Below are 41,273 nucleotides of genomic sequence, written 5' to 3'. Positions count from 1 at the left end.
TAGACCAATTTATTGCAACAGCAGTAGGACAGCCTTAAGTCCGACAGGCTGCTAGGATATGGATCGTTAGTTAATGTAATGTTCGGTTTTGCGTTGCGTTACTGTGAGAATGATTCTCTAACCCGGATGGGGTGAAGGGGTTTTGAGCTCAGGGCTGTGCCGGCTGGACGATGTATTTCTGTCATTGCTGATAAACATTTATCGAAACGATCATGGCGAAGTGGTTAAACCGTCAGGCTCTGTTTTTGGGTGTGTTGAGCGAAAAGTAGCCGCGGGAAGGCGCTTAGCGTGATCTGCTCAAAATAAAGTGAATTCGAAAGGTTGCTTTCGTTGCGCAATTGAACGGACTGTTATTAAATAAAAAAATAGGGAATTTTTATAACTAAAGCCGCCATGAGCGACAAGCGCCGAGGTGTTGATGTTGATCGAACCGGCGCTCCATGGTGAAAAAGCAGGAATCGCATCTGTGTTTGGGCTGTTTAATAATAAAACAAGTGCTGTCCTTGGAGTGGACATCAGTTCAACCTCAGTGAAGGTTCTCGAACTGGGTCGTGGCAGCAAGGGATACCGAATCGAAGCCTACGGTGAAGAGCCTTTGCCGCCTGGAACTGTGATAGAAAATGTTATTCAGGAGCCAGAGGCTGTTGGGGAGGCTATCAGGCGCGCTGTTTCTCGCAGTCGCAGCAGTGTGAGAAACGCCGCAGTGGCTGTTTCCGGTTCGGCTGTCATCACCAAGACCATCGAGATGGATTCTTCCCTGAGTGATGACGAGATGGAAACACAAATTACCGTAGAAGCCGATCAGTACATTCCGTACGCATTAGACGAAGTGGCTATTGATTTTGAAGTCCTTGGTTTGAAGGAAAATAATCCTGAGCGGGCTGAGGTGCTCCTTGCCGCCTGCCGTCGTGATAATGTCGAAATGCGTGAAGAAGCTCTTGGGCTTGGTGGTCTGAAAGCCAAAGTGGTGGATGTCGAGGCATTCGCCATGGAAAGAGTCTTCGAGCTGGTCAGTGATATGCTGGAGCTGCCGGAGGAAGATCCGGTGGTTGCCATTGTTGACATTGGTGCCAGCAGTACTTCCATCAGTGTCTTGAGCAATGGGCAGACTATTTACACCAGAGAACAATTGTTTGGCGGTCGACAGCTCACTGATGAGATTCAGCGACGCTATGGTCTCAGCCCTGAAGAAGCAGAGAAATCCAAACGTGAAGGGGGGCTTCCGGACGATTTTGAACCTGAAGTGCTGGAGCCTTTCAAAGAGGCAGTTGTGCAACAGGTTTCCCGGTCCCTGCAGTTTTTCTATTCCTCCAGTCAATACAATGATGTTGATGCCATTCTGATGGCCGGTGGAACATCTTCTATTCCGGGTCTTGCTGCTCTGATTCAGGACAAGCTTGGAACGCAGGCGTTATTGGCCAATCCGTTTGCCAAAATGGCGCTATCTTCAAAAGTGGATGTCAGTAAATTAACTGGCAGTGCTCCGGCTTTGATGATCGCCTGTGGGTTAGCCATGAGGAGTTTTGACTGATGGCAAGGATTAACCTTCTCCCCTGGCGTGAGCAACTTCGTGAAGAGCGCAAAAAACGCTTTGTGGTAGCCTGGATGATGACTATTCTGGCAGGTGGTGCCATGATCTTCATGGCTGATCTCTATACCGCTAATGCCATCGGCCATCAGCAAAGCAGGAATCAGTTCCTTCAGAATAAAATTGTTGAACTCGACAAGAGTATTGCTGAGATCAAAGGCCTCAGAGAGAAGCGAGTCCAGCTTCTGGAGCGAATGGAGGTCATACAGAATCTGCAGGGTAACCGACCCATCATTGTTCAGGTATTTGATCAGCTGGCTCGATTGATTCCTGATGGGGTTCACTTCAAGAGCCTTCAGTTTCAGGGAGATACTCTGAAGCTGGTGGGCGTCGCCGAGTCGAATAATCGTATTTCCAGCCTGATGCGTAATTTTGATGCCTCCGAATGGTTTGCTGACCCTAATCTGACCGCCGTACGAAAAGTGACACTCGGCGGAGACCGGATGAATGAATTTGATCTGACCGTGATTCGAACATCACCCGGGAAAGAAGGGGGTGACGAATCATGAGCTTCGCAGACTCTCTTAAAAAACTGAATGAACTGGATCTGGCTGAACTGGATTTTGAAAATGTAGGTGCCTGGCCATTGCCGGTCAGGATTGTTGCCTGTGTGTTGACTTTGGGACTGGTATTTTTTCTGGGTTATCAATTGCACTTGAGTGATCTCCAGAAAACTTACGACACTGTTATTGCAAAAGAGAAAGAGCTGAAGGATCAATTCAGGGTTAAGGCTTTTCAGGCTGCGAATCTGGATGCTTACCGGGCCCAGATGAGAGAGATGGAGGCTTCATTTGGTGCGCTGGTAAAACAGTTACCGAGTGATACCGAGGTGCCCGGTTTACTGGAAGATATTACTTTTACCGGACGTGGTGCGGGTCTGACCTTTGATACCATCAAGTTGCAGCCGGAAAAAGCTACGGAGTTTTATATTGAGCTTCCTATCAGTATTTCGGTGAGTGGTAACTATCACGATATTGGCAATTTTGTCAGTGGTGTGGCTAGTTTGTCACGAATTGTGACGCTTCATGACTTTTCTATCACACCGGAAAAAAATGGGCAGATTCTTAAAATGGAGATTCTGGCCAGAACTTATCGCTACAACGACAAGGAGTCTGAGTAATGAAGTATTTACAAAGACTTATGATTGCTTCTGTCGGTGTTGCGTTGGTGGGTTGTTCCGGTAACAGTGGCTTCAATGATCTTGACCAGTTCATGGCCGAGATGAAGTCCAAGCCTACCGGAAGAATTGATCCGCTGCCCACTTTTACTCCCTACGAAGCATTTACTTATAGTGCTTCTGGTTTAAGAAGTCCCTTTGAGCCGCCAATTAAGTTGAAGGCCTCTGACCTGGCGCTCAGCAGTAATGTCAAACCGGACAATAGTCGGACCAGACAATATCTGGAACAGTTCGATATCGAAACCTTTGCCCTGGTGGGCTCTATCAGTAACGACGCTGGCCTTTGGGGGCTGATTCGTGGTGACGATGGTATTCACCGGGTCAGGGTGGGTGATTATCTGGGTAAAAACCACGGTCGAATCACTTACATTGATGACAGTGAACTGAGAATTGTCGAGATTGTGCCTGCGGGCTCTGACGTCTGGATTGAAAGACCCAGAAGCCTGAGGCTGGATCTTGGTCAACCCTGATCGTTAGACATGTATTTGCAAGGATAGTCCGATCAGTTTCGAAATGGATTTCCCGCTTTGCCATACATACCTCACAAGTTACGTCTCTTTTTGATGGCGGGCATACAAGGTATGGCTCTCATTATGGTGTTCGTTGAAATGCTCACTCTAATAAAGAGTTTCTATGGCTGTTATAACAAGGTAGGCGACATCGCCGCAGAAAACTGGATTTTTCTGATGTCATGCCGATTAGAACAACAATTCTAAAATGCTAAGTGGGTCAAGTAGATGAATAATAAGCCCGTTTTGAAAGCGAGCGCAGTACGAATGTTACTGTATGTGGTGTTGGCGTGGTTGCCGCTTTCTGTCTGGGGTGTAACACTCAAGAAAATGGACGCAGGTACCCTGCCAGGGGATATCGTAGAGCTGCGTCTGATGTTTGATGGTCCAGCACCTGAGGCCAAGGGCTACACAATAGAGCAGCCCCCCAGAATTTCTTTGGATCTGCCATTCACTCGCAGTGATCTGCCCAAGTATAACGAAGTTGGATTTCAGAACACAGAGAGTGTCACAGTGCTTGAAGCCGGGGGCAGAACCCGGCTCGTTGTTAATTTGAAAACAGCTGCTGGCTTTTCCACTAAAGCAGACGGCAACGTGCTTTATGTTTATGTAGGAGCAGAAGATTCCAATACCCGTTCTGCTCTTCCAACGGTGGCCAGTTCTGGTGCACCTCTGGCTGACCCTGCCAGTCATGGCATTACCCATATTGATTTCCAGAGGGGTGAAGAAGGTGAGGGTAATGTTGTCATTACGCTCGCAGATCCTAACATTCCTATGGATATGAATGAGCTGGGTGGTCGCATTCGTCTGGAGTTTCAGGGGAATGTACTGCCAGGCCGCTTACGCAACCGTCTGGACGTCATTGATTTCGCTACTCCCGTTAAATTCATTGATGCCAAGGTCGAAGACGGGAATGCGGTGATTGTGATTGAGCCCAAGGGGGATTACAGCTACCTTGCTTATCAGGCTGATAACACACTGACAGTGAGTGTTAAGCCGGTATCCAGTAAAGATTATGGTCGTGACCGTAAAGGTCTGGCCTATAAGGGTGACAAGTTGTCCCTGAATTTTCAGGATATCGAAGTGCGTGCTGTTCTTCAGTTGATTGCTGATTTTACTGATCTGAACCTGGTGGCTTCAGATACGGTCAGTGGTAATGTGACACTGCGTCTTCAGAATGTGCCCTGGGATCAGGCTCTGGACATCGTTCTTAAATCAAAAGGTCTGGACAAACGGCTTGAAGGTAATGTTCTGACCGTCGCTCCGGCCGAAGAGATTGCAGCCAGAGAGCGTCAGCAACTGGAGAATGACAAACAGATTCGCGAGCTGGCGCCTGTCTACACCGATCTTATTCAGATCAATTACGCTGATGCTTCAGAGATAGCAGAGGTTCTGGCGGGTGAAGGGGAAGAGACCAGTCTACTGACTGAGCGTGGCTCGGTTCAGGTAGTGGCCCGCACCAACAGTCTTCTGGTTAAAGATACTCAGGAAAAGCTGGATGAGCTGCGTGCCCTGATTCAGCGTCTTGATATTCCCGTCAGACAGGTGATGATTGAGGCTCGTATTGTCAATATGAACTCTGATTTTACCCGCGATCTGGGTGTAAAGTGGAGTGGAGCAACAGATCTGACATCGAATGACTCGAATCGGGCTATTGGTATTGGTGGCAGTGGCACTAACGCAGGAAATGACGGGGGCACACCTTCAGCCGGTGTGGGTAGCAACCCATTTATGGACTTTGGTGTAGGCGGAGCTAATGCCGCTACTCTGGCCATTGGCTTTGCAACCAATAGCACTATTTTGAACCTTGAGTTATCTGCCATCTTGTCTGATGGTGGAGGAGAAACGGTTTCTCAGCCAAAAGTGATAACCGCAGACAAGACTAAAGCAGTGATCAAATCGGGTAAGGAAATTCCTTACGAAGAGAAAACATCCAGCGGTGCAACTTCTGTAGCCTTCAAGGATGCGGTGCTTTCCCTTGAGGTCACACCGCAGATCACTCCTGAGGGCAGTATTATTATGGATGTGACGGTCACCAATGACTCTCAGGGTACTGATGCGCCAAATGGAGTACCTACCATCAATAAAAATGAAGTGAGTACTCAGGTGCTGGTCAGAGATGGTGAAACGGTTGTTCTGGGTGGGGTCTTCACTCAGGAGAAGAAAAATGGGACGGTTAAAGTACCTGTGTTGGGTGATATTCCTTATGTAGGACGACTATTCAGAAAAGATACCAGCTCAGATGAAAAAGCCGAGCTGATGATTTTTATCACGCCTCGAGTGATCAGCGACAATTTTACCCTCCGTTAATTCTCCCATCCCGGAAGGCTAAGACCTTCCGGGATCACTTCCAAAAAAATGCCCTATAATGGACTCCGCACTGATAGAGGAATCTTGTTATGGATGGCCGCTCCAATCAACTGTTCGACTCTGATTATTACCAGTGGGTGCAGCAACAGAAAAAACTTCTGGAAAACCGTCAGTTTGATCAGCTTGACCTGGATAATCTCATTGAGGAAGTTGGGGAAATGGGTAAAAGTGAGCGAAACAGCTTTGAGTCCCATCTGATTATCCTGTTGCTCCATCTGCTCAAATACGATTATCAGCTCAGGGTTCTGCAAGACCCCTGGGTGCAGGACAAAGTCATTCATACCTGGCTGCCCAGCATCACTAACCCAAGGATTGAGATTAAGACGTTGCTCAGAAAAAGTCCTTATTTGAACAAGATCAAGGATGAAGCACTGGCTGAAGCGTATTTCTATGCAAGAAAAGATGCTGTGCAAGAGCTGAACAAGTACATTCGCTCAGAAGGCAAAAGGTTGGACAAGAACAGCTTTCCAAAAGAGTGTCCCTGGTCTTTTGATCAGGTGATGGAGATAAACTGGTTGCCAGAATAAACGGCGCATTTGGAGGAAAAGGATATGGTTAACGCTTCCGGTAATCAGTACGACACAGATTACTTTGGCTGGGTTCAGCAACAGAAAAAACTTCTGGAAAACCGTCAGTTTGATGAGCTTGACCTGGATAATCTCATTGAGGAAGTTGAGGGTATGGGTAAGAGTGAGCCAAGGTCGCTGGAGTCTCATCTGGTGGTTTTGTTGCAACACTTACTGAAGTATCAGTATCAGACCTATATCCTGAACCCTCATATGCCCGAGCCCAAAGTGTTCCGATCCTGGTTTGGGCGTATTCGCAATGCCAGGGACGATGCTGGCAAAGTATTGCTTGCTAATCCATCACTAAAGTCTCGATTGGATGAGCTGTATGTCTCGGCCTACAGAGAAGGCAAGAAGCGTGCAATAAGAGAGATGAATGACTATCTGCCAAAACAAAACTGGCTGACTGATGATAGTTATCCGGAGAGTTGCCCTTGGTCATTTGAAGAGATCATGACAGAAGAGTGGCTGCCTTGAATTGTCTATGAATTGAGCCATGCGTTCATTTGACAAAAAACGGGGGTGAAAGCTCCCGTTTTTTGTTGTCAGCATGACTCAGGATGCGCTAGGCTCAGCCTCACACGCAGGCAGGAAGTCGGGCTAACAAAGACAATGCCATTGAGAAATATATATCTGGTAGGCCCTATGGGGGCCGGTAAAAGTACGATCGGGCGAATGTTGGCCAAAGAGCTGGGGCTGCCTTTTTTTGATTCAGATCATGAGGTTGAGGCGCGCAGTGGTGCTGAAATTCCCTGGATTTTTGATGTCGAGGGCGAAGAGGGCTTTCGGCAGCGTGAAATACAGGTAATACAGGATCTTTGTTCCAGGCAGGGTATTGTTCTTGCGACGGGGGGTGGAGCTGTGACCCGACTGGAAAATCGCCAGCAGTTGGGTACCAATGGGGTGGTTGTTTTTCTCAAGGCATCAGTAGCAGCACAATTGGTCAGAACTGAGAAAGACAAGAAAAGACCCTTGTTGCAGAGATCTGATCGTGAGGAAGTGCTGACGCAGCTGTTGAATGAGAGAGCGCCACTCTATTCCAGTATTGCCGATGTCGAGCTGGATACAGAGTTACTATCACCTAAAGCACTGATCAACGAAATCATCCGAACCGTTGGCAAATTGCCGTAAGCAAAGAAAAAGCCTTTGGATTAGTTAATCAATAAAGGTTTTCAGAAAGAGAGAGACGTTTGATGCAGGAGTCGGACATCCTTGAACTGAATGTGGATCTGGGTGAGAGAAGCTACCCCATCTATATTGGTTCAGGCCTTTATGCGGGTGCAGCCAGACCCGGGTTGCTCAAGCCCTATATCAAGGGGCAGCAAGTGGCTATTGTCACTAACGAAACCATTGCTCCTCTCTATTTGGACAAGGTGCGTAGCCTGCTGGAGGGCTTTGACCTGTTGGAAGTCACGCTACCTGATGGAGAAGCGTTTAAGAATCTGAGCACACTTGAAAAAGTGTTTGACGGCTTGCTTAAAGCTCGTCATACCCGTAAAACCACATTGATCGCTCTGGGTGGTGGTGTGGTGGGTGATATGACAGGCTTTGCAGCAGCAGCCTATCAGCGTGGCGTTGATTTTATTCAGATTCCAACCACTCTGCTGTCCCAGGTAGATTCTTCTGTTGGCGGGAAAACCGGCGTTAATCATCCGTTGGGCAAAAATATGATTGGTGCTTTCCATCAACCCAATGTTGTCCTCATCGATACAGACTCTTTGAATACACTCCCTGACCGGGAGTTTTCCGCTGGCGTTGCCGAAGTGATCAAATACGGCCTGATATGTGATGAATCGTTCTATCAGTGGCTGCAAGCAAATATTGAGCGAATCATGGCGAGGGATCAGAAGGCGCTGACTTATGCGATTCATCGTTCGTGCTCTGACAAAGCCTGGGTGGTGGCAGAAGATGAAAAAGAGTCTGGGCTCAGAGCGATTTTAAATCTGGGCCACACCTTCGGACATGCTATTGAAACGCACACGGGTTATGGCGAATGGCTGCATGGTGAGGCGGTTGCTGTCGGTATGGTGATGGCTGCTGAACTCTCCTGCCGACTGGGTCAGATTACCAGAGAAGAACTACAGGGGGTCGTGGCTATGCTCAAAGCCGCACATCTGCCGGTAGAGCCTCCTGAGGGCATGTCACCCGGTCGCTTTATTGAACTGATGTCCGTCGACAAAAAAGTGCTGGATGGAAAATTGAGGCTAGTGCTTTTAGAGCAGATCGGTAAAGCGGTTGTGACAGACCAGTTTGACCGGGTTGTGCTTAATAAGATGCTGAATGAGGTGTGCAGAATATAGAGCTTATTGCTTATTGTTCTTTTTGTGTATTTGTGATCGAGGGGTTGGCCGTGTAAAATGGTCAGCCCCTCGTCTTTTGTGGCGAGATTGAATGTCTGCAACTTCGACCTGTTTTTCATGAAGTAGTAGTAGGGAGTACACTCTTTTTTTGTACTCTTTTTTGAATTAAAATCCATAAAAACGAATAAATATTCTTTGGTTGTGGTTGTCCTGCAAGACAACCGCTACAACCTGAGCCATAAATGCAGCCAGCATCACAGTGTCAAGACAGCAGCGGGATGTGGGAGAGCTGCATTTTTACAGAATAAAGTGCCTTGGACAAAATGAGAACAACGATCGTCCGGGAGTCTGAGCGAGCAGGTTTCCAGAGTGACAGAAGTTTCAAGGTTTATAATAACTGACGATGAGAGAGTGCTTATGAAACCAGGTCTGTATAATCCTGAGGAGTTCAGGGATAACTGTGGTTTCGGGCTGATTGCCCACATGGAAGGAGAGAAGAGTCATAATCTCCTGACAACCGCGATTGAAGCACTTACCTGCATGACGCACCGTGGTGGTATTGCTGCAGATGGTAAAACAGGCGACGGTTGTGGCTTGTTGATTCAGACACCTGATACCTTCTTCCGCACTGTCGTTAAAGAGCAACTGGGTAAAGATCTTCCAGCCCGTTACGCTGTGGGGATGCTATTCCTGAGTCAGGATGAATCCGTCGCCGATCATGCCAGAAAAAAACTCGAAGCTGAACTGGAAAAGAAAAACCTGGTAGTGCTTGGCTGGCGAAAGGTGCCGGTCAATAGTGAGTGTCTTGGCCCTATTGCTTTGGATCAGCTACCCGTTATTGAACAGGTGTTTGTAGGTCATCAGGGCGAGTTGGAGGAAGCCGAGTTTTCAGCCCGTCTTTATATGGCCCGTCGCTTCACCAATATGGCGCTTGAGCAGGATCAGGACTTTTATATCTGTTCCCTGTCTACTCAGGTCGTGACCTACAAAGGTCTGATGATGCCTGTAGATCTGGCTAACTTTTATCAAGATCTGGGTGACCCCCGGTTTGAAACCGCAATCTGTGTATTCCATCAGCGTTTCTCTACAAACACCATGCCACGCTGGAAGTTGGCTCAGCCTTTCCGTCTCTTGGCTCATAATGGTGAAATTAACACCATCACCGGTAACAGAAACTGGTCACAGGCTCGTCGAAACAAATTCAAATCTGAGCTTCTGCCCGATCTGGATCAGATCTCTCCTCTGGTCAACCGAACCGGGTCCGATTCATCCAGCCTCGACAACATGCTTGAAATTCTGGTAACCGGTGGTGTTGATCTGTACCGGGCTATCCGAATGCTGGTTCCGCCTGCCTGGCAGAATGTTGATACCATGGATCCCGGTCTCAGGGCATTTTATGAATTCAACTCCATGCACATGGAGCCCTGGGATGGTCCTGCTGGTCTGGTGCTTACCGACGGTCGTCGTGCTGTTTGTGCACTGGATCGCAATGGTCTGCGCCCTTCCCGCTGGGTTATTACTAAAAACGGCTATCTGACCGTTGCTTCTGAAGTGGGTGTTTATGATTATCAGCCTGAAGATGTGGTGGCCAAAGGTCGTGTTGGTCCGGGTGAAGTTCTGGCCATTGATGTTGAGTCAGGCGAATTGCTTCAGGCCCATGATATTGATGAGCAGCTGAAGACTCGACAGCCTTATAAGAAGTGGTTGAAACAGAATGCTTATCGTATCCGTTCCCGATTCAGGGATGAAGATCACAAAATTGAGCATCTGGATTCAGAACTACTGAAGGTTCATCAGAAGATGTTCTCAGTGACTTTTGAAGAGCGTGATCAGGTGATCCGTCCTCTGGCTGAGAGCGGACAGGAAGCGGTAGGCTCAATGGGCGACGATACGCCAATGGCGGTATTGTCAGGTCGTGTGCGTTCCGTGTATGACTACTTCAGGCAGCAGTTTGCCCAAGTCACGAATCCACCTATCGATCCTCTGCGTGAAGCGATCGTTATGTCCCTGGAAACCTGTCTGGGACGTGAGAAAAATATATTTGAAGAGACCCCTGAACATGCTGGTCGTGTGGTACTCAAATCGCCAGTGCTGTCGACGACCAAATTCCTGAATCTGATCAATGCTCATCATCAGCATGATGACCTTGATGTGGCTTACATCGACATCAATTACAAGCCTGAAGAAGGTTTAAGGTCGGCTATAGAGCGCATTTGTGCTCAGGCAGAGCAGGCTGTAAGAGACGGCAAGGCACTGATTCATCTGAGTGATCGGGATATCAATGATGAAAAGCTGCCTGTGCATGCGGCTATGGCTACAGGCGCAGTTCATCACAGACTGATTGATACGGGCCTGCGATCCGATGCCAATATACTGGTAGAAACAGCCACCGCCAGAGATTCTCATCAGTTCGCGGTATTGCTGGGCTTCGGTGCTACGGCTATTTATCCCTACCTGTCTTACGAAATTATTCATGACCAGATTCGCTCCGGAGAGGTTCTGGCGGATCCTCTGGATGCCTACAAAGCTTATCGCAAGGGCATCGATAAAGGGCTGTTGAAGATTCTCTCCAAGATGGGGATCTCTACCATTGCTTCCTATCGTGCTGCGCAGCTGTTCGAAGCCATTGGTCTCTCTTCTGAAGTCGTTGACCTGTGTTTCAAGGGTGTTCAGAGTCGTATTGAAGGAGCTGGTTTTGATGCGATTCAGCAAGATCAGCAGTTACTCTCTGAAACCGCCTGGAAGAAGAGGAAGCCCATTCAGCAGGGTGGCCTTCTTAAATATGTGCACGACAGTGAGTATCACGCATTCAATCCTGACGTCGTTCAGCAGCTTCAGAAAGCAGTGTCCACAGGTGATTATGAAGAGTTTCGTCGTTACTCCAAACTGGTAAACGAAAGGCCGGTTGCTACCTTGCGTGATCTGATGGGCCTCAAAAAGGCCGATAAAGCTCTGGCTATCGATGAAGTTGAACCTGCTACCCATATTCTCAAACGATTCGACTCTGCAGCTATGAGTCTTGGCGCCCTGTCTCCGGAAGCCCATGAAGCTCTGGCTGAAGCGATGAACCGTCTGGGCGGTCGTTCCAACTCAGGTGAAGGGGGTGAGGACGAAGCACGCTTTGGCACTAACCGGGTTTCTAAAATAAAGCAGATTGCCTCTGGTCGTTTTGGTGTGACGCCCCACTACCTGGTCAATGCGGATGTTCTGCAAATTAAAGTGGCACAGGGTGCCAAGCCAGGTGAAGGGGGGCAGCTGCCGGGTGGCAAGGTGAACAAGCTGATTGCCCGATTGCGTTATTCGGTACCTGGTGTGACACTGATTTCACCGCCACCGCACCATGATATCTATTCGATTGAAGATCTGGCTCAGCTGATTTTCGACTTAAAACAGGTGAACCCTGATGCGCTGGTCTCCGTAAAACTGGTATCAGAGCCCGGTGTCGGCACCATCGCTGCGGGTGTTGCCAAGGCATATGCTGATCTCATTACCATCTCTGGTTACGACGGAGGCACTGCTGCCAGTCCCTTGACGTCTATCAGATATGCAGGTTCTCCTTGGGAGCTGGGTCTGACAGAGGCTCATCAGGCACTGAGAGCGAACGATTTGCGCGGAAAGGTTCGTCTTCAGACCGATGGTGGCATCAAAACAGGCCTTGATGTCGTAAAAGCCGCCATTCTGGGTGCTGAAAGTTATGGTTTTGGTACCACACCGATGGTTGCTATGGGATGTAAGTACCTCAGAATCTGCCACCTGAACAACTGTGCAACCGGCGTCGCAACTCAGGACCAGCATCTGAGAGAAAATCACTTCATCGGCACGGTTGAGATGATCATGAACTTCTTCACTTTTGTGGCTGAAGAGGTTCGTGAGTGGTTGTCCGTGTTGGGAGCTAAAAGTCTTGGAGACGTCATTGGCCGAACAGAGTTGCTGGAGCTGCTTCCTGGTGATACAGACAAGCAAAAAGGCCTCGATTTGACACCCATTGTCCACAACGATCTGATTCCCGAAGACAAGCCTCATACCTGTCAGGTTGAGCGTAACCCTTCCTATGACAAGGGTGAGTTAGCAGAGGTAATGGTTAAAGCCTGTCTACCCGCTATCGAAAGTGGCGAGGGAGGCGAGTTTGAGTTCACGGTGGGCAACTGTGACCGTTCAATTGGTGCCAGATTGTCGGGTGAGATTGCCAAACGTCATGGTAATCAGGGGATGGCAGAGAGTCCGGTTAAGCTCAACCTGAAAGGTACTGCCGGACAGAGCTTTGGTGTCTGGAATGCGGGCGGTCTGGATATGCGTCTGGAAGGGGATGCTAATGACTACGTGGGTAAAGGCATGACAGGCGGCAACCTGATTATCCGTCCGCCCCGGGGGAGTGCTTTCAATTCTAACGAAACCTCTATCATCGGTAACACCTCTCTTTATGGCGCTACCGGTGGACGCCTTCTGGCCGCTGGCCGTGCCGGTGAGCGTCTTGGTGTTCGGAACTCCGGGGCTACTGCCATTGTCGAAGGTGCAGGGGACCACTGTTGTGAGTACATGACAGGTGGTCTGGTGGTGGTACTGGGCGAAACAGGACACAACTTTGGTGCCGGTATGACCGGTGGCTTTGCCTACGTGCTAGATCTGAAACGTAACTTTGTTGATCGTTATAATCACGAACTGGTAGATATTCACCGAATTGATACCGAATCCATGGAGGACTATCAGTCTCACCTGATGGGTCTTCTGGATGAGTATGTAAAAGAGACAGGCAGTGAATGGGGGCGTGAACTTCAGGAGGAGTTTTACGACTATCGGGGTCGTTTCTGGCTGGTGAAGCCAAAGGCGGCCAGTTTGGACTCATTGCTGGCGAGTACACGTGGGCGTCCCGAGTAGGGTGCTTGCAACCGCTTGCAAGAAAAGTCTTTAGAACAGCCATGTGCGCTGCAGCCAAGAGATGGTAATAAGCAGCATATGCAGCAGCGGCATGAGCGTTATAAAAACAATCAGCGAATGAGGTCAAATTCATGTCACAGTTTAACAACCGACTTAACAATCATTTTCAATTTGTCGAAGTAGGAAGAGAAGATCCGGAAAAAAAGGCCCTACAGGTTCGCAAGAATGATTTTGTAGAGATCTATGAGTCCTACAGTGAAAAACAGGCTAAGCAGCAATCTCATCGCTGCCTTGCCTGCGGTAACCCTTATTGTGAATGGAAGTGCCCTGTGCACAACTACATTCCGGACTGGTTGAAGCTGGTTTCAGAGGGTAATTTATTTGAGGCCGCTGAGCTTTCTCATCAGACCAATAGTCTGCCAGAGGTCTGTGGTCGTGTATGTCCACAGGACCGACTCTGTGAGGGTGCCTGCACCCTGAATGACGGGTTTGGTGCTGTAACCATTGGCGCTACTGAAAAATATATTACCGATACGGCGCTGGCCCTGGGTTGGCGACCGGATATGTCCAAGGTGGTGTGGACAGATAAAAAAGTAGCCGTGATCGGTGCTGGTCCTGCGGGTCTGGGCTGTGCAGACGTGCTGGTCAGAAACGGTGTAAAACCTGTTGTATTTGATAAAAACCCGGAAATTGGTGGTCTGCTGACGTTTGGTATCCCTGAGTTCAAGCTTGAGAAATCAGTGATGTCCCGTCGTCGTGAAGTGTTCACGGAAATGGGTGTTGAATTCAGGCTGAATACTGAAATCGGTAAAGATGTCCTGATGGAAGATCTGATGGCAGAATACGATGCCGTATTTATGGGCATGGGAACCTACACCTACATGAAAGGGGGGTTCCCGGGTGAAGACCTTCCTGGCGTTCATGATGCTCTGCCATTCCTGATTTCCAGCGTGAATCGCAACCTGGGTTTTGAAAAAAAAGCGTCTGATTTCATCGGCATGAAAGGAAAACGTGTCGTGGTTCTCGGTGGCGGTGACACGGCCATGGACTGTAACCGTACTTCCATCCGTCAGGGGGCTGAGTCGGTCGCTTGTGCCTATCGCCGTGATGAAGAGAATATGCCGGGCTCGCGACGTGAAGTCGCTAATGCCAGACAGGAAGGTGTCAAGTTCCTGTTCAATCGTCAGCCTGTTGAGATTGTCGGTAACGGTAAGGTAGAAGGTGTCAAAGTTATCACCACCAAGCTGGGTGAGCCTGATGAGCAAGGGCGTCGTCGTCCTGAGCCGGTTCCGGGCAGTGAGGAAATATTAGAAGCCGACGCGGTATTGATTGCTTTTGGATTTCGTCCAAGTCCTGCTGACTGGTTCGGGTCCCATGATATTCAACTGAATGAGTGGGGTGGAGTCGTTGCGCCTGAGCAGGCCAGGTATAAGTTTCAGACTTCCAATCCTAAAGTTTTCGCCGGTGGGGATATGGTTCGTGGTTCTGATCTGGTGGTTACAGCGATTTGGGAAGGTCGTCAGGCGGCTGAGGGCATTATGGACTATCTGGATGTTTGATCCTGCAGAGAGCTTATCAGGATGAATGTTCTCGAGCAGTGGAAGATTGTCATTAGGGGGGGGAATGAGTATTCTCCCCCTTTTATTTTCTAACATCGTAGCTTTTTCGGTTTGGGCAGACTCTAAGCGCTTGCCCGGATCTTCTTACGGCTTATTGCATTGTTCCTGAATTCTGGAAACCCCATGACCGAGCTGAAAAATGATCGCTTACTGAGGGCTCTGCTGAGAGAGCCTGTTGATGTCACCCCCGTATGGATGATGCGTCAGGCTGGACGTTATTTGCCTGAATATCGGGAGCTTAGGAGCAAAGCGGGTGATTTTATGTCGCTTTGTATGAATCCTGAGCTGGCTTGTGAAGTAACCATTCAGCCACTGGTGCGTTTCGACCTGGATGCGGCCATTCTTTTTTCAGATATCCTCACCATCCCGGATGCAATGGGCTTGGGGTTGTATTTTGAGACGGGAGAAGGCCCGAGGTTTAAAAAGCCCATTCGAACAGCGAGCGATGTTGAAGCACTGTCTGTTCCGGATCCCGAAAAGGATCTGGGCTATGTCATGGATGCGTTACGCACTATCCGCTCCGAGCTCAATGGTCGTGTGCCTCTGATTGGTTTTTCCGGCAGTCCGTGGACTCTGGCTACCTACATGGTTGAGGGGGGGAGCAGTAAAGATTTTCGTCGTATAAAAGCGATGATGTTTGATCAACCCCAGATGTTGTCTCAATTACTGGATGTATTGGCAGACTCTGTGACACATTATCTGAATGCCCAGATTAAAGCAGGAGCTCAGGCCGTCCAGATCTTTGATACCTGGGGTGGGGCGCTTTCTCCTGAGTGCTATAGAGCATTTTCCTTAAAGTACATGGAGAAGATTGTTTCAGGTTTGATCAGAGAACATGAGGGTAGAAAGGTGCCCGTCATTCTTTTCACCAAAAATGGTGGTCAGTGGCTCGAATCCATGGCCGCAACCGGTGCGGATGCTCTGGGCCTGGATTGGACGACCGATATTTCTGATGCACGTCGTCGTGTAGGGGATAAGGTCGCGTTGCAGGGAAATATGGACCCATCGGTTCTCTATGCATCATCAGAGCGCATAAGAGAAGAAGTGGCTAAAATTCTCAGAGGTTTCGGACCGGGTGAGGGTCACGTCTTCAATCTGGGGCACGGCATTCATCAGTTTGTCGAACCTGATCGTGCAAGAGCCTTTGTCGATGCGGTCCACGAACTGTCAGTCCGATACCATGCACAATAATTGACCGTATTCGTCAGCCTGATGTCTTCTGGCCTCAGGCTGTCTCATTCTTATCCTGATGGGGTTCTCCCAGAACCTGTGAAATTGTCTTCTTGAGCGTTTTGGATTCAGTGGGTTTGGTCAGGAATTGACTGATCCTCAATCTATCCGCATGTTGTTTTCCTGGTGGGTTTGTAGCACCGGTGAGCATGATGATTTTTGGGATCTCCATCTGACTCTCTTCCTGGAGTCTTTCAGCCATTTGGATGCCATTCATACCCGGCATATGGTGGTCAAGTATGATCACGTCGAAGGCTCTTCCCAGGTAGGCTTCGTTGCGAATCATAGCCAGCGCTTCCCGACCGTCTTCAGCATCCAGTGTATTGATGCCCATCAGTGCACATTGTTGGGCCAGAACCTGTCTACAGGTTTTATTGTCATCAACAATCAGTGCCTTGATATTTTTGTGATAGAAAAGCGGTTGTTCATCCCGACGAATGGCGTTTGTTGTTTGTTGTTTATGTGGAATGGCAAACCAGATATGCGTGTTGCCCTGATTCATGATGCCAAAGTGCCCGGACATGGCTTCAATTAATTGGATGGTAATGTAAAGATGTATGCTGATGTTGGCCTGTTTTTTCGCTTCAGAGTAACTGAGTCCACTGATGTTACCCGGAAGGTTCAGAGCTTGTTTCCCCTGACTGTAACTGATCTGATAAAGAATGTAGCCGTCTTTACTTTCATTCTGCCTGTTCGGTTCTGAGTCTGGCAGCTGGGCGTTCTGACTGACGGAAATCATTATTTCACTGTTTTTTGTTTGGCGAAAGATATGAATCAGGGCGCCTTCTAAAATGAGTGATAGCTGACGTGTATCTGTTTCACTGATATCCGGGACATCAGGGTGCACAAAGCTGATCAGTTCAGTATTCAGTTGCTCTGCCCGTAACCGGAATTTAATGAGGCAGTCGTTCAGAAACTCATTGATATCGTAGGGTTTGATCTCAAGGCTGGCTTCGTTTTGCTCAAGTTTCCAGGCTTCAGAAAGCAGGTTGATCAGATTGCTGAGCTCGTTGCCTGCATATCTCAGGGTTTCAACATAGTTTTCCTGTTTGGGGGTCAGCTGTGTGCTTCGGAGTAGTTCAGACATCCCCAGTACGCCATTTAAAGGTGTTCTGAGTTCATGGCCCAAAGCGTTAAATAGACTCTTATCTTTTGTCATTTGGGTTTTGGATGCCGGGCTGAGTGGTGGTTCCTGTGCGAGCTTTGCTCCCTTTGGCAGACGTCTCTGGTAACCAAAATAAAAGCTGGAGGCAAGAATGGTTAACGAAGTTGCTTGAAGCAGCATCCAAGTGGCGGCAGTGGGGTTATAATCGAAAACGCCCAGAATAGCCAGTGAGGCTAACAGGTGGACAAGGGCATAAGGGGTGGTAATCCAGGCAGGAATCTTCAGTGCACCGGGTACTCTGACGAACAGGCTGCAATACCAGATGATCTGAGTCGTCAGCAGGTTGAGTATCAGACTGTGCTCCAGGGATGCAGAGGTGCCTGTCAAAGTAAGTATCAGTAATGATGTCGAGATGATGGAGAGCGTGTTAAAACAGTAGATGAGTTTAACGCTCTTTCCCGTCAAACTGGCGCGAGCTAATTGACTGAGCAGAATGGTTCCAACGATCAGTGAAACGTTCATCATCAAGTTTTGCAGCCATCCTGACTCGAACTTGCTGATATGAAATAATCCCTGCCAGCTTATCAAAAATATCGTGCCCATAAAGCAGAAGCCGGCCAGATAGATATGAGCCTTCTGATGAAATTTAAACCCGTTAATGGCATTCATAATCATCATGACGAAAAACAGAGCCAGCAGCCAACCGCTTTGCCAGTGAGTGAATGCCAGATCGCTGAGAACTGCACTGGGAGACTTCAGAGAGGCGTGTAGGTTGCCTGAGGCGCTTGCGGGTATCTCAATAAATAAATCCAGTGTTTTATCCACAAAGGGCATCAGATTATAAAGATAAACATTGCTGCCGGGCTGTCGTCTATCTGGAAGTTGCCTGTAATGTTTTGGGCCTGAAATATACGCAGTTAGCGATACGCCGGGTGGTGGTTGAAGCCAGAGAATGGGTATAGGCTTAACGTTGATGTCTTTGGGCAGTGAGATCTTGATCCAGGCTGTGCCTTTCTGGCTGGTGAAGTAAAGGCTTTTCCTCTGCCAGGGAGCAAAACGAAACAAGTAATCCAGATCATTGATCTGATCTAAATCGAGTGAACTTTCCGGATCAATGAAAATTCTGGAGAAAGGCTCAAGATTGATGGAAACTTTTTGAGGCTGCTGATGAGTGATCTGATCAAGGCTGAATACTTTCGCACTGTAGGTGGTAGCCAGAACCATTAGTAATACTGCTCTTATCCACAACCCAACCTTGATACGAAGGCGCGACATCGACTCTGTGCCTGAGGAGGGGTGGGGGGCAATCGATAACAGGCGGTTGAATACAGCGCACATAATATTTATTGAAAATTCCATTTTTCGATTGGTAGTGAGTATACCCTAAGCTGGCTTGCGGAAAAGTGGAATCGTTGCAATTTTATATAACTTTACTTTGAAGGTTTTTGTGCTCTGGAGATAGAAGCTTTATGAGTTTTTTATTCTATTGTTCGGTGGACGCTAGTTTAGATGGGGTGAAGTGTGATCAGCTGATGGAGCGGGTAGGCTGTTCGCTCCATCTGAAAAGCATCAAATACTTAATGTTCTCTGGCTATAGCGCGATAGCCAATGTCTGTCCTGAAGTAAGCATTATCCCACTGAATTTTTGAGGAGGCCTGATAGGCTTTGTCCTGCGCTTCGCTGACGCTGCTGCCCAGAGCCGTGACACAGAGTACGCGACCGCCATAGGTCACTACTTGTTCTCCCCTTAACTGAGTGCCGGCGTGAAACACTTTGCAGTCTGTTGAGTTGGCTTTCTCAATACCAGTGATGATGTCGCCTTTGTGGTACTTTTCCGGGTAGCCACCTGCGGCCATAACAACGCCAAGTGCGGTTCTTTCATCCCACTGGGCCTGGATTTGATCCAGCTTTCCTGTTGCGCCAGCCAGACAAAGTTCAGTCAGACTGGATTGCAGACGCATCATAATGGGCTGGGTTTCAGGGTCACCGAAACGACAGTTGAATTCCAGTACTTTTGGTGTGCCTTTGTCGTCAATCATCAGGCCTGCGTAAAGAAAACCCTTGTAGGTGTTACCTTCGGCAGCCATACCTTTCACGGTGGGAATGATCACTTCCTCCATTGCGCGCTCATGAATGCTCTGAGTCACTACCGGTGCCGGCGAGTATGCACCCATACCACCCGTGTTAGGGCCTTTGTCACCGTTATCCCTGGCTTTATGATCCTGGCTGGTCACCAGAGGTAGAATGTTTTTGCCATCCACCATAACAATAAAGCTGGCTTCTTCTCCTTGAAGGAATTCTTCGATAACCACCCGGTGTCCTGCTTCACCAAAGGCGTTGCCAGCCAGCATGTCATCAATGGCAGCAAGTGCCTGTTCTTCTGTGTCAGCAAGAATGACGCCTTTGCCAGCCGCCAGTCCGTCCGCTTTTACGACAACAGGGGTGCCTTTCTCACGGACATAGGCTTTGGCCTGATCAATGTCAGTGAAGGTTTGATAGTCGGCAGTAGGGATTTTGTGGCGAGCCAGGAAGTCTTTGGTGAAAGCCTTCGAGCCTTCCAGTTGTGCAGCACCTTGAGTGGGGCCGAAAATAGTGAGGTTGGCTGCTTCAAAGCGGTCAACAATACCGGCCACCAGAGGGGCTTCAGGGCCAACAATGGTAAGGTCGATGTTTTCTTCGCTGGCGAATTCAACCAGTTTATCGAGTTCAAGAACATCAATGCTGATGTTGGTTATGCCTTGCTCAAGAGCTGTTCCTGCGTTTCCAGGTGCCACAAAAACCTGTCCTACCTTGTCGTCTTGAGTTGCTTTCCAGGCGAGCGCATGTTCGCGTCCGCCACTGCCGATGATAAGTACTTTCATAGGTTTGCCTGTCCCCGGGGAGTCTGTTTGTGGTGGATAGCCAGTGTTTGTTATTGGTCGTAGATCGAGTGAAAAAAGAGACACATTCTGTGTCTCTTGTCAGCGATCAGTGACGAAAATGTCTGACGCCTGTGAATACCATGGCAATGCCGACCTCGTTGGCGGAATCAATCACTTCTTGATCTCGCATGGAGCCGCCTGGCTGGATGACAGCGGTAATTCCGGCACTGGCGGCTGCATCAATGCCATCCCTGAATGGGAAGAAGGCGTCTGATGCCATTACAGATCCGCGGACTTCCAGATTTTCGTCGGCTGCCTTGATGCCGGCAATTCGAGCACTGTAAACCCGGCTCATCTGACCTGCACCTATACCGATGGTTTGATGATCCCTGGCGTAGACGATCGCATTCGACTTGACAAACTTACCCACTTTCCAGGCGAAAAGCAGATCGTCCAGTTCTGCTTCAGTGGGTGTTCTCTCTGTAACTGATTTCAGTTCCAGGGTGCTGGTTACCTTGATGTCGCTGTCTTGAACCAGCAGTCCGCCATTGACTCGTTTGAAATCCAGAAAATGTTCTGTTGTCTCTGGTAGTGTGCCGCAACACAGTAGCCGGATATTCTTTTTGTTCTGAAGAATGATTTCTGCTTCGCTGTCGACTTCCGGAGCAATGATGACTTCTACAAACTGACGATCAATGATGGCGTTGGCAGTGACTGCATCGAGTTTTCTGTTAAACGCTATGATGCCACCAAAGGCGGATGTGGGGTCGGTTGTGTAGGCTCTGTTATAAGCCTCAAAGATGTCAGCGCCGATGGCTACACCACATGGGTTGGCATGTTTGACGATGACACAGGCAGCAGATTCAAAGGATTTGACACATTCCAGAGCCGCATCGGTGTCAGCAATATTATTGAAAGAGAGTGCCTTGCCCTGAATCTTCTGAGCACTGGAAACAGTGCCCGAAGGAGCAGGATCTTCTACATAGAAAGCGGCTTTCTGATGGGGGTTCTCGCCATAACGCATGTCCTGTACTTTTTTGTACTGACGGTTAAAAGTTCGAGGAAAGGCTTCTGGTTCTTCGTTATCGCCCGTCAATGTTCCGAGATAGTTGGCAATAGCACCATCATACTGAGCAGTATGCTCAAAGGCCTTTACTGCAAGATCAAAACGAGTCGCTGCAGAAACAGAGCCGTTGTTCTCACCAAGCTCGGAGAGCACCCGGGTGTAGTCTTTTGCATCGACGACAATCGTGGTGTCCCTGTGGTTTTTGGCAGCAGCACGAACCATGGTGGGGCCACCAATGTCAATGTTCTCGATCGCCATCTCCAGTGTGCAGTCCTCACGGGTCACTGTCTGCTCGAAGGGGTAGAGGTTGACGACGACCAGATCGATTGGCTTGATACCGTGCTCTGTCATGACGGCTTCGTCCTGACCGGAGCGACCCAGAATGCCTCCGTGAACTTTGGGGTGCAGGGTTTTGACTCTGCCGTCCATCATTTCCGGAAAGCCAGTGTAACTGGAGATTTCCACAGCGGGAATATCGTGCTCAACCAGCAGATTGTACGTGCCGCCCGTGGAGAGGATTTCTACTGAGCGCTGATGCAGTGCACGTGCAAATTCCACTATCCCGGTTTTATCTGAGACACTGATCAGGGCTCTTCGAAGGGGAGGCTGTTCGAAATCGTTTGCCATCATTCCTTTACTCACTGAAAAATCGTTGCCTGAAAAGCTGACTGATTCTAGCCGGATTTGAGCTTCTTCGCAGCATCCGATTCTCGGAAATAGTGGGAAATACAAAAATAATGTTGCTACCTCGAACTGAAGTACAGGTTATTACAAAGCTATTGATCTTCAAAAAGATCTGGGTTTTGTTTTTATATGGGTTGTAAAGACGGGAGGTAGATAAAGTCGTATTCATGTCACAGATCATAATACGACTTTAGAGGCAGGGAGGTTACAAAAGGTCGTATTGCTTGAGTTTCTTTCTTAGTGTGCCACGGTTCAAACCAAGCAGGACTGAAGCTCTGGTCTGGTTACCCTTGACGTACGTCATAACGGTTTCCAGAAGGGGGGCTTCTACTTCAGAAAGGACCATCTGGTATACATCGGTTACTTCCTGACCATCCAGATGGCTGAAGTAGTTGTTCATTGCTTTCTCAACACTGTCGCGGAGTGTCTGCGTTTCACTCTCGATAGGGCTGGTTAGTGTCTGTCCATGGACAGAGGGTTTATCAGTAATAATATGAGGTGCCGTCATGCTGCAATATCCTTGTGATGACTTAAGGTTTGAAAGTACTCCAGTATGCAGTTTTCTTGTTCTTCTGCAGACTCTAGATTGTTGAATTGTTTGCGAAGTCTTGATCCGGATGGGCTGGCCTGCAGGTACCAGCCAACGTGTTTTCTGGCTATGCGCACGCCTTGGGTTTCACCATAAAACTCGTGAAGTGCAGCAAGGTGACCCAGTAGAATGGACTGGATCTCTTTGTGTTCCGGCGCTGGCAGCTGTTTACCCTGTTCAAGGTAGTGGTTAATCTCCCTGAATATCCAGGGTCTTCCCTGGGCTGCACGTCCCACCATGACGGCGTCTGCGCCTGTGATGTCCAATACCGCTTTTGCTTTCTCGGGAGAAGTAATATCGCCATTGGCTATCACTGGAATCTCCATGGATTCACAAATTCGGGCAATGGTCTCGTATTCAGCCTCACCCTTATACATACACTGGCGGGTTCTACCATGAACGGCCAGAGCGGATATACCAAAGTCCTGTGCCATCAAGGCAATGTCGAGGCCGTTTTTGTTTTCAGGACACCAGCCGGTCCGTGTCTTTAGAGTGACCGGGATATCAACCGCCTGAACCACTGACTTCAATATTTGCTTTACCAGTTCAGGTTCTCTCATCAGAGCGGAGCCAGCCGCTTTGTTGCAGACTTTTTTTGCAGGGCAGCCCATGTTGATATCAATGATTTGGGCGCCCCGTTCCTGGTTTAGACGAGCCGCAACAGCCATTTGTTCCGGGTCACTGCCTGCAATCTGAACAGAGCGAGGTTGAAACTCTTCGGCGTGATGATCCATTCTCAGTCGAGACTTTCGTGTGTTCCAGAGTTTTGGGTTGCTGGTCACCATTTCTGAGACGGCCATACCCGCTCCCATTCTCAGACACAGTTGCCTGAATGGGCGATCTGTTACTCCGGCCATGGGGGCCAGGATAACCGGACTTTGAATAGTGTATGGACCTATCTTTAACAAAGTGGTTTGCCTCAATCCAGCGTTGCTACTGTCCAGAGCGTGATAAAAATCCTCTAAGGTGATTTAAATGACTGCTCGGGATCATGAAAAAAGCAAGAGGTCGATCTTGCGGGGTTTTCAAAGATTTATACGACTTTCAGTGTCTCTTTGTGGGAGATCAGGCAGGCGTAATCGCATATAATACTCTGTACAATTTTTAGACGAAAGGGTGTTTTATTGTGGGCTCTGACTGGAACAGCACTCATCTTCACGAGCAGTTATTACCACGTACCGGTGTCCTGTTGCGAAATATGACCTTTCAAAGACGGTGTATAGTGACTTTTGTGAAAAGTACCGCAAGTAATAATTTAGGTGATCTAAGTGATTTTTGATCTCGATTAAATACCTATAGATTTGCGATATCTACTTATTGCAATTGCTCGGTTACGGTTTGTGGATGCACTTGCCGGTAAAACACCATAGAGACTCGATTTATAGGGCTTTCGCTTCTGCCAGTCTTTTAATTGGCAGGTAAAAAATACAGCTGATAGTTGGTAGCTCCATTGCCGGGATCAACGATTTCCATACTGAGCCTTATGGGGTGTCCGCTGGGTATCTCTCTGGATCCAGCCAGTGCACCGCCCAGATACTCCTTCGGGCGAAACCGTCTACTGGCTTCGGGTTGGCCATTAATGTCAGTAAATGTTAACTCAAGCAGGGGCCAGGGTTGCGGAAACGTGGCTTCATTGATGATCACTGAGTCTACTACCAGACCTTCGCTTCGCTCGGGGTGGCTACGGATGTGCAGTTGCAGGCTTTTGATGGCGTTAACATCTACCAATGCCGGAAGGGAGCAGTTCAGATATTGACAGCTTAAAGTGTATGCTGGTCTCAAACGTGGGTCGAGTGAAAGCTGATCTCTGTTAAACCATGCGTACTGTCCAGCAAGCGATACAGAAAAAATCAGGATCAGAGTGACCCAGCCCATTACTCTCAGGGAACTTCTTCCTGATTCTTCATCAACCTCAACGTGCTCCTTATTCAAAGTATCCAGAAAAGAATGGAATGGGGGCTCTTCTTCAGGCGTCGTTTCGACGGCTCTTAAAGTGCTTTCTTCAGGCTTGCTATCCTGAGTCGTGTTTTTCTCTGCTACTTTGTCATGTCGGGTCGATTGTTTTTCAGCCGGTTTGTCTTTCGGCTTCTTCTGGAGCGGTTTTTCCGGAGCAGCTTTATTGGGCATGTTTGATAGGGCATCAAACACCTCAAGACAGGAACCGCATCGAACCGAACCACTGGCGGCTCGTAATTGCGCCTGGGTCACCTTAAAGGAGGTCTGGCATTTTGGGCAGCGGGTGATTCGAGAGCCTTTCATGAAGCCTGTATGCGTTACTGTCTTGATTGAGTGTGGATTATTAGATCAAAGAGCTACAAAGGATGTCCACAGCCCGAAAGATAAAATCTTCCGGGATCTTGTCTGAAATCAGTCTGATATCAAAAAATATTGCATCTTTTTATGGTTATTACTTCCGGGTTCCGGTCACCAGGATCCAGTCTTCGTTCTGTACAACTGGTCCCAGGTCAAACCATTCAGAGTAGGTGCTGACGATACTGCTTTTCTGTTCTGAGAGAATGCCGGATAAAGTGATTTTTCCGCCACCTTTGAGATAGCTCGCCAATGTGGGGGCGAGTTCTACCAGTGGGCCTGCGAGTATGTTGGCTATGACGACGTCTGCTTTATTTTTCGGGACTTGTTCGGGCAGATATACTTTCAGTTTTTCCGGGGCGATCCCGTTCCTCTCAGCATTATCGATAGTAGCTTCCAGTGCCTGAGGATCAAGATCCACACCTGTGACTGTTTTGGCACCCAGCAATAGTGCTGCAATCGCCAGAATGCCGGACCCACATCCGTAGTCGATAACCGATTGGTTTTCGAAATTTTCCTGCTTTTCCAGCCATTCAAGGCACAGGGCTGTGGTTGGGTGAGTGCCTGTTCCAAAAGCCAGACCGGGGTCGAGCATCAGGTTTATAGCATCAGGTTCTGGAATCTCTTTCCAACTGGGGCAAACCCAGAGTTTTGTGCCAAATTGCATGGGCACAAAATGGGTCATCCACTCTCTTTCCCAATCCTTGTCTTCCACAATTTCAATCTTGTGGCCCGGAAATGGGTTTTGTTGGTATTGAGACTGTAAGTGCTCTACTACAGCGTCCATATCTGTATGGGCATCGAAGAGGCCAATGACAAGGGTGTGTTGCCACAGCGGTGTGCTGCCTGGCTCAGGTTCGAACAATGGCTGATCTTTACCATCCTGAAGGGTTACAGCACTGGCTCCAGCTTCCAAAAGCAGGTCTTCCAGTTCTTCAGCATGGTCGGAAGAGGTGTCTAGTTTGATTTGTATCCAGGGCATGGGTATGGACTTACTGATTAGGGGAGGGAGGCAGGATAAGTATCCGCCGGATCGGACACATTCTAGCTGATTGAAGGACTGGGACAAGAGGTATTATGAAAGAAGAGGGGGTAAGCTCTCCGAAAGCAGCTTTCAGAGAGCTTTGGAAGCAGAATCAGTCCTCTTCAAGCTTCTTTTCCAGATAATGGATGCTGACGCCTCCTTTCTGGAAGTTTTTGTCCTTCACCAGATCCTGATGCAGTGGAATATTCGTACGAATACCATCCACAACGGCTTCATCCAATGCGTTTCTCATTCTAAAAAGAGCGGTTTCACGATCTGGGCCATAGGTGATTATCTTGGCTATCAGAGAGTCATAGTAAGGTGGAATGCTGTAGCCACTGTAGAGATGCGAATCTACCCGAACACCATTACCACCGGGTGAATGGAACTGGTTGACCAAACCCGGGGAAGGCATAAAGGTTTTGGGGTCTTCTGCATTGATACGGCATTCAAAAGCATGTCCCTGAAGTTCAACTTCTTCCTGAGTAATGCTCAAAGGCAGGCCACTGGCGATGCGAATCTGCTCTCTGACGATATCTATGCCAGAAATCATTTCTGTTACAGGGTGTTCAACCTGCACACGGGTGTTCATCTCGATGAAGTAGAACCGGCCATCTTCATACAGGAATTCGAAGGTACCTGCCCCGGTATAGCCAATTTCAATACAGGCCTTGGTACAGGCCGCTGCTACGGTAGCTCTGGCATCTTCATCAATGCCGGGTGCAGGCGCTTCTTCAATGACTTTCTGGTGACGGCGCTGCAAAGAACAGTCACGATCCCCCAGATGTATAGCATTGCCGTGGCTGTCCGATAGTACCTGGAATTCAACATGACGAGGATTTTCAAGGAATTTCTCCAGGTAGACTACGTCATTGTTGAAGGCTGCCTTAGCTTCAGACTGGGTCAAGTTGATGGCATCCAGAAGATCAGACTCGCTGTGAACGACTCGCATACCGCGACCACCGCCACCACCTGATGCTTTGATAATCACCGGGTAACCAATGCAGCGAGCAATGTTTAGTGTGCGTTCGTCATCGTCTGTGATGGGACCATCAGAGCCAGGAACGGTTGGCACACCGGCTTCTTTCATGGCGGCAATTGCGGATACTTTGTCACCCATCAGGCGAATAACGTCAGGCGCAGGGCCTATAAAGGTGAATCCGCTGCGTTCTACCTGCTCGGCAAAATCGGCATTTTCTGATAGAAAGCCGTAGCCAGGGTGAATACCGTTAGCGTCAGTCACTTCCGCAGCACTGATAATAGCAGGGATATTCAGGTAGCTTTCAGTAGGGCTGTTGGGACCAATGCAGACTGACTCGTCAGCCAGACGCACGTGCATCAGGCTTGCATCAGCCTTGGAGTGCACAGCTACGGTTTTAATGCCGAGTTCTTTACAGGCCCGCAACACCCTCAGAGCTATTTCGCCCCGGTTGGCGATTACGATTTTATCCAGCATGACATCTGTCTCAGGCAATGGTAAACAGGGGCTGGTCGTATTCAACGGGCTGCCCGTTTTCAACCAGAATAGCTTCGATGGTACCTGATTTGTCGGCCTTGATCTGGTTCATCATCTTCATGGCTTCGACAATGCAGAGAACATCACCTTCTTTAACCTGTTGTCCCACTTCAACAAAAACCGGTGAGCTGGGTGAGGATGCTGTGTAGAAAGTACCGACCATTGGAGATTTTACATAGTGACCGGACAGTTGAGGCTTGGTTTCTGACGTCGGGGCTGTTGCCGGGGTTTCAGAGGCCGCTGCCACAGGCACTGGAGTCGTTGCAGGAATAAACTGTGGAGCAGCGACTGAGGCTACTGGAGCATTCTGGGAATAACGGCTGATGCGAACAGATTCTTCACCTTCGTGAATTTCCAGCTCATCAATTCCAGACTCTTCCAGAAGCTCAATGAGCTTTTTTACTTTTCGGATGTCCATCGTCACTCTCAAATGCTGTTGGACAGGGAGAAACTGTCCCGTGGTTAATTGGATGTATTCATTGGCGCACTCAATCATGCAGCCTTGATTGTTTTTACTGTGAAAATCATTTTATTCCCTAAACAGAAGAAGTGATTTTCTGTAGTCGGCCTTAAAGCTTTCAGTCATGTTGGCTTTTCAGAAGAGCGCCCTGCTGATGGAGCCTGTCAAGATCAGCCTCAAGACTTCTGACTGAGCAGGTCAATAGCATAGGCCAGACCAAACTCATAGCCCTTTGGTCCGACTCCAGCGATCACGCCTTCCGCCACATCACTGAAATAGGAGTGATGCCGGAAAGCTTCCCGTCGATGGATATTGGACAAGTGGACTTCAATAAAGGGAATGGCAACACCCAGCAGGGCATCTCTGATAGCAACGCTGGTATGAGTGTAAGCAGCAGGGTTGATAATGATGAAATCAACCTCTTCTTCAGAGGCTTTATGAATCCGTTCTATGAGTTCATGTTCAGCGTTGCTTTGGGAGCAGCTGAGCTGGTGACCAGCCATTTGAGCCTGTTGGATCAGAATCTGGTCGATTTGTTTCAGTGTCGTGGCACCATATACGCTGGGCTCTCTGGTTCCCAGCAGGTTTAGATTGGGGCCATTAAGAACAAGTATTTTTGCCATTAGTATCCTCTCATATTGGCGTTCATTGTGCCGCAACGAAATGAATGGGTCTAGTTCGTGCGTGTTACTGAACGTTAAGGCCAGTTACGAAGCATTTCAACGCCATGTTTAAGGAATGTCTTATGGATAAAACGTCTGGTTCAGCTTTTTCCGGAGTTGTGAGGAGGCTACCTCTCCCTGAGAGCGCATTTCACTTCGCTCCTGACCATTGGGATCGAAAAACAGCAGGGAAGGAGGGCCAAACAATTGATAATTGTCCAGCCAGTTCAGTTGTTCGGAGGTATTCGCGGTTATATCAAACTTGATGAAATGCCAATTGCCTGTGTCAATTTTGGCAAAAGCTTCAGGAAAAACGTCTCTTTCCATAGCCCTGCAGGAAACACACCAGTCCGCATAAACATCAATCATGGCTGCTCTGCCAAGCTTTTTAGCCGTTTCCAGCTGAGCTGAGAGTGCTTCAACTGTTGTAACTGTGCGGAAAGAGTCCCTTGTTGAAAGGTTTTCACCGGGCTGGCTGATTCTGCCAAGAGGCTGCAGTGGGTGGTTGTGACCTTGAGCTGCTCCGATGATCAGAAGAGCACCATAGATCAGGAAAACGAGGCCAACTGCCTGAAAAAATAGAGCGGATCCAACTTTCTTGCTGAAGTCCAGAGCGCCAAGACAAACAGCAGCACCAATGGCCAGGGTGCCCCAGAGAACGAGTGTGAGTGGTGCGGGTATAACACGCTCCAGCATCCAGACGGCAACGCCAAGCAGAAGGAAACCAAAGAAGTGTTTGACATTCTCCATCCAGCCGCCAGCTCCAGGCAGCAGGCTCTTGCCACCCAGGCCGATCAATAGGAGTGGCAGTCCCATTCCCAGGCCCAGAGCCAGCAACGAGAGTCCACCAATGAGTGCGTCACCTGTTGAACTGATGTAAATCAATGCGCCTGCCAGAGGTGCTGAGACGCATGGCGATACTACCAGAGCCGATAAAATCCCCATAATGGCTGCAGCAGAATGACTTCCTGATTTCTGAGGCTGTCTGTTGAGACGGTCTCTGAGTTTTTCCGGGAGCTGAAGCTCATAAAGACCAAACATGCTCAAAGCAAGAATGACGAAGAGAGCAGCAAAAGGGATCAGTAGCCAGGGCGATTGCAGTTTTGCCTGCAAGTTCAGGCTCGCCCCGAAAAGCCCCGTCAAGGTGCCAGCCAGAGCGAAGGTGATCGACATGCTGAGTACATAAATGATGGAAAGAGAGAGCGTTCTTTTTCGACTGGCTCCCTTTGATGCAGCGCCTACCAGCAGACTGGAGAGAATGGGAATCATCGGAAGTACACAGGGGGTGAAAGACAGCCCCAGACCTGCCAGTAAAAATAGTAAAAGAGTCACAAGGAGGTCTCTGTCTCCAAAGGATTCTGAGAAACTCAGAGCCTTGCCGTCTTCCGATGTTGTTTCAGAAGACTCAATCAGGCCAGCACTGGTGACATTGGGGTTCCGGGCAGAAATATTTAGTGTCTGTGGCGGATAGCAAAGACCTGCATCAGCACAGCCCTGAAACCTTATCTGGAATTGAGGCTCGGACTCAGTACTCTTGACAGGAATTCTGACAGTGACATTTTCTGGAAAGACCTCCATGTTCTGTTCAAAGTTAATGTCGTACTTTTGCTTGCCTTTTGGGAATAAAGGCTCTCCAAGCAGTGTAGAGCTTTCATGATTGGAAAAGCTGAATCGATCTTTGTAGAGATAATGCCCTGGCGTTACGAGAAAGTGCAGCAGCAGTGTGTTGTTTACAATCTCTGCTTCCAGCTGAAAGGCTTCTTCGACAGGCAAAAATTGTTGGGTGTCAGATCCCAATAGTGCATTCACATTAGCAGAAGAAACACCGGCAAGAGCCCAGGTAAAGAGAGTAAGGAAAAACGTTGTGAGGTAAGATTTTTGATTGCTTCGAAATAGCTGAACCATGTAAAACCAACTGTTCTTGTTTATGGTCCTTTAATTGTGAAGTGAATCCGCCGGGATGCAAGCTCCAGAGTTGGCAAATGGTGCGGGAGAGAATATCTCCAACACCATTAAGGGATTAATAATCCATTTACAAAAAATGGTTTATTGCGTTAATCCCTTCAGCCTTTGTAGTTGGCAGCAGACTTTTTGATGACTTCAAAGGCCGCTTCTTTTCCTTCCCAGCCTTCGATCTTGACCCACTTGCCCGGTTCCAGATCCTTATAGTTCTCGAAGAAGTGTTCGATTTGCTTCAGCAGCAGTTCTGGCAGATCAGAGTACTCCTGTACATTGTTGTACAGTGCAGACAGCTTCTCATGGGGAACTGCAATCAGTTTCTCGTCCTGACCACTCTCGTCGGACATGTTCAGCATACCGACCGCACGGCAGCGAATGACGGAACCCGGGACAACAGGGTAAGGCGTCACTACCAGAACGTCCAGAGGGTCACCATCGTCTGCCAGAGTCTGAGGAATGTAACCATAGTTGGCAGGGTAGAACATGGGGGTAGCCATGAAACGGTCTACCATCAGAGCATCAATATCCTTGTCGATTTCGTACTTGATAGGTGACGCATTGGCCGGAATTTCGATGGCAACATAGATATCTTCAGGCAAACTTTTACCTGCCGGGATATTCGCATAGCTCATGTGTATACCTTTGCCTTATTTCGATTACAGAGGTAAATGGATGGGAAGGTAGCCATTATAGAGTCCCCGAAGAGACTTGTCTTCGTTCTCTACAAGACTTTATGAACTAAGTTTCTCCCTGCAATTGGACATTGTTCGGAAAAGAGTAGAATACTTTAAGGTGTCAGTATTGCTTCTGATGCTCTGAACAACCGGAGAGGTTTTATGAGATCAATCAAAGTTAAAGACTGCATGACTCCTCAAGTGATCACCATTCCACCAACTATGGAAGTGGTTGAGGCTATACGAATACTGCTCCATAACGACATCACAGCTGTTCCGGTAGTCGATGAGAATGAGGGATTGGTAGGTCTCCTTTCAGAAACCGACTGTCTTCAGGGAACGTTGATGGGTGGGTATTTTTCTCAGGAAGGCAGCCTTGTGGGTGAAAGTATGACCCGGGAAGTCCTTTGCGTATCGCCCTATGACGATATCATCACTGCTTATGAACACTTCATGAAAGCCCATGCTTTCAGAGTGCCCGTAGTCGATGATGGTGCACTGGTGGGGGTGCTAAGCCCTAAAGATGTCATGTCTGCGGTGTTGGAGTTTTATGAAACACCTACTACACAAAAAGCGGTGTAAGGGGCGTTGAAACAAGCCTGAGGCTCTTACAGACGAGTTCAGGTGAATATATTGAGTGACTGTCGGATAGAAATGCCAATAAATTGGCTAGATAATAAAGTTTCACTTATTCTCTTTGAGTATTAAATCTACCTGCCGAAGCGATACTTCATCTAAGCTTTACTGAAGAACATGCTGCATTTTTCGGAAGAAGGTTTATGCCAGGGAGAACGTCGGGCGTTGATGCTCAAACTACACCACCCGTTGATTCAGTGCATCCAAAGCACGAGGTCAATAAATCGGGTCGGTTGGGTGCCAGAAATGTCACCGGAACACAGGGGCAGAGTCTGGTTGGCAGACGTGACAGTGAGGGCTCGGGCCCTGCACCCGAGAGTATTCACTCACGTTCTGCTTCTGTAACCTATTATGATCAGGAAGATTTGCCAGAACCTAAAGAAGAAGAGCTGGAATATTCACTGAGCAGCGGTGAAGCGTCTGAAATGCTCCGTTCGCTGGAAGCTTCGAGAAAGTCTCCCACAACCAGTCCTTCAGAATCTTATGGGCTTCACGGGGCACATTCAACACTTGATCCGGACGAAGACGAAGGTGCTCCGCTCCAGTCAGAACCTCGGCAACCATCTCCGGGTGAGGAAGTTGACGTTCATGCTCCGGGGACGGAAGATGGGCTAAATACATCAACAGCTTCTTCTCACTCTTCAAAAGCAAGGGTATCTGTCAGCTCATCCGCTGATCCTGATGCGCAAAGCAGAAAAGAAGCGTTCAAAAATGAGCTTCAGCCCAAGCTTGGCTTTCTCGATAAGCACAAAAAAGAGGCAACGGTCACCACAGTTGGAGGTATTCTGGTAGGTGTGGGCGCGGTTGCAACTATTGCTTTCCCCCCGTTAGGGATTTGTTTGTACGCTTGCGGAATAATGATGTTAAGTATGGGTCTCACAGAGATAATGGCCCCCTCAGGTGATGTCCAGCAGAACCTGCCTCAACCAAAACCCGATAAGCCTGAGCCCAAACCCGATGAGTCTAAATCCAAATCGGATGAAAGCAATGTGGATGATGGCAAGTTCATGGCTGTTCGCAAACCTGTACTGGAAGCTCTCACCCAGGGAGATGGCGTGATTTCTGTCCGGGAAGAGAGTTCTCTGGATGAAGACGAAGCCAAAGAAAGGCTTAAGAGGTTCGCACAAGAGGACAAGCTTATTGCAGGCCCCGAAGCGCTTTTGGAGCAAATGTCTAGTGGAATACAAACAGGCATGCCTCTCTCAGAGGTGGTTTCAGAGGCTATTGCCGGTGTCCTGAGTAGAGATAAGAGTTTTGACCCCCATGATGCTGAATTCAAAGCGGTCACAAACGCTATTTTGAGTGCGGCAGAAGCCATGATGAATGCCACATCGGCCAGTGAGAGAGAACAAGCTCTGGCTGCATTTCTAACGAAACTGAAAGAGATGCTGCCGAGAATGAGCGATGCATCCCTGGATCAGCTGATTGCTATGACCAGAGGAGCCATGGCCAGTCCTGGTACAGAAGAGGCAAGGGAAATATTGAGTAGTGTGTTGAAGTTGCTCGAAGCAGAAAAAGCAGAGCGATTGTTAAAGCACCAGTACCCAGTCGCATTTGGGGATTCTGCTGAGGTCTCTGACTTGGTGCCTGGACCACCAGTAGCCCTAAAATCTGGAAAATCACCGAGAACACCTCCACAGTCCTCTACTAGTGAAACAGGTGTTTCAGAGGCGGTTGATCCATCTATTTCAAAAAATCTGGTTCACTTCCGAGTGCTTTCTTTTGAGCTGAGCACTTTAGACAAGGCTGATCGTCTTGATGGCAGCGACAAGAATGACTTTCTGAAGGCCGCCAAGGAAGTGCTCGAAAGGCCCAGAGGGAAAAAGATCACGGGGGCACAGTTTTTAGACGAGCTTGAAAGGTATACACGCGATAAGTTCGCTAATGTGATTGAGAAGATGAGAAAGAAGGATTATTTCAAATAGCGCATAATTTACGTTTTTAATGAAATTTTCGCATGAAAACCATGTACTAAATTAATTCTAATGTGGTTTGCTCAGAGCGGCAGGGAGCCAATTTATGACTGATTCCACACCATCGGTGGATAACAAGGGAGGAGTAACACTCTCTGGCACGCGAGGGTCAGTTCATCTTACTGACGCTAAAAGGGACTCACTCAGGGCGGCGGGTTTCAGTGATGCTCAGATAGATGCTTTGCTCTCACTGGCCGACCCTGATGATCAGGGAAATTCCCTGACACCTACTCATTTTTATACTGTTGATAAGTCGACACTCAATTCTCTTCAATACGCTGGCAAGCTCACGGATGCGGCAAAACAGCTGGTTTATGTCCAGACGCCGGTCTCACTGATGAATCAGGTCAGTGATCCGAGCAACTGGCAGGGAGACAATTACATTGGCCCGGGGGCCGCCTCTGTGAATGCCTATTTGAATGGAGAGCCTGTCGATTTTTCCAAACCCAGTCTGGATGCCCTGGTGATGTCAGTTCTTACGGCCAGGGCGGAAATCATAGAGGTTCAACTCAGAGAGCAGATTGAATCGATTCAGGACAAGAATGCCCAGTTGGAAGTGGCAAACGACTGGTTAGCTAAAGCTAAAGCTAAAAAAGCAGACGCCGGTACATCGGGCACAACAACCTTTAGTCCGGAGTTCAAGGAGTTTTGGGACAGTCTCGGTGCCAAGTACCAGGGTGGTACTGATCACAATTCAGCAGACTGGGAGGTCAATATCGAAGGTTTAAAGACCAAAATTGAGGCATTGACCAGTCAATCCCAGCTGGAAACAACTAAACTACAGCAGACTATAAATAAATATAATCAAAGCTTTGAAATGCTTTCTAACTTCGTCAACAAATACTATCAGTCACTGAGTACAATTATTCAGAACCTACGGTGAATCATGGAGGATCACGCTGTGAATGAAGAAGCCAGAATGAACGAAACTGAAGAACTCGATGATATGCTTCTTGAGTTCTTTGGTAAGGGGGGAACCTTCAAAGATCTGAAGAATATGAGCGATGATGCCATGGAAGCTATATATAGCGTCGCTTATAACCTTTATCAGGGGGGGAAGTACGAAGAGGCACAAAAGGTCTTTCAGTTCCTCTGCTTCTATGATCACTTCAATCGAAAATACTTCATGGGTCTCGGCGCCTGTCAGCAAATGATGAAGCAGTATGAAAATGCTATTGAGATCTTCACTTTTGCCACGGTACTGGATGCCGACGATCCCAGACCCATGATCTACATCGCTGACTGTCATCTGGCGATGGGTGACAACGAAAAAGCAAAAATGTCTTACGAGACGGCCATTGAATGGGCTGGAAATACGGCTGCTTACGAGGAAGAGAAACAGAGAGCCGAAAGCATGCTGGATAACCTGAGCAGTTAAGGGAAGAGGTGAAAGGATGTCTTCAATCAGTCAGGGACCTGTTACCACAGAGCAAACCGGAAACATTCATCAGGCTTCTTTTGATGCCGTTGATAGTGAAGAAAATCCGGTTCAACGAGGCTTTAGTCACCAGAACAGTTACTCCAGAACGGAAGGTGGTGAAGCCCCAAAAGCTCATATCAATGCGCCGGTTCTGGATGCTCCATCGGCTGATGCTGAGTCTGACAAGGCTACCGCAGAAGTATTGAAGCATCAGGAAGGGCAGGCCATGGAAAAGTCGGCAAACCGACCCAAGACGCCCGGTGAGGTGGTTCAGGAACAGAAAAATCTCCCCATCAGAAAGCAGACAAACCAGCTTCAGGCTAAGCGTACTGAGCTTGAAAGTATGGGCTTTAGTAAATCCCAAATTGACGGGATGCTGGCCGTGGCTGATCCCAATGATCCCAAAAACGCTCTTGCTCCGATGCACTCTTCTTCTGCCAGATTCAAAGATATGGAAGCCCGGGGTGGCGATCCCAAACTGAATACATTGTTCAATACTTTCGAAGATGTCATGGTCCGTTTCTCTGCCATCAGAGAAATTCCGGATGATCTGAAAGCTGAGCTGACTAAAGATCTCAATGCGTTTACCAAAGCGGCTTTCAACGCTGAAAAGCCTCTGGATATTGATAGCGCTACCACGATGCTGGTTCAGATTCAGTCAAAGTTACAGAACGAGCGACTCCGGTTTGATCAGGAGAGTATCAAGATAGGTCAGGTTGCTGCTGAGCAACGCAGTAGCAATATCATATCTAAAATCCGCGAATCCATTGCAAAAGTCGAAGAATCGAAAAAATCTCAAATGGTAGGGAAGATTTTCAGTTATATCGCGCTGGTATTCTTGGCGATTGCAACCGTCGCTGTGGCTGCTGCGGGAGTTCTTACCGGTGGTGCTTTAAGTATTGTTGCCGCAAGTCTGATGGTTGCAGCGACGGGTCTTATGATCACTATGACGGTTTCATCAGAAACCAGTAACTTTATGATGAAAATTTTTGACGGTCTTGCCAGTGACGAAGACGGTGAGAGAGATGCCAAAATTGGTGCCACGGTCTTTTGGGCCGTCATTATGATCGCACTTTCTGCGGGTGCAGCTTTCGCAGGCGGAGCTGCCGGTGCTGGTGGCGCCGCTGCCAGTACAGCCTCGGGAACAGCAACAGGGTCTTCAACCGCTGCATCGGTGACGGCGACAGGCGCCAACACGGCTGCAACCACATCAGCTGCTGTTGCAAAAAATGTTGCGATCCTGTCCAGGATAGGACAGACAGCCCAGTGGATAGGGGGGGCTGGTCAGATGGCTTCGGGTGGTGCTGATATCGGAACCTCTGTTTACAAATACGAAGCAGACATATTCAGGGCGGAAGCGCTTGAAGAAAAAGCCGAAATGGTCAGGATCCAGAAGGCCATCGATGATGCTATGGAAGGTTTGGAAAAGGCTATCCAAGAACTCCAGAATGGCTACTCCACAGCTGCCAGCATCATTAAAGCGAATCACGAAACCAAGACTACACTTGCGCGCAACCTGCGTGCCTGAGTCTCAAGGAGGTAGATTATGTCACAGGTAGGACAGACAGGCGCGTCACAGAATACGCCGGTGGACTATGGTTCTCAGGCATCAGCACTGGCTGGCTCAGCCCCTCTGGACGAAGTCGGTCGTGGAGATCTCGATGGTGAAAACCTTCGATATTCCCGTGAAGCCAAAAATACCGAAGTATTGAAAGGTCAGCAGAAGAGGGCGCCAGAGCTTGATAAACCCGGTGATGTCAAGCCCACCCATCTTGAAACAGCCAATTCTGACGTCAACGATATCAGTAAGCTGACTCAGTCATCTCTTGAAAAGACTCAGAAGCTGGCGGAAAGTTTACGCAGTGGCAACCTCAATCCGCAACAGCAACAGCAGCTGCAAAGAAACGCCGATCTTTTGAAAGGAAGTGCCGGTCTTTTAAGCAGTCTTCATGGTCATAATCTCGGAACTGCTGAGGGCAAGAGAAGTGTTCTTGCCGGAATGGGCTTCAGTCAGAGCCAGCTCGATGCCCTGATGTCACTGGCTGATCCCGATGATGCGGGTAACTCTCTGGCGTCGATGCACGGAGGTCAGTCAGCCTTGCAGGGTAAAAAAGACGCTCTGAAATCCATGGGTTTTAGTGAAAGTCAAGTGGATGCCCTGCTGTCACTGGCTGATCCGGATGATGAAGGTAATTCGCTGACGTCTACTCACCAGACCGGGTCCGGAAAAAATAAATCGGCACTGACCTCTCAGGGGTTCAGCAATACTCAGGCAGAACGTTTGACGGCACTGTTGAATGGCCAAACATTTGGCACTGAACAACAGAAAGATCTACTGAAACAAATGGGTTTCAGTGATCCAGAAGCCGATGTGCTACTGGCAACGGCCGATCCACAATCTTTGAAAACTCTAGATAAGCTGGCTCGATCAACGGATGCTAATCAGCTGGCTCATCTGCAAGAGATGGCAAAGGCCGCCAACGTACTATCAACGGGCAGCCCGATCGGGGACAGGGTTCTACAACAGCTGGTGGACATTTTTACTGTGTTTGAACTCCTTCACGAGATGAGTGTTCAGGGTCGAAGAACCGCCAGGGAAACCAGAGCCATTGAGTATGATGCGGCCAAGCAGGAAGTTCTGCACCAGGCCGGAGAAATGAGAAAAGCCGCCATCTTTTCTCTGGCAGCCGGAATGGCCAGTGGTGTCATGAAAATAGGGGCTGGTGCGGTGGCCATTCGCGGGGCATCGGGTGGTGGTTCCGCTGCTGATAGGAATATCAAGATGCAGTTGGCTACCCAGAAGGCTCAAATGGTAACGGGGGTGGGTGACATTATTTCTGCGGGTTTCAACTATCAGTCGTCTGAACACCAGGCACGACAGAAAGAGCATGAAGCCTTCCAGAAAACCCACGAAAACGCCGCCCAGAGTTCATCTGAATGGATGCAAATGCACCAGGACATGGTTAAGACGGTTCAAAGCAAAATGGACGAAATTATACGAACCTGGTTCGAAACGCTGAAAACTACCACTAGAGGCTAGACAGATAAGCTCAGGTTCGCGGGTGTAGGAATTCCCGTCTACGACATGCAGGAGGCATGACATGACTATTCCACTCGACAGGGCCGGTGGTGCCTCAGCGCCATCGTTTCTGGAGAGTAACCAGAACGTTGCAGGCAACCAGGGGGCCAAAGGCAAGGTTGCCGGACAGACGGTTCAAGTCCGGTCTGATGCTACTTCTGCACTGCTTGACAGTGCAGAAGAGCTTTCCATGGTCGCCGACCGCTTCAAGCAAACCAAACTCAAAGACAGAAAACTCTCTTCCGGTTCAGAACTCTCTGACAAGCTTCTTGAGCGCATCCGGAAAATACAGGCAATTCAGGAAACCCAGGCGTTTAAGGACCTGGCTAATAATTTCAGTAATCAAGCCAATCTCAACCCCAATCAGGTTCTTAAGCAAGCACAGGAATTTTCGGATGATGTGCTCGAGCAATTCGCGGCACTGGATTTTGCCGCAGACTATTTCGAAGAGCTAGGAGATCAAGAGAAAGCCAGTCAAATTCGAAAGGCTCAACAAAGCATCAGGGAAAAGAATCCGACACTGATCCAGGCTGGCCTCAATATCTCTGAGTCAGCAGCCCAGATGATCGAAGAAATGGGCTTTGATGTTGATGTTCGCACGGTCCGTGAAAGCTATGCTGATCTTATTGATTCAGCGAAGATGGATCACGTTCGAGATGATGGTTCACTCAAGAAAACTTACCGCTATCTAGTAGAAACTTATGGAGCAGAAAATCTTGAAGGGGCTATTCAGGGACAACTTGATCTCCTTGCGACGGACCTGAACTGTACGACTCATTCTACTTCACCGGTCAGATTGAAAGTCATTATTGATGATATGAAAGGCTTGAAGATTCAGTCAGGTGTTCATGATGCTTGCTGTGAAGCGGAAGAGAGGCTGGAAAGAACATTCCCTGAAGAAAACGTCGTTCGTCTTGTGCTGATGGGAGAGATGCTGGACCTCGTCGATAAACAGTGGGTCACAGAGTCTGACTTTGAAAAGTTACCGTTAAAAATGAATCTGGAAAAACTGGAAGCTCATATTTTTGCTCTGACTTCCATCGTGGATATTGTGAGGTCCATTCCTGAAGAAGTGTTTACCAATGATGAGACCAAGCTGAATATGTTGTCTGCGGCAACGGACAGTCTGGATAACAAAATTGAAGAGGAAGAGTCAGAGGCCATTGAAGAGGCTGTGCTGGATACCGAGCTGGATGACAGTTTCCTGGGTGAACTAACCGCTTCTTTGGATTTACCATCGAGTAAGAAAGTTGAAACACCTTTTTTTGCTGCTGAGAAGGAACAAAAATCTGAGTAGCCACCATGGAATAAGGCTCTGTGGGTGATAACAGGCAGGGGTAGCTGTGAAAGGACGCTAGCATGAGGGAAGCAGGCAATGGATTGGCGGGATGAGGTGATTTCGGATATTGGCCGGGGAATGGGTATTGAGGGACTCAGTTTCGGCGTCTCCGGAGTAATCAGCATTGAATTTGAATCTGAAAGGGCTCTGTATCTGGAGACACAGGAAGAGGGTGTTCTTATTTACATGGTTCAGGGGTTGTCCCGATTTGATGCCTGCAAAAGCCTGGTTCATGCGCTAAGAAAATGTCATTACACCCAGTCTCTTGCGCTGCCATTGCAGGCAGGGCTGAAAGGAGAAGAGGAACTGGTCTGGTTGATTCATCTCAATAATGAACAGTTCTCCCGTCCAACCGTTGAAAGTGCTATCGAAACAATAATTAGACAGTCTGAGCAGCTTGCTGCTTAAGGTTGCAAGGTGGCAGGCCCCGCTTGCTGAAAATGAAGACCAACTCAAGAGGTCTGTTATATGGCCGAAAATATTATCAACTCAAAAGGCCTGACAGAGAAAGCGCTTGAATCTGCCGAAACGTTTGCCGTTCCGGAAAAAGTGGATGCAGGTGCGGCCGATAAATTTGGCAGCCTGCTTTCAGGTGATGCTGATGGACAGCAGTCAATAGAAGCTGCTTCAGCGGTTGGACAGCCAGAAGGGGAAGCCCTGACTCTGGGAGATAAGATTCTCAGGGGTATGCAGGGGTTAAGAGAGCATGTTGAAGCAGGTAAGGAGAATGTCGTTTCCAACCTGCAGCCTGGTGAAACGATGACCATGCAGGACATGTTTAAAACCCAGATGGCCATGACCAACCTGATGGTCACCGAGGATTACATAGGGAAGATTGTCAGTAAGAGTACCCAGACGTTTGATACTCTGCTGCGAAATCAATAATTCCTGACGAAGTCCTGAAGCAAGTGCACAGCTGCCTGGTAATTTTGGATCCAGAAATACAGCCGGAGTCATCCGTTCATGAGCAAGGGAACTGTGCACCGTACTCTGAAATACCTGGGAGTCATCTGCCTCAGCTTTCTGCTGTCAGGGTGTCAGGTTGAGCTCTATTCTGGCCTTTCTGAAAAGGAAGGCAATGACATGCTGGCCATCCTGTTGGATGGCGAAATACCTGCGGAAAAGCTTATCAATAAGGACAAGATGGTGACCCTGATGGTGCCATCTGAGGAAGTTTCAAGATCCATCAAGTTGCTTCGTGGTTACGGATACCCCAAGGAGAAATACTCTTCAATTGGTGATATTTTTCCAAAAGACGGTCTGATCTCTTCACCCACTGAAGAGAGAGCTCGTTATACCTATTCCATGTCACAAGAGCTTTCATCAACATTATCCATGATTGATGGTGTTATCACCGCTCGTGTCCATGTTGTCCTGCCTCAGGAGCAGGATTCTCTGAGTGATGTCAATTACCCTTCCTCAGCCTCTGTGTTTATCAAGTACACACCAGAACTGGAGCTGGCTGGCTTCATTCCAAAAGTGAAAACACTGGTGTCTAACAGTATTGAAGGCCTGTCTCTTGATAAAATCACGGTTTCTCTCTTTCCTGCTACTCGTATTAATCAGGGGAGCAGTGCCGCGCCCAAAATGGAATCGGTTTTTTTCGTTAAAGTGAATCCTTCTTCCGCCGGTGCTTTGAGGGGCGTTGTCTACGGACTCCTGTTTCTCTTGATCGTGGCACT

At 48.5% G+C, this 41,273-nt stretch carries 34 protein-coding genes; 22 read left to right on the top strand and 12 right to left on the bottom strand.

Translation table 11 applies throughout. From position 1 onward, the window contains the following. Window positions 1-418 precede the first annotated feature (418 nt). The 12 genes from KDK19_RS02960 (at window position 419) to hemE (ending at window position 16,195) form a co-directional block, all read left to right on the top strand. Window positions 419-1,531, top strand: a complete 1,113-nt coding sequence (locus KDK19_RS02960; RefSeq protein WP_257279858.1) for a pilus assembly protein PilM — start codon at window positions 419-421, stop codon at window positions 1,529-1,531. After that, window positions 1,531-2,097: a PilN domain-containing protein gene (locus tag KDK19_RS02955; RefSeq protein ID WP_257279857.1), complete on the top strand. Its 567-nt coding sequence runs from the start codon at window positions 1,531-1,533 to the stop codon at window positions 2,095-2,097. Before KDK19_RS02960 ends, KDK19_RS02955 begins: the two co-directional genes overlap by 1 nt. After that, window positions 2,094-2,708, top strand: a complete 615-nt coding sequence (locus tag KDK19_RS02950) for a type 4a pilus biogenesis protein PilO (protein ID WP_257279856.1) — start codon at window positions 2,094-2,096, stop codon at window positions 2,706-2,708. Before KDK19_RS02955 ends, KDK19_RS02950 begins: the two co-directional genes overlap by 4 nt. After that, window positions 2,708-3,235, top strand: coding sequence for a pilus assembly protein PilP (locus KDK19_RS02945; protein WP_257275715.1), 528 nt, complete (start codon window positions 2,708-2,710; stop codon window positions 3,233-3,235). Before KDK19_RS02950 ends, KDK19_RS02945 begins: the two co-directional genes overlap by 1 nt. 306 nt (window positions 3,236-3,541) lie before the next feature. Further along, window positions 3,542-5,584: a type IV pilus secretin PilQ gene (locus tag KDK19_RS02940; protein ID WP_257291313.1), complete on the top strand. Its 2,043-nt coding sequence runs from the start codon at window positions 3,542-3,544 to the stop codon at window positions 5,582-5,584. An 89-nt stretch (window positions 5,585-5,673) separates the two neighbouring features. Continuing rightward, window positions 5,674-6,171: a DUF29 domain-containing protein gene (locus tag KDK19_RS02935; protein WP_257275717.1), complete on the top strand. Its 498-nt coding sequence runs from the start codon at window positions 5,674-5,676 to the stop codon at window positions 6,169-6,171. A 24-nt stretch (window positions 6,172-6,195) separates the two neighbouring features. Continuing rightward, a complete protein-coding gene (locus tag KDK19_RS02930; protein WP_257275718.1) occupies window positions 6,196-6,687 on the top strand; it encodes a DUF29 domain-containing protein in 492 nt (163 codons plus the stop codon). Between the two features lie 135 nt (window positions 6,688-6,822). Further along, a complete protein-coding gene (gene aroK, locus KDK19_RS02925) occupies window positions 6,823-7,341 on the top strand; it encodes a shikimate kinase AroK (protein ID WP_257275719.1) in 519 nt (172 codons plus the stop codon). A gap of 77 nt (window positions 7,342-7,418) precedes the next feature. Next, entirely contained in the window at window positions 7,419-8,510 is a 1,092-nt protein-coding gene (gene aroB / locus KDK19_RS02920; protein WP_257279890.1) for a 3-dehydroquinate synthase, read from the top strand. Window positions 8,511-8,927: 417 nt separating this feature from the next. Further along, complete coding sequence (gene gltB / locus KDK19_RS02915) at window positions 8,928-13,385, top strand: glutamate synthase large subunit (protein ID WP_257275721.1); 4,458 nt, start codon at window positions 8,928-8,930, stop codon at window positions 13,383-13,385. Between the two features lie 131 nt (window positions 13,386-13,516). Then, complete coding sequence (locus tag KDK19_RS02910) at window positions 13,517-14,944, top strand: FAD-dependent oxidoreductase (protein WP_257275722.1); 1,428 nt, start codon at window positions 13,517-13,519, stop codon at window positions 14,942-14,944. Between the two features lie 183 nt (window positions 14,945-15,127). Further along, window positions 15,128-16,195, top strand: coding sequence for a uroporphyrinogen decarboxylase (hemE, locus tag KDK19_RS02905; RefSeq protein WP_257291312.1), 1,068 nt, complete (start codon window positions 15,128-15,130; stop codon window positions 16,193-16,195). 34 nt (window positions 16,196-16,229) lie between these two features. Here the strand turns inward: hemE and KDK19_RS02900 are convergent, their stop codons facing one another. The 12 genes from KDK19_RS02900 to ppa form a co-directional block, all read right to left on the bottom strand. Beyond that, the gene (locus tag KDK19_RS02900; protein WP_257279852.1) at window positions 16,230-18,614 is read right to left on the bottom strand and encodes a response regulator; all 2,385 of its coding nucleotides are present in this window, start codon (window positions 18,612-18,614) and stop codon (window positions 16,230-16,232) included. A 302-nt stretch (window positions 18,615-18,916) separates the two neighbouring features. Next, window positions 18,917-20,200, bottom strand: coding sequence for a phosphoribosylamine--glycine ligase (gene purD, locus KDK19_RS02895; protein WP_257279851.1), 1,284 nt, complete (start codon window positions 20,198-20,200; stop codon window positions 18,917-18,919). Window positions 20,201-20,306: 106 nt separating this feature from the next. Next, on the bottom strand, window positions 20,307-21,896 hold the full coding sequence (gene purH, locus KDK19_RS02890) for a bifunctional phosphoribosylaminoimidazolecarboxamide formyltransferase/IMP cyclohydrolase (RefSeq protein ID WP_257291311.1): 1,590 nt from the start codon (window positions 21,894-21,896) through the stop codon (window positions 20,307-20,309). A 259-nt stretch (window positions 21,897-22,155) separates the two neighbouring features. Next, window positions 22,156-22,458: a DNA-binding transcriptional regulator Fis gene (fis, locus tag KDK19_RS02885; protein WP_257275726.1), complete on the bottom strand. Its 303-nt coding sequence runs from the start codon at window positions 22,456-22,458 to the stop codon at window positions 22,156-22,158. Then, a complete protein-coding gene (dusB, locus tag KDK19_RS02880; RefSeq protein WP_257275727.1) occupies window positions 22,455-23,447 on the bottom strand; it encodes a tRNA dihydrouridine synthase DusB in 993 nt (330 codons plus the stop codon). The genes fis and dusB overlap by 4 nt, the downstream gene beginning before the upstream one ends. Window positions 23,448-23,946: 499 nt before the next feature. Beyond that, a complete protein-coding gene (locus tag KDK19_RS02875) occupies window positions 23,947-24,798 on the bottom strand; it encodes a DUF3426 domain-containing protein (RefSeq protein ID WP_257275728.1) in 852 nt (283 codons plus the stop codon). A gap of 148 nt (window positions 24,799-24,946) precedes the next feature. After that, window positions 24,947-25,831 carry a 50S ribosomal protein L11 methyltransferase gene (prmA, locus tag KDK19_RS02870; protein WP_257291310.1) on the bottom strand — a complete coding sequence of 295 codons (885 nt, stop codon included), beginning with the start codon at window positions 25,829-25,831 and terminating at the stop codon, window positions 24,947-24,949. 154 nt (window positions 25,832-25,985) lie between these two features. Beyond that, complete coding sequence (gene accC, locus KDK19_RS02865; RefSeq protein ID WP_257275730.1) at window positions 25,986-27,329, bottom strand: acetyl-CoA carboxylase biotin carboxylase subunit; 1,344 nt, start codon at window positions 27,327-27,329, stop codon at window positions 25,986-25,988. Between the two features lie 10 nt (window positions 27,330-27,339). Beyond that, a complete protein-coding gene (gene accB, locus KDK19_RS02860) occupies window positions 27,340-27,807 on the bottom strand; it encodes an acetyl-CoA carboxylase biotin carboxyl carrier protein (RefSeq protein ID WP_257291309.1) in 468 nt (155 codons plus the stop codon). Window positions 27,808-28,025: 218 nt separating this feature from the next. Beyond that, window positions 28,026-28,472 carry a type II 3-dehydroquinate dehydratase gene (gene aroQ / locus KDK19_RS02855; protein WP_257279849.1) on the bottom strand — a complete coding sequence of 149 codons (447 nt, stop codon included), beginning with the start codon at window positions 28,470-28,472 and terminating at the stop codon, window positions 28,026-28,028. Window positions 28,473-28,592: 120 nt separating this feature from the next. Continuing rightward, window positions 28,593-30,416 carry a protein-disulfide reductase DsbD gene (gene dsbD, locus KDK19_RS02850; RefSeq protein WP_257291308.1) on the bottom strand — a complete coding sequence of 608 codons (1,824 nt, stop codon included), beginning with the start codon at window positions 30,414-30,416 and terminating at the stop codon, window positions 28,593-28,595. A gap of 158 nt (window positions 30,417-30,574) precedes the next feature. Beyond that, a complete protein-coding gene (gene ppa, locus KDK19_RS02845) occupies window positions 30,575-31,102 on the bottom strand; it encodes an inorganic diphosphatase (protein ID WP_257279847.1) in 528 nt (175 codons plus the stop codon). 204 nt (window positions 31,103-31,306) lie between these two features. Here ppa and KDK19_RS02840 point away from each other — a divergent pair, with 204 nt between their 5' ends. The 10 genes from KDK19_RS02840 to sctJ form a co-directional block, all read left to right on the top strand. After that, window positions 31,307-31,726 carry a CBS domain-containing protein gene (locus tag KDK19_RS02840; protein WP_257279846.1) on the top strand — a complete coding sequence of 140 codons (420 nt, stop codon included), beginning with the start codon at window positions 31,307-31,309 and terminating at the stop codon, window positions 31,724-31,726. Between the two features lie 197 nt (window positions 31,727-31,923). After that, window positions 31,924-33,705 (top strand): hypothetical protein, encoded by a 1,782-nt coding sequence (locus KDK19_RS02835; RefSeq protein WP_257276062.1) that lies wholly within the window; start codon window positions 31,924-31,926, stop codon window positions 33,703-33,705. 94 nt (window positions 33,706-33,799) lie between these two features. After that, on the top strand, window positions 33,800-34,636 hold the full coding sequence (locus KDK19_RS02830; protein ID WP_257276063.1) for a hypothetical protein: 837 nt from the start codon (window positions 33,800-33,802) through the stop codon (window positions 34,634-34,636). 3 nt (window positions 34,637-34,639) lie between these two features. Further along, window positions 34,640-35,131 carry a SycD/LcrH family type III secretion system chaperone gene (locus KDK19_RS02825; protein WP_257279845.1) on the top strand — a complete coding sequence of 164 codons (492 nt, stop codon included), beginning with the start codon at window positions 34,640-34,642 and terminating at the stop codon, window positions 35,129-35,131. Between the two features lie 16 nt (window positions 35,132-35,147). Then, window positions 35,148-36,701: a type III secretion system translocon subunit SctE gene (sctE, locus tag KDK19_RS02820; protein WP_257279844.1), complete on the top strand. Its 1,554-nt coding sequence runs from the start codon at window positions 35,148-35,150 to the stop codon at window positions 36,699-36,701. Between the two features lie 18 nt (window positions 36,702-36,719). Further along, window positions 36,720-38,213 (top strand): hypothetical protein, encoded by a 1,494-nt coding sequence (locus KDK19_RS02815; RefSeq protein WP_257279843.1) that lies wholly within the window; start codon window positions 36,720-36,722, stop codon window positions 38,211-38,213. 61 nt (window positions 38,214-38,274) lie between these two features. After that, window positions 38,275-39,549: a TyeA family type III secretion system gatekeeper subunit gene (locus tag KDK19_RS02810; protein WP_257291307.1), complete on the top strand. Its 1,275-nt coding sequence runs from the start codon at window positions 38,275-38,277 to the stop codon at window positions 39,547-39,549. A 78-nt stretch (window positions 39,550-39,627) separates the two neighbouring features. Further along, window positions 39,628-39,999 (top strand): hypothetical protein, encoded by a 372-nt coding sequence (locus KDK19_RS02805; RefSeq protein ID WP_257276067.1) that lies wholly within the window; start codon window positions 39,628-39,630, stop codon window positions 39,997-39,999. 60 nt (window positions 40,000-40,059) lie between these two features. Continuing rightward, entirely contained in the window at window positions 40,060-40,476 is a 417-nt protein-coding gene (locus tag KDK19_RS02800) for an EscI/YscI/HrpB family type III secretion system inner rod protein (protein WP_257288151.1), read from the top strand. A 78-nt stretch (window positions 40,477-40,554) separates the two neighbouring features. After that, on the top strand, window positions 40,555-41,273 hold a 719-nt coding region (gene sctJ / locus KDK19_RS02795), incomplete at its 3' end, for a type III secretion system inner membrane ring lipoprotein SctJ (RefSeq protein ID WP_257291306.1).

Source organism: Endozoicomonas sp. ONNA1, assembly GCF_024606325.1.
Taxonomy (GTDB): domain Bacteria; phylum Pseudomonadota; class Gammaproteobacteria; order Pseudomonadales; family Endozoicomonadaceae; genus Endozoicomonas_A.
The sequence above is the reverse complement of the archived record's forward strand: the minus strand, read 5'-3'. Positions and strand labels throughout refer to the sequence as shown.

Coding starts and splice junctions, on each gene's coding strand:
- KDK19_RS02960 (WP_257279858.1), top strand. CDS start 419: ATGTTGATCGAACCGGCGCTCCATGGTGAAAAAGCAGGAATCGCATCT.
- KDK19_RS02955 (WP_257279857.1), top strand. CDS start 1,531: ATGGCAAGGATTAACCTTCTCCCCTGGCGTGAGCAACTTCGTGAAGAG.
- KDK19_RS02950 (WP_257279856.1), top strand. CDS start 2,094: ATGAGCTTCGCAGACTCTCTTAAAAAACTGAATGAACTGGATCTGGCT.
- KDK19_RS02945 (WP_257275715.1), top strand. CDS start 2,708: ATGAAGTATTTACAAAGACTTATGATTGCTTCTGTCGGTGTTGCGTTG.
- KDK19_RS02940 (WP_257291313.1), top strand. CDS start 3,542: ATGTTACTGTATGTGGTGTTGGCGTGGTTGCCGCTTTCTGTCTGGGGT.
- KDK19_RS02935 (WP_257275717.1), top strand. CDS start 5,674: ATGGATGGCCGCTCCAATCAACTGTTCGACTCTGATTATTACCAGTGG.
- KDK19_RS02930 (WP_257275718.1), top strand. CDS start 6,196: ATGGTTAACGCTTCCGGTAATCAGTACGACACAGATTACTTTGGCTGG.
- aroK (WP_257275719.1), top strand. CDS start 6,823: ATGCCATTGAGAAATATATATCTGGTAGGCCCTATGGGGGCCGGTAAA.
- gltB (WP_257275721.1), top strand. CDS start 8,928: ATGAAACCAGGTCTGTATAATCCTGAGGAGTTCAGGGATAACTGTGGT.
- KDK19_RS02910 (WP_257275722.1), top strand. CDS start 13,517: ATGTCACAGTTTAACAACCGACTTAACAATCATTTTCAATTTGTCGAA.
- hemE (WP_257291312.1), top strand. CDS start 15,128: ATGACCGAGCTGAAAAATGATCGCTTACTGAGGGCTCTGCTGAGAGAG.
- KDK19_RS02900 (WP_257279852.1), bottom strand. CDS start 18,614: ATGTCGCGCCTTCGTATCAAGGTTGGGTTGTGGATAAGAGCAGTATTA.
- purD (WP_257279851.1), bottom strand. CDS start 20,200: ATGAAAGTACTTATCATCGGCAGTGGCGGACGCGAACATGCGCTCGCC.
- purH (WP_257291311.1), bottom strand. CDS start 21,896: ATGATGGCAAACGATTTCGAACAGCCTCCCCTTCGAAGAGCCCTGATC.
- fis (WP_257275726.1), bottom strand. CDS start 22,458: ATGACGGCACCTCATATTATTACTGATAAACCCTCTGTCCATGGACAG.
- KDK19_RS02875 (WP_257275728.1), bottom strand. CDS start 24,798: ATGAAAGGCTCTCGAATCACCCGCTGCCCAAAATGCCAGACCTCCTTT.
- prmA (WP_257291310.1), bottom strand. CDS start 25,831: ATGCCCTGGATACAAATCAAACTAGACACCTCTTCCGACCATGCTGAA.
- accC (WP_257275730.1), bottom strand. CDS start 27,329: ATGCTGGATAAAATCGTAATCGCCAACCGGGGCGAAATAGCTCTGAGG.
- accB (WP_257291309.1), bottom strand. CDS start 27,807: ATGGACATCCGAAAAGTAAAAAAGCTCATTGAGCTTCTGGAAGAGTCT.
- aroQ (WP_257279849.1), bottom strand. CDS start 28,472: ATGGCAAAAATACTTGTTCTTAATGGCCCCAATCTAAACCTGCTGGGA.
- dsbD (WP_257291308.1), bottom strand. CDS start 30,416: ATGGTTCAGCTATTTCGAAGCAATCAAAAATCTTACCTCACAACGTTT.
- ppa (WP_257279847.1), bottom strand. CDS start 31,102: ATGAGCTATGCGAATATCCCGGCAGGTAAAAGTTTGCCTGAAGATATC.
- KDK19_RS02840 (WP_257279846.1), top strand. CDS start 31,307: ATGAGATCAATCAAAGTTAAAGACTGCATGACTCCTCAAGTGATCACC.
- KDK19_RS02835 (WP_257276062.1), top strand. CDS start 31,924: ATGCCAGGGAGAACGTCGGGCGTTGATGCTCAAACTACACCACCCGTT.
- KDK19_RS02830 (WP_257276063.1), top strand. CDS start 33,800: ATGACTGATTCCACACCATCGGTGGATAACAAGGGAGGAGTAACACTC.
- KDK19_RS02825 (WP_257279845.1), top strand. CDS start 34,640: ATGGAGGATCACGCTGTGAATGAAGAAGCCAGAATGAACGAAACTGAA.
- sctE (WP_257279844.1), top strand. CDS start 35,148: ATGTCTTCAATCAGTCAGGGACCTGTTACCACAGAGCAAACCGGAAAC.
- KDK19_RS02815 (WP_257279843.1), top strand. CDS start 36,720: ATGTCACAGGTAGGACAGACAGGCGCGTCACAGAATACGCCGGTGGAC.
- KDK19_RS02810 (WP_257291307.1), top strand. CDS start 38,275: ATGACTATTCCACTCGACAGGGCCGGTGGTGCCTCAGCGCCATCGTTT.
- KDK19_RS02805 (WP_257276067.1), top strand. CDS start 39,628: ATGGATTGGCGGGATGAGGTGATTTCGGATATTGGCCGGGGAATGGGT.
- KDK19_RS02800 (WP_257288151.1), top strand. CDS start 40,060: ATGGCCGAAAATATTATCAACTCAAAAGGCCTGACAGAGAAAGCGCTT.